This is a genomic window from Ensifer sp. BR816 (genome assembly GCF_000378985.1).
Taxonomy (GTDB): Bacteria; Pseudomonadota; Alphaproteobacteria; order Rhizobiales; family Rhizobiaceae; genus Sinorhizobium.
The window spans coordinates 5,788,391-5,845,609 of the sequence record NZ_KB905370.1 but is presented as its reverse complement, the minus strand read 5'-3'; the positions used below and the strand labels follow the sequence as shown (position 1 = coordinate 5,845,609).

The 57,219-nt window shown below is 62.5% G+C and carries 50 protein-coding genes and 1 riboswitch (2 of these 51 only partly in view); of the genes, 29 read left to right on the top strand and 21 right to left on the bottom strand.

The features are described from left to right. Positions 1-1,028, top strand: the 3' portion of a protein-coding gene (locus RHIBR816_RS0128175) for a class II 3-deoxy-7-phosphoheptulonate synthase (RefSeq protein ID WP_026187519.1). 346 nt of this gene lie to the left of the window's left edge; 1,028 of the gene's 1,374 nt are visible here — the last part of the coding sequence; the start codon falls outside the window, past its left edge; its stop codon occupies positions 1,026-1,028. A 118-nt stretch (positions 1,029-1,146) separates the two neighbouring features. Continuing rightward, entirely contained in the window at positions 1,147-1,545 is a 399-nt protein-coding gene (locus RHIBR816_RS0128170) for a GFA family protein (RefSeq protein WP_018239927.1), read from the top strand. A 56-nt stretch (positions 1,546-1,601) separates the two neighbouring features. Here the strand turns inward: RHIBR816_RS0128170 and RHIBR816_RS0128165 are convergent, their stop codons facing one another. The 3 genes from RHIBR816_RS0128165 to RHIBR816_RS0128155 all read right to left on the bottom strand — a co-directional run bounded on the left by RHIBR816_RS0128165 (position 1,602) and on the right by RHIBR816_RS0128155 (position 5,159). Beyond that, on the bottom strand, positions 1,602-2,504 hold the full coding sequence (locus RHIBR816_RS0128165; RefSeq protein WP_018239926.1) for a hypothetical protein: 903 nt from the start codon (positions 2,502-2,504) through the stop codon (positions 1,602-1,604). Positions 2,505-2,908: 404 nt separating this feature from the next. Beyond that, positions 2,909-3,178: a DUF1003 domain-containing protein gene (locus RHIBR816_RS38095; RefSeq protein WP_245262744.1), complete on the bottom strand. Its 270-nt coding sequence runs from the start codon at positions 3,176-3,178 to the stop codon at positions 2,909-2,911. 61 nt (positions 3,179-3,239) lie between these two features. After that, positions 3,240-5,159, bottom strand: a complete 1,920-nt coding sequence (locus RHIBR816_RS0128155; RefSeq protein WP_018239924.1) for an LTA synthase family protein — start codon at positions 5,157-5,159, stop codon at positions 3,240-3,242. Positions 5,160-5,424: 265 nt separating this feature from the next. Between RHIBR816_RS0128155 and RHIBR816_RS0128150 the strand changes: the two genes are divergently transcribed. The 5 genes from RHIBR816_RS0128150 to bluB all read left to right on the top strand — a co-directional run bounded on the left by RHIBR816_RS0128150 (position 5,425) and on the right by bluB (position 10,212). Next, positions 5,425-7,107, top strand: coding sequence for an NAD+ synthase (locus RHIBR816_RS0128150; protein WP_018239923.1), 1,683 nt, complete (start codon positions 5,425-5,427; stop codon positions 7,105-7,107). Between the two features lie 3 nt (positions 7,108-7,110). After that, complete coding sequence (locus RHIBR816_RS0128145) at positions 7,111-7,446, top strand: hypothetical protein (RefSeq protein ID WP_018239922.1); 336 nt, start codon at positions 7,111-7,113, stop codon at positions 7,444-7,446. 24 nt (positions 7,447-7,470) lie between these two features. Next, positions 7,471-8,295 carry a TolB family protein gene (locus RHIBR816_RS0128140; protein ID WP_018239921.1) on the top strand — a complete coding sequence of 275 codons (825 nt, stop codon included), beginning with the start codon at positions 7,471-7,473 and terminating at the stop codon, positions 8,293-8,295. A gap of 47 nt (positions 8,296-8,342) precedes the next feature. Continuing rightward, complete coding sequence (locus RHIBR816_RS0128135) at positions 8,343-9,164, top strand: SDR family oxidoreductase (RefSeq protein WP_018239920.1); 822 nt, start codon at positions 8,343-8,345, stop codon at positions 9,162-9,164. 35 nt (positions 9,165-9,199) lie between these two features. Then, a riboswitch (cobalamin riboswitch) is annotated at positions 9,200-9,413 on the top strand. Between the two features lie 43 nt (positions 9,414-9,456). Continuing rightward, complete coding sequence (gene bluB / locus RHIBR816_RS0128130) at positions 9,457-10,212, top strand: 5,6-dimethylbenzimidazole synthase (RefSeq protein WP_018239919.1); 756 nt, start codon at positions 9,457-9,459, stop codon at positions 10,210-10,212. Here bluB and RHIBR816_RS0128125 read toward each other — a convergent pair. The 4 genes from RHIBR816_RS0128125 to RHIBR816_RS0128110 all read right to left on the bottom strand — a co-directional run bounded on the left by RHIBR816_RS0128125 (position 10,166) and on the right by RHIBR816_RS0128110 (position 15,484). After that, the gene (locus RHIBR816_RS0128125) at positions 10,166-11,299 is read right to left on the bottom strand and encodes a DUF2865 domain-containing protein (RefSeq protein ID WP_026187517.1); all 1,134 of its coding nucleotides are present in this window, start codon (positions 11,297-11,299) and stop codon (positions 10,166-10,168) included. The two genes, bluB and RHIBR816_RS0128125, sit on opposite strands and share 47 nt — an antisense overlap. A 165-nt stretch (positions 11,300-11,464) precedes the next feature. Beyond that, positions 11,465-12,109: an acyl-homoserine-lactone synthase gene (locus RHIBR816_RS0128120; protein WP_026187516.1), complete on the bottom strand. Its 645-nt coding sequence runs from the start codon at positions 12,107-12,109 to the stop codon at positions 11,465-11,467. A gap of 154 nt (positions 12,110-12,263) precedes the next feature. Continuing rightward, positions 12,264-13,001: an autoinducer binding domain-containing protein gene (locus RHIBR816_RS0128115; RefSeq protein ID WP_018239916.1), complete on the bottom strand. Its 738-nt coding sequence runs from the start codon at positions 12,999-13,001 to the stop codon at positions 12,264-12,266. A gap of 170 nt (positions 13,002-13,171) precedes the next feature. Beyond that, the gene (locus tag RHIBR816_RS0128110) at positions 13,172-15,484 is read right to left on the bottom strand and encodes an NADP-dependent malic enzyme (RefSeq protein WP_018239915.1); all 2,313 of its coding nucleotides are present in this window, start codon (positions 15,482-15,484) and stop codon (positions 13,172-13,174) included. Between the two features lie 177 nt (positions 15,485-15,661). Here RHIBR816_RS0128110 and RHIBR816_RS0128105 point away from each other — a divergent pair, with 177 nt between their 5' ends. Continuing rightward, the gene (locus tag RHIBR816_RS0128105; RefSeq protein ID WP_026187515.1) at positions 15,662-16,501 is read left to right on the top strand and encodes a UDP-2,3-diacylglucosamine diphosphatase; all 840 of its coding nucleotides are present in this window, start codon (positions 15,662-15,664) and stop codon (positions 16,499-16,501) included. A gap of 94 nt (positions 16,502-16,595) precedes the next feature. Continuing rightward, entirely contained in the window at positions 16,596-17,816 is a 1,221-nt protein-coding gene (locus tag RHIBR816_RS0128100; RefSeq protein ID WP_026187514.1) for an MFS transporter, read from the top strand. On the opposite strand, the gene dgcA is transcribed toward RHIBR816_RS0128100, so the two are convergent. Beyond that, on the bottom strand, positions 17,768-18,751 hold the full coding sequence (gene dgcA, locus RHIBR816_RS0128095; RefSeq protein WP_018239912.1) for an N-acetyl-D-Glu racemase DgcA: 984 nt from the start codon (positions 18,749-18,751) through the stop codon (positions 17,768-17,770). The genes RHIBR816_RS0128100 and dgcA overlap by 49 nt on opposite strands. A 148-nt stretch (positions 18,752-18,899) precedes the next feature. Between dgcA and RHIBR816_RS0128090 the strand changes: the two genes are divergently transcribed. The 4 genes from RHIBR816_RS0128090 to RHIBR816_RS0128075 all read left to right on the top strand — a co-directional run bounded on the left by RHIBR816_RS0128090 (position 18,900) and on the right by RHIBR816_RS0128075 (position 23,035). Then, positions 18,900-20,054 carry an ABC transporter permease gene (locus RHIBR816_RS0128090; RefSeq protein WP_018239911.1) on the top strand — a complete coding sequence of 385 codons (1,155 nt, stop codon included), beginning with the start codon at positions 18,900-18,902 and terminating at the stop codon, positions 20,052-20,054. Between the two features lie 14 nt (positions 20,055-20,068). After that, positions 20,069-20,878 (top strand): ABC transporter ATP-binding protein, encoded by an 810-nt coding sequence (locus RHIBR816_RS0128085; RefSeq protein ID WP_018239910.1) that lies wholly within the window; start codon positions 20,069-20,071, stop codon positions 20,876-20,878. Positions 20,879-20,966: 88 nt separating this feature from the next. After that, complete coding sequence (locus tag RHIBR816_RS0128080; protein ID WP_018239909.1) at positions 20,967-22,337, top strand: MlaD family protein; 1,371 nt, start codon at positions 20,967-20,969, stop codon at positions 22,335-22,337. A gap of 80 nt (positions 22,338-22,417) precedes the next feature. Next, positions 22,418-23,035 (top strand): ABC-type transport auxiliary lipoprotein family protein, encoded by a 618-nt coding sequence (locus RHIBR816_RS0128075; protein WP_026187513.1) that lies wholly within the window; start codon positions 22,418-22,420, stop codon positions 23,033-23,035. Between the two features lie 38 nt (positions 23,036-23,073). Here the strand turns inward: RHIBR816_RS0128075 and RHIBR816_RS0128070 are convergent, their stop codons facing one another. Next, positions 23,074-23,352, bottom strand: coding sequence for a BON domain-containing protein (locus RHIBR816_RS0128070; protein ID WP_018239907.1), 279 nt, complete (start codon positions 23,350-23,352; stop codon positions 23,074-23,076). Positions 23,353-23,425: 73 nt separating this feature from the next. After that, positions 23,426-24,337: an oxygen-dependent coproporphyrinogen oxidase gene (hemF, locus tag RHIBR816_RS0128065; protein WP_018239906.1), complete on the bottom strand. Its 912-nt coding sequence runs from the start codon at positions 24,335-24,337 to the stop codon at positions 23,426-23,428. Positions 24,338-24,536: 199 nt separating this feature from the next. On the opposite strand from hemF, the gene RHIBR816_RS0128060 reads away from it, so the two are divergent. Beyond that, entirely contained in the window at positions 24,537-24,797 is a 261-nt protein-coding gene (locus RHIBR816_RS0128060; protein WP_018239905.1) for a hypothetical protein, read from the top strand. A 172-nt stretch (positions 24,798-24,969) separates the two neighbouring features. Next, complete coding sequence (locus RHIBR816_RS0128055; RefSeq protein WP_026187512.1) at positions 24,970-26,238, top strand: MFS transporter; 1,269 nt, start codon at positions 24,970-24,972, stop codon at positions 26,236-26,238. Here RHIBR816_RS0128055 and soxR read toward each other — a convergent pair. Further along, entirely contained in the window at positions 26,148-26,645 is a 498-nt protein-coding gene (soxR, locus tag RHIBR816_RS0128050; protein WP_026187511.1) for a redox-sensitive transcriptional activator SoxR, read from the bottom strand. The genes RHIBR816_RS0128055 and soxR overlap by 91 nt on opposite strands. 78 nt (positions 26,646-26,723) lie before the next feature. Here soxR and RHIBR816_RS0128045 point away from each other — a divergent pair, with 78 nt between their 5' ends. Then, the gene (locus tag RHIBR816_RS0128045; RefSeq protein ID WP_018239902.1) at positions 26,724-27,296 is read left to right on the top strand and encodes an NADPH-dependent FMN reductase; all 573 of its coding nucleotides are present in this window, start codon (positions 26,724-26,726) and stop codon (positions 27,294-27,296) included. A gap of 53 nt (positions 27,297-27,349) precedes the next feature. Here the strand turns inward: RHIBR816_RS0128045 and RHIBR816_RS0128040 are convergent, their stop codons facing one another. After that, positions 27,350-27,811 carry a tRNA (cytidine(34)-2'-O)-methyltransferase gene (locus RHIBR816_RS0128040; protein WP_018239901.1) on the bottom strand — a complete coding sequence of 154 codons (462 nt, stop codon included), beginning with the start codon at positions 27,809-27,811 and terminating at the stop codon, positions 27,350-27,352. Between the two features lie 482 nt (positions 27,812-28,293). Between RHIBR816_RS0128040 and RHIBR816_RS0128035 the strand changes: the two genes are divergently transcribed. The 5 genes from RHIBR816_RS0128035 (at position 28,294) to RHIBR816_RS0128015 (ending at position 35,206) form a co-directional block, all read left to right on the top strand. Beyond that, positions 28,294-30,147, top strand: a complete 1,854-nt coding sequence (locus RHIBR816_RS0128035; RefSeq protein ID WP_018239900.1) for an ABC transporter ATP-binding protein — start codon at positions 28,294-28,296, stop codon at positions 30,145-30,147. A 104-nt stretch (positions 30,148-30,251) separates the two neighbouring features. Continuing rightward, the gene (locus RHIBR816_RS0128030; protein ID WP_018239899.1) at positions 30,252-32,117 is read left to right on the top strand and encodes an ABC transporter ATP-binding protein; all 1,866 of its coding nucleotides are present in this window, start codon (positions 30,252-30,254) and stop codon (positions 32,115-32,117) included. 310 nt (positions 32,118-32,427) lie between these two features. Then, positions 32,428-33,006 (top strand): ubiquinol-cytochrome c reductase iron-sulfur subunit, encoded by a 579-nt coding sequence (gene petA / locus RHIBR816_RS0128025; protein ID WP_018239898.1) that lies wholly within the window; start codon positions 32,428-32,430, stop codon positions 33,004-33,006. A gap of 14 nt (positions 33,007-33,020) precedes the next feature. After that, positions 33,021-34,301 (top strand): cytochrome b N-terminal domain-containing protein, encoded by a 1,281-nt coding sequence (locus RHIBR816_RS0128020; RefSeq protein WP_018239897.1) that lies wholly within the window; start codon positions 33,021-33,023, stop codon positions 34,299-34,301. A gap of 32 nt (positions 34,302-34,333) precedes the next feature. Continuing rightward, positions 34,334-35,206 (top strand): cytochrome c1, encoded by an 873-nt coding sequence (locus tag RHIBR816_RS0128015; protein ID WP_018239896.1) that lies wholly within the window; start codon positions 34,334-34,336, stop codon positions 35,204-35,206. A gap of 116 nt (positions 35,207-35,322) precedes the next feature. On the opposite strand, the gene RHIBR816_RS0128010 is transcribed toward RHIBR816_RS0128015, so the two are convergent. Beyond that, on the bottom strand, positions 35,323-35,745 hold the full coding sequence (locus RHIBR816_RS0128010; protein WP_018239895.1) for a VOC family protein: 423 nt from the start codon (positions 35,743-35,745) through the stop codon (positions 35,323-35,325). A gap of 232 nt (positions 35,746-35,977) precedes the next feature. Continuing rightward, positions 35,978-42,331 (bottom strand): kinesin, encoded by a 6,354-nt coding sequence (locus RHIBR816_RS0128005; protein ID WP_018239894.1) that lies wholly within the window; start codon positions 42,329-42,331, stop codon positions 35,978-35,980. Positions 42,332-42,858: 527 nt separating this feature from the next. On the opposite strand from RHIBR816_RS0128005, the gene RHIBR816_RS0128000 reads away from it, so the two are divergent. Next, the gene (locus RHIBR816_RS0128000) at positions 42,859-43,227 is read left to right on the top strand and encodes an Hpt domain-containing protein (RefSeq protein WP_018239893.1); all 369 of its coding nucleotides are present in this window, start codon (positions 42,859-42,861) and stop codon (positions 43,225-43,227) included. Between the two features lie 203 nt (positions 43,228-43,430). Then, complete coding sequence (locus RHIBR816_RS0127995) at positions 43,431-43,751, top strand: 2Fe-2S iron-sulfur cluster-binding protein (RefSeq protein WP_018239892.1); 321 nt, start codon at positions 43,431-43,433, stop codon at positions 43,749-43,751. A 558-nt stretch (positions 43,752-44,309) separates the two neighbouring features. On the opposite strand, the gene RHIBR816_RS0127990 is transcribed toward RHIBR816_RS0127995, so the two are convergent. Next, positions 44,310-44,939, bottom strand: a complete 630-nt coding sequence (locus RHIBR816_RS0127990; protein ID WP_018239891.1) for a DUF922 domain-containing Zn-dependent protease — start codon at positions 44,937-44,939, stop codon at positions 44,310-44,312. A gap of 197 nt (positions 44,940-45,136) precedes the next feature. Here RHIBR816_RS0127990 and folP point away from each other — a divergent pair, with 197 nt between their 5' ends. From folP to RHIBR816_RS0127970, 4 genes are read left to right on the top strand one after another with little or no spacing between them, the layout of a single operon-like run. Then, positions 45,137-46,006: a dihydropteroate synthase gene (gene folP, locus RHIBR816_RS0127985; protein ID WP_026187510.1), complete on the top strand. Its 870-nt coding sequence runs from the start codon at positions 45,137-45,139 to the stop codon at positions 46,004-46,006. Continuing rightward, positions 46,003-46,374, top strand: coding sequence for a dihydroneopterin aldolase (gene folB, locus RHIBR816_RS0127980; protein WP_018239889.1), 372 nt, complete (start codon positions 46,003-46,005; stop codon positions 46,372-46,374). Before folP ends, folB begins: the two co-directional genes overlap by 4 nt. Continuing rightward, positions 46,361-46,885: a 2-amino-4-hydroxy-6-hydroxymethyldihydropteridine diphosphokinase gene (folK, locus tag RHIBR816_RS0127975; RefSeq protein ID WP_018239888.1), complete on the top strand. Its 525-nt coding sequence runs from the start codon at positions 46,361-46,363 to the stop codon at positions 46,883-46,885. Before folB ends, folK begins: the two co-directional genes overlap by 14 nt. A 31-nt stretch (positions 46,886-46,916) precedes the next feature. After that, positions 46,917-47,444 (top strand): alpha/beta hydrolase, encoded by a 528-nt coding sequence (locus tag RHIBR816_RS0127970; protein ID WP_018239887.1) that lies wholly within the window; start codon positions 46,917-46,919, stop codon positions 47,442-47,444. A 24-nt stretch (positions 47,445-47,468) separates the two neighbouring features. On the opposite strand, the gene RHIBR816_RS0127965 is transcribed toward RHIBR816_RS0127970, so the two are convergent. The 4 genes from RHIBR816_RS0127965 to RHIBR816_RS0127950 form a co-directional block, all read right to left on the bottom strand. Beyond that, a complete protein-coding gene (locus tag RHIBR816_RS0127965; protein ID WP_018239886.1) occupies positions 47,469-48,020 on the bottom strand; it encodes a hypothetical protein in 552 nt (183 codons plus the stop codon). A 95-nt stretch (positions 48,021-48,115) separates the two neighbouring features. Further along, complete coding sequence (locus tag RHIBR816_RS0127960; protein ID WP_018239885.1) at positions 48,116-49,195, bottom strand: YcjF family protein; 1,080 nt, start codon at positions 49,193-49,195, stop codon at positions 48,116-48,118. Continuing rightward, entirely contained in the window at positions 49,192-50,685 is a 1,494-nt protein-coding gene (locus RHIBR816_RS0127955; protein ID WP_018239884.1) for a YcjX family protein, read from the bottom strand. The genes RHIBR816_RS0127960 and RHIBR816_RS0127955 overlap by 4 nt, the downstream gene beginning before the upstream one ends. Positions 50,686-50,852: 167 nt before the next feature. Then, positions 50,853-51,386: a histidine phosphatase family protein gene (locus tag RHIBR816_RS0127950; protein WP_018239883.1), complete on the bottom strand. Its 534-nt coding sequence runs from the start codon at positions 51,384-51,386 to the stop codon at positions 50,853-50,855. A 413-nt stretch (positions 51,387-51,799) separates the two neighbouring features. Between RHIBR816_RS0127950 and dksA the strand changes: the two genes are divergently transcribed. Further along, positions 51,800-52,219 (top strand): RNA polymerase-binding protein DksA, encoded by a 420-nt coding sequence (dksA, locus tag RHIBR816_RS0127945; protein WP_018239882.1) that lies wholly within the window; start codon positions 51,800-51,802, stop codon positions 52,217-52,219. Positions 52,220-52,328: 109 nt separating this feature from the next. On the opposite strand, the gene RHIBR816_RS0127940 is transcribed toward dksA, so the two are convergent. Further along, positions 52,329-53,354, bottom strand: a complete 1,026-nt coding sequence (locus RHIBR816_RS0127940; RefSeq protein WP_018239881.1) for a flagellar biosynthetic protein FliO — start codon at positions 53,352-53,354, stop codon at positions 52,329-52,331. Positions 53,355-53,690: 336 nt separating this feature from the next. Here RHIBR816_RS0127940 and cckA point away from each other — a divergent pair, with 336 nt between their 5' ends. Beyond that, positions 53,691-56,300 carry a cell cycle histidine kinase CckA gene (gene cckA / locus RHIBR816_RS0127935; protein ID WP_026187509.1) on the top strand — a complete coding sequence of 870 codons (2,610 nt, stop codon included), beginning with the start codon at positions 53,691-53,693 and terminating at the stop codon, positions 56,298-56,300. Positions 56,301-56,357: 57 nt separating this feature from the next. On the opposite strand, the gene RHIBR816_RS0127930 is transcribed toward cckA, so the two are convergent. Further along, on the bottom strand, positions 56,358-57,219 hold the 3' portion of the coding sequence (locus RHIBR816_RS0127930) for a pseudouridine-5'-phosphate glycosidase (protein WP_018239879.1). The gene runs 77 nt beyond the window's last position; the window shows 862 of its 939 coding nt (coding positions 78-939); its start codon lies off the right edge, out of view — the gene reads right to left on this strand; the stop codon is at positions 56,358-56,360.

The window sequence follows — 57,219 nt, the reverse complement described above, 5'->3', positions numbered from 1 at the left end:
CGCGCTCCTCGGGCGTCGAGAAGCAGGGCGATATCACGCTGCCGAGCTACCGCGGCGATATCATCAACGGCATCGAGTTCACGGAGCAGGCGCGCGTCCCCAATCCGGAGCGGCAGATCATGGCCTATCGCCAGTCCGCCGCAACGCTCAACCTGCTGCGGGCCTTCGCGATGGGTGGCTACGCAAATCTGGAGAACGTGCATCAATGGATGCTCGGCTTCGTCAAGGACAGCCCGCAGGCCGAGCGCTACCGCAAGCTGGCCGACCGGATTTCCGAGACCATGGATTTCATGAAGGCGATCGGCATCACCTCGGAGAACCATCCGAGCCTGCGCGAGACCGACTTCTTCACCAGCCACGAGGCACTGCTGCTCGGCTACGAGCAGGCGCTGACGCGTGTCGATTCGACCTCCGGCGACTGGTACGCCACCTCCGGCCATATGATCTGGATTGGCGACCGTACCCGCCAGCCCGACCATGCACATATTGAATATTGCCGCGGTATCAAGAATCCTCTCGGCCTGAAATGCGGTCCGTCGCTGACCGCCGACGGCCTGCTGGAACTGATCGACTTGCTGAACCCCGCCAACGAAGCGGGCCGCCTGACGCTGATCTGCCGCTTCGGCCATGACAAGGTCGCAGAGCACCTGCCGCGTCTGATCCGCGCCGTCGAGCGTGAAGGCAAGAAGGTCGTCTGGTCGTGCGATCCGATGCACGGCAACACGATCACGCTCAACAACTACAAGACCCGGCCGTTCGAGCGGATCCTCTCGGAAGTCGAAAGCTTCTTCCAGATCCACCGTGCCGAGGGCAGCCACCCGGGTGGCATCCACGTCGAGATGACCGGCAACGACGTGACCGAATGCACGGGCGGCGCCCGCGCGCTTTCCGGTGACGATCTCGCCGATCGCTACCATACCCATTGCGATCCGCGCCTCAACGCGGACCAGGCGTTGGAGCTCGCCTTCCTGCTTGCCGAACGTATGAAGGGCGGCCGCGACGAGAAACGGATGGTCGTCAACGGTTGAAGGCAACAGTCGCGCCGATGGCTCAATTTTTCTGATTCATCGGCGGTTGTTCTGAATTTGACATAGCCGGGCCAGCTTTGTGAAGTTGGTCCGGCTTTTTGCTGCGATGGAGAGGGGAATGACGGAAATCCACGAAGGCGGCTGCCTTTGCGGCGCGGTGCGGTTCAAGGCGCAGGGAAAATTGCGGGAATTGATATTCTGCCATTGTTCCCAATGCCGAAAGCAGACGGGGCTCTATTACGCAGCCACGAATGTCCTCGACAGCCATTTGGATGTCGAAGGCGGTGAAGAAGTTACCTGGTACCGCTCCAGCACCGCCGCCCGGCGCGGCTTCTGCCGGCATTGCGGCTCGGCGCTGTTTTGGAAGGCGGACGGCCTCGACTATACGTCGATCCTCGCGGGGACATTTGACGCGCCGACGGGGCTCGCTCCCGGCTATCACATCTTCTGCGCGGACAAGGGCGACTTTTACGACATCGGCGACGACCTGCCGCGCTTTGCGGAGACATCGCAGTAGCAATTCAAAGTGCCACGGCGCCCGGGCGTCCAATTGGACGCCCGGGCGCCGTGGCGTCAGGGAAGCGACACCGCGGAGTGGTCGAAGGCATCGGCCAGAGCTTCGAACTTGACCGCTTCCCACGCGGCGTACTCCTCGACAAGCCGGCTGCTCAACCAGAAGCGGCCACGCGCCCCGTCGTCGCCCCTGCCGATGAAGCCGGCGGCTTCCGCACGCGCGAACAGGCGGCGTATATGCGTGTTCGAGATCACGTAGCGCTCCGCGAGCCGCGCGAGGTTCACATCGATCCAGACCTTGCCGTTGACGGCGAGGAGACTTGGGGGACGCGCCATCAGGTCGTCGAGGATCACTCCGCCGGATTCCGACCACACGAAGATCGCAACGCCTTCCGGGGGCTGCGTCCATCTTGGGTCCGAGAGCAGCCGTTTTGCGGCATGCGGCTGAGCGCGCTCGAATATGGTCGGATCGGTCTCGACGCTTCTTACCCGCGATCCGCCATCCAATAGGTCGAGCGTGCTCATCTGGGTCTTGAACCAAAGCCGCATGGCGTTCTCGCTGATCTCCGTCGGCTCGAGCGGACGCGTCCTTTTCGTGCGGCCGCCATTTGCCGGGCGGAGCAGTTTGTAGGCGATCAGTTCCGCAAGGAAGGCCGTTGCCGTGTTCCGGCTGGCAGCGCCCGTTTCGCGCATGATTTTCAGCAGTCGTGCCGCAGTGATGCCCGAGTCGGCATTGTCGCGGTCGCGCTGCAGATGCAGAGCATAGGCGGCTTGCGTCAGCATCCATTTCTGGTGCGCCGCCACCAGGCGCGCGATGCGTGGAAAGAGGTCGTTCATGGAAATCAGCGTACGCGCGCCCGCTTGCAAGACCTCAAGGAATTGAGGATTTTGCAATAGAGCGTCCACCTCGAAGGCGGGTCGAGTCTTCCGTTCGGCTACTTCCGTCCCAGCAAGCCGCTGCATTTCTTGCGCGTGCACCAGATCTCTCCAGGCACCGAATGCTCCGGCTACTCCGTGCCCCGGTGCAGTCAACATAAAATCTCACCATGGGCTAAACGCGCAAGTCCGCCTTTTGGGTTCACGCAAATGTTAAAGCAGTAAGTGTGACCGGCGCTTTGCGGGCCGCAACGGCTCATGGCATGCGACGGCGCGTGCATCCGTCCGGCCGGGGCCCACCGTACCCGTACAGAGCGGCGCTGGAAAACGGACATAGCATCGTCTCCGCGAAATTCATAGTTGATATGAATATGCGCATGCACCTGTACGATGCGCTCTAATTGTTAAGGTACCGTATCTATTTGAATTTTAGATAACCATTACTCGCGTTTTGGTTGACGCATTTTGGGTGCTGCGGCAAGCGTCTCCGTTCAGGCCGTACCGGATGGCCGGTGCTGAGCGATTTGGCGCGCCAGTTCGGCCACTCCGGCGCGCAGCTCGGTTATCTCGCGCAACAGGACATCATCGATCTTACGGTGAAGCGCGGAGGCGGCGAACCGGTCGCGCGCGGCTTGCCGGTTCTGCCACATCATGATGATCGGTGCATGCAGCGCCGCCAGCATCGAAAGCACCAGATTGAGAAAGATATCCGGTTCGGAGGTATATTTGGTGTATCGCGGAATGCCGTGAAGCCGTTTCAGCGACCAAAGAAATGTCGACCCGGCGCATGTACCGGGTCGACCAACTTTTTCGATTGGGACCTCAAGACCCGGCGCTGAAGAGTTCTGCGTGGGACTTGAAGAAGCGCTCGGTGCTGTAGCGCTTGCCGAACATCATATCGTGCTGCAGGAAGCGATAGTCGCGCAGCGACGGCGGGATCTTCGGCTGGCGCAGCCAGTCTGCGACTTCCCTGCCGTTCTTGCGGATCAGCATGTAGCGATCGAGAACGCGGAAATGGTCATGAACCTTTCCGAGGAATCCCGTGTAATACGGGTGCTCGTATCCGGCCTGCTTCAGGATCTGATAGGAAAGAAAGGCCGGGCTGATGCTGCCGATGTCCTTCTTCGCGCCGGTCTTGTTCGACCAGACGACGAGCGGCGTTTCGTGCTGCGCCTTCATCTGGTCCTTCGGACCCTTACGTTCCGCCGTAACGTCGCGCATATAGCCAGTGCTGGTATAGACGGTGTTGAGCGGCGGCAGGTGGTCGCCGAAGAGGACGATGATGGTCTCTCGGTCGCGCTTCTTGGCCCAATCCATGAGCATTTTCAGACTGTCGTCGGCTTCCTTGATGCCCTGCGCGTAGGTGGCGAGAACCTGGCGATCGCCTTCGGGCAGATCACCCTCGACCTTGATCGTGTTCTTCGCGTAGCGATTCGCCTCGTAAGGCCCATGGCCCTGCAGGGTCACGGCAAAGAAGAAGAAGGGATCGTCCATTGCGTCCGCCTGACGGATCACTTCCTTCGTCAGCGCTTCATCCGAGGCGAAGATGCCGCGCTTCTGCATCGGCGGCAGGTTCTCCTCCGAGCGGAACGTATCGAAGCCGAAGGCCTTGTAGACGGCGGTGCGGTTCCAGAACCAGCCCTGGAAGGGATGGATGGCGCGCGAGACGTACCCTTCGCCGCGGAAGAAGGTGGCGAGCGACGGGATCGGATTGCGGATATATTGCTGGTAGGGAATGCTGCCATAGGGCAGGAATGCGTTCGAAAAGCCTGTCAGCGCCTCGAACTCGACATTGGCCGTCATGCCACCGAATTCAGGCGAGAAGACATTGCCGCCCTGCAGTTCGCGGATAGTCGGCATCGGATCGGGCGTCAGCTTGACCTTGGGGAGGCGCGTCGGATCCCAGAAGGACTCGCTCATCAGCACGATGACATCCGGCTTGCCGCGATGCGTCGTTCCGGCGGGAAGCGGTTTTACGGGAATGCGGTCGATCGCATCCGCCATGTAGCCGGCCGGCGCACTGACATTGGCCATCGGCAGGTTGATTGCGAAGGCCAGCACGAAGCCGTTGTGCCGGTAGTTCTCGGTCTGGTCCCACATGATGGGGATGACCCGCAGCCGGTCGCGGATCCAGGAGAACTGGTTGTAGTCCATGATGTTCCAGAAGGCGACGAGCAGCGGCAGGGCGAAGGCCACCCGGGCGATACGCTCCCTGCGCGTCAGCTTCGGAAAGTTCCGCCAGGCGTAGCGCAGCAGCAGGCCGATCGCGGCGATCGCCGCCAGGATGCCGAGAACGACGCCGATGGCCGTCCACGGCCTGTCCTTCACCAGAACCGGCATCAGTTCCATGATCTGCCGGCCGAAGAGAAAATCGGTCGGATAAAGGGGATCGGACAGGAAGACTTGCTTTTGCTGGCAGATAAAGGCCGGCACGATGGCGAGCGGCGCGACGAGCAGCGCGCCCTTGTGTTCGCGTCCGAACAACGCGTCAAGTGCCAGCATGAAGAGAAAGAACGCGGCGACCGTCGTCCAGGCGGGCCGCATCGGGTCGATGAAATAGGCGACCGTGTCGGAGGCCGATTGGCGCACGATGAGCTCGACTGCAAAGACAATCGTCGATGCGATCGAAAGCGAGAGCAGCGCGCTGCGGGTGCCCGCCAGCGTCTTGGCGTGCCTGACGGAAAAGCCCGGCCGTTCGACATAGACCTGAGAGCCTCTCGCGGCGGAATCGATACTGGCCAAAAGCTTCTCCAATGTCACAAATTCTTCGTTCAACTGTCATACGACTGTCATCTTGAACAGGGGATGAATGGCGAAACGAGGGTGACGATCCCCAGGTTCCGGCCGCGTCGAAGGGCCGCGGGCTCGACCGGCAACCGGCGGGAACTTCAAGATTTTTTTGATTTTTTCGGGATCCGTGAATTGGGTGTGGGTTTTTTGCCGCCGGATGCGGTAAGAACAAGGCCCAAGTCGGATGCATTCGCCGAGAGAACACCGAAGGCCCGCCATGACCCCACAGAAAGCCGTCCCTTCAAAGCTGCGGATCGCCGTAGCCCAGCTCAATCCGACAGTCGGCGATGTCGCCGGCAACCTGGCAAAGGCGCGCGAAGCGCGTGCCGACGCGGCACGCCAGGGCGCCGATCTCGTGCTGTTCACCGAGCTATTCATTTCCGGCTATCCGCCTGAAGACCTGGTGCTGAAGCCGGCTTTCCTGAAGGCGTGCCTGCGCGCCGTCGAGAAACTTGCGGAAGAGACGGCGGACGGAGGGCCGGGGGTCATCATCGGTTTTCCCCGCCAGGCATCTGCGCAGCGGCATAACGCGGTTGCGGTCCTGGACGCGGGCAAGATCATCGCGGTCCGCGACAAGGTGGATCTGCCGAACTACGGCGAGTTCGATGAAAAGCGCGTCTTCGACGCAGGCGAGATGCCGGGGCCGGTGAACTTTCGCGGCATACGCATCGGCATCCCGATCTGCGAAGACATCTGGGGCGAGCTCGGCGTCTGCGAGACTCTCAAGGAGAGTGGCGCCGAGATCCTGCTCTCTCCGAACGGGTCGCCCTACTACCGCGGCAAGGTCGATGTGCGCCATCAGATCGTGCTGAAGCAGGTGATCGAGACGGGTTTGCCGCTGGTCTATGCCAATCAGCTCGGAGGACAAGACGAACTGGTTTTCGACGGCGCAAGCTTTGCCTTCGACGCGGACAAGTCGCTCGCCTTCCAGATGAGCCAGTTCGAGGAGGCGGTCGCGATCTCCGAATGGAGACGAGACGAGGACGGTTGGGTCTCAAGCAACGGGCTCCAGTCGCGTCTGCCCGAAAACGACGAGGCCGACTACCGGGCCTGCATGCTGGGGCTCCGGGACTACGTCAACAAGAACGGCTTCAAGAACGTCGTGCTCGGCCTGTCGGGCGGCATCGACTCGGCGATCTGCGCAGCGCTCGCTGTAGACGCGCTCGGCGAGGAGCGTGTCCGCACGATCATGCTGCCCTATCGCTATACGTCGCAGGAGTCGTTCAAGGATGCCGAGGCCTGCGCCAAGGCGCTCGGTTGCCACTATGACGTCGTTGCGATCGAGGAGCCTGTCGAAGGCTTTCTCAATGCGCTCGCCGATACTTTCGAAGGAACCGAATCCGGCATCACCGAAGAGAACCTGCAGAGCCGCACGCGCGGAACGATCCTGATGGCGATCTCCAACAAGTTCGGTTCGATGGTGGTGACCACCGGCAACAAATCGGAGATGTCTGTGGGCTACGCCACGCTCTACGGCGACATGAACGGTGGCTTCAATCCGATCAAGGACCTCTACAAGATGCAGGTCTATGGGCTGTCGCGCTGGCGCAATGGTGCCGTGCCGCCCGGAGCGCTCGGCCCCTCGGGCGAGGTCATTCCGCAGAACATCATCGACAAGGCACCCTCGGCGGAACTGCGGCCCAACCAGACCGACCAGGACTCGCTGCCGCCCTATCCGGTGCTCGACGACATTCTGGAGTGCCTGGTGGAGAAGGAACTGAGTACCGAGGAAATCGTCGCCCGTGGACATGACGAGGCGACGGTGCATAGGATCGAGCACCTGCTCTACATCGCCGAATACAAACGCCGGCAGTCGGCTCCGGGGGTCAAGATCACCAAGAAGAACTTCGGTCGCGACCGGCGCTATCCGATCACCAACCGTTTCCGCGACAGGGGCTAGGCTATGGATATCCTCTCCGAAGACACGGACGGTCGACAGGGCCGTCCAGAGTTCACGGACGAGGAAATCCGGCTCATGCGACTGTGGTCGGCGAGCGACATCTCCGCCGGCTGGCAGCTTTCGGCGCAGATCGGCTATTTCGCGACGCCTGCCGTCTTCGGGATCTATGGCGTTGCGACCGGAAGCCTCGCCGTCATCGGCGTTGCCTTCGTCTGCATCCTGCTCTTGCTCACCTGGGGTCTGATCTCGACCTGGCGGGAGCGACGCAATTCCATACTGATGCAATCGGTCTGTTCCAAGGTTCTGGCGACATTGCCGGCAGGTGAAGAAAAGAAATAGCGGCCTCGTACGGAGGAAAAGAGCATGCGCAGTTCCGTCGAAATCCATGACATCGTGACCGGCGAAACGCGGGTTGTCTGGCAGACGGACAGGCTGGTTGAGGCGCCGAACTGGTCGCGGGACGGCTCGCATCTGATCATCAACGGTGACGGCAGGCTCTATCGGCTCGGCCTCGATGGTTCCGAGCGGGTGGAGATCGACACGGGCTTTGCCACGCTCTGCAACAACGATCACGGTATTTCGCCGGACGGAAAGACGCTTGCGATCAGCGACAAGACCGAATTCGGCAAGTCGGCAATCTATCTGCTGCCTGCCGGGGGCGGTACGCCGCGGCTGGTGACGCGCAACCTGCCGTCCTATTGGCACGGCTGGTCCCCCAACGGGCAAACCTTGACCTATTGCGGGATCCGCGACCAGATCTTCGACATCTACACGATTTCGGTCGATGGCGGCGAGGAGCGTCGGCTGACGCATGGCGAGGGCCGCAACGACGGTCCGGACTGGTCGCCCGACGGCGCGTGGATCTATTTCAACTCGAGTCGCACCGGCCGGATGCAGATCTGGCGGGTGAGGTCCGACGGCAGCGACGTCCAGCGCATCACCGACAGCCCCTATGGCGACTGGTTCCCGCATCCGTCGCCGGACGGCAAGCACGTGCTCGTCCTTTCCTATGATGGCGACGTCTTCGACCATCCGCGCGATCTCGATGTGCGGCTCCGGTTGATGGATCCGGAAGGCGGCAATGCGCGCGTCCTGTTCGAGCTCTTCGGCGGGCAGGGGACGATGAACGTTCCGAACTGGTCGCCAACCGGCGAGGCCTTCGCCTTCGTACGATATCGGCAGGCATAAGCGACCGCGCCGGCGGTTGACTGCATTCTCACACAAGGGAGGACTTCATGGGGAAGGATTTCGCGCGGTTGGACGGCAAGATCGCCATCGTCACCGGCGGCACGCAGGGTCTCGGCGCCGCGATCGCGGCACAGTTTGCCGAACGCGGTGCTGCGGGCATCGTCATTTGCGGCCGAAATGCCGCCAAGGGTGAGGCTAAGGCGACCGAAATCGGCAAGGCCACCGGCACGAAGGTCGTCTATGTGGCAGCGGATCTGGAGCGGGTCGAGGACGCCCGCGCGGTGGTGGCGGCTTGCGACCGTGAGTTCGGCCGTGTCGATGCGCTCGTCAACGCTGCGGCGATCACCGACCGCGGCACGATCCTCGATACGACGCCGGTTCTCTTCGACCGCATGTTCGCGATCAACGTGCGCGCGCCTTTTTTCCTGATGCAGGAGGCGGTCAAGGTGATGCAGCGCGAGAAGACCGAAGGCACGATCGTCAATATCGGTTCGATGTCGGCAAAGGCGGGCCAGCCCTTCATTGCAGCCTATTGCGCGTCGAAGGGAGCCCTGGAGACGCTGACGAAGAACACGGCCTATGCGCTGCTGCGCAACCGTATCCGGGTCAACGGCCTCAATATCGGCTGGATGGCGTCGGAAGGCGAAGACCGCATTCAGCGGGAATACCACGGTGCTCCCGGGGACTGGCTGGAGAAAGCGGCGGCAAGCCAGCCTTTCGGACGGCTCGTCGATCCGGCCGAGGTCGCGCGCGCCTGCGCCTACCTCTCCTCCGACGAGTCCGGTCTGATGACGGGTTCCGTCATCTGCTTCGACCAGTCGATCTGGGGTGCCTATGACTCGTCGCCGCATCCGGAAGCGCCGCTTTGAGGCCCCGGCTGATCTTGCCTTTCACGTTCGCCTGTGACCATATGCGGCCGTCAGGTGCCCGCTTGCTGCGGGAGAATCGGGAAGCCGGTTGAATTCCGGCACGTGCCCAACGCTGTGATGGGGACGGCTGCACCAAGATAGTTCTGAACGATTTCAGAGCTTTGCCACTGGGTCTTTAAGCGATCTGGGAAGGCGGGAGTAGCCGCGTGATCCAAAGTCAGAAGACCGGCCTGGCAAGATAGACCGGCCCCGCATGGACGGCGGGAGGTTTTGCATTGTTGGGGATCGAACGATGCTGCCTGACCCGAGCGGCTGCCTTACGGCGGCCGGAGCCTTTTCGCCGGACGAGCGTGCCGCCGTCTACCGCGCCATCGAGACGCGCCGCGATGTGCGCGACGAGTTCCTTCCTCAACCGCTGCCCGAGCCGTTGATCGCCAGCTTGCTGGATGCGGCGCATCGCGCGCCGTCCGTCGGCTTCATGCAGCCGTGGAACTTCGTGCTCGTGCGCCGGAGCGAGACGCGGGAGAAGATCTGGCAGGCATTCCAGCGCGCCAACGAGGAGGCGGCTGGCATGTTTTCCGGCGACGCGCAGGCAAAATACCGGTCGCTCAAACTGGAGGGGATACGCAAGGCGCCGCTCAGCATCTGCGTGACTTGCGACCGGACGCGCGGCGGTGCGGTCATCCTCGGGCGCACCCACAATCCGCAAATGGACGTCTACTCGACGGTCTGCGCAGTCCAGAACCTCTGGCTCGCGGCGCGGGCCGAAGGGGTCGGCGTCGGTTGGGTCAGCATTTTCCACGAGGATGAAATCAAGGCGATCCTCGGTATACCCGAGCACATCGAAATCGTCGCCTGGCTTTGCCTCGGCTTTGTCGATCGGCTCTATCAGCAACCGGAACTGGCGGTGAAAGGCTGGCGACAGCGGCTGCCGCTCGAGGAACTGATCTTCGAGGAAGGGTGGGGCGTACGCGACGGCAAGACGTTGTCCGTTGGTCAGGTCATTCATTCTGCAGCGGCTGATAGCGCGGCCCCTGAGGATTCCTGAGATCGATCGCGCTCTCCTCCTTCGGCAGGAAGGCAGGGCCGACGACGCGGACCTTGCTTGTCGCCGGATCATAGGGGCGCTCTTCAACAGGCTTTGCACGCGACGACGCCGGGGATTGAGAAGGGGTGCTCTTGATTGTCACGACGGAGGGGCTGACCACCGAAAGCTTGCTCTCTGATGCGGTGCCTTTCCCGTCGACGGTCGCGACTCTGGGAATCTGGCAGCCGCAGATGCTGGGCGCGCCGACTCCACGCGTGCGGTACGCGTAGGCATTGGGGAGCTCCGTATACGGCCTGCCGGTCGACGCCGATACCATCTGCCCGCTCTCCTCGGTGGCGAGGACGTGGTAGTAGAGTTCCGTATCGGCGCCGGGGCAGCGTGCGCGGCATTGTTCGGTGTCGCGAGCGAAGTCGGCCGGTGTGGCATTCGACGAAATCGGGAAAAACGCCCCGTCGCAGGTGCGCACGCACATGGTTCTGAGGCCACCTGTTGCGCCGTCTTCCATGAAGGTGAAGTCGTCCGGCGGACCATCAAACAGCAAAGGATAGTCTTCGCCGTCAGGCGGAAAGTCTTCGAGGATGTTGCGGTGAACGTGGGCCTCTTCTTCGTTGAATCCGTCCGAGTTCGTCTCGTCCCAATTCAGGCCCGCTTCGGTCGAGCAATCGTTCAGGTCCATGGCAGCGAGAATCCGCCGGCGCATGTCGTCATTGCCTCTTGAAATCAAGTGCTGGCGTTGCGCCTTGAGCGTGCGGAGATTGTCCTCCATCCGCGTGATCGCGTCGTCGAGTTCGGCACAGGCAGCCTCATTTTCGCTGTCGACGTAGACGACCGAGTCGTTGCTGCACGCCATGCGCCGCCGTTCGTTCTTGGCGCGGCGAATTTCGATGTTCTGGCGTGAAACCGCGCCGGTGAAGTCGCGAAGATTGGCGGTCGTCGTGAAGGTCGCAGGAAGGTCCGCGAGGCGGGCGCTCAAGCGTTCGCAAACGCTTGCGGCCCAAGCTTGGTCGGCCGTACCCAATGCAAGCTGCAACAGCGCTGCTGCAAGGCGCATCATCCTCCAGGACGCCGTACATCGGGACACTGACACTCGTCTTTTCCTGCATTTCGCCCCACTGGTCGCGGGACAAGCGGGGGCGCCTGTTTCCCTCCATCATACGGCGTTGCCGTGAGGGTGCAACGGCAAGACGGTGTTTGCGTTAATGCGCGATCGAAGCAGGGACGGGCCGGGCCGGGTGAACGGCCCGGCGACAGGTCAGGCCGCCCTTGCGGTTTCGAGCGACATGGGCCGTTCGAGGACCGTGCCCTCGATTGCGGCAATGGCCTTCATTTTCTGAAGAAGGCTTCTCGACACGTCCCATGCGACGGCAACCGCGTAGACATTGCCGATCCGTTGCGGCTCTGCAATACGTTCGCCCGGGCACCCCATTCGGCGGAACATCCGCTCAAGGAAGACGTCGGTGACGGTAACGATGTGGCTGATGCCGGAGGCAAGCCCAAGTTCGCCGACGCCGCACATGAGTTCGGCGGCCGCGACCGTCACCTGATTCGACGACCGGTCCTGAGAGATGTCCGGATCGATGCAGAATCGGCTCGACTCCCAGACCGATGCGCTGCGGATTTCCGGATTGCCGCCGAGCAGGATCGGGAATGTATCATCCAGCATGTTCGGTCCGAGTGTCGGCAGCAGCCTCAGCGAACCGCGCAGCTTTCCGGTTTCCGGCGAATACGACATCACATAAAGCGGATTGGCCTTGTCGTAGTGGTCGATTTCCCAACTGCCCTCGGTCTTGACGTCCCATTTCAAGAAGTCGTGGAAGACGCGCTTGCGCAGCCGAAACATCTCGTCGATGGCCTGAGGGTGCTGTCCGCGAGCGTTTCCGTTCACTATCCTGATCATCTTTCGCTCCATCTTTTTTGCGAGATGGAGCGATGCTGTCAGGCTCTGCCGACACATGTAACTGTCGGTAGTGACAGCTTCGTTCGGGGAATTTTCCCACAAAATTTGTGGGGCTTTGGGCGGATGAACCGCCCCTGGGTGGTAAATTTACCCGTCAGATGGTGGGGATCAGCGCGTGGCGCACCGCCTGCGCAACGGCTTGCGTGTTGGACACGACGTTGAGCTTGCGGCGCGCGTTGCTCATGAAGAATCGGACCGTGCGTTCGGAAATGCCAAGGATCGTCGCGATTTCCCAATAACTCTTGCCGGCGGCCGACCAGGTCAAGACCTCTGTCTCCCGGCCGGTCAGTCTCGTGTCGCGCTCGTCGATCGCATCCACCATCGTCGCCTGTTCGAGCATCGAGGCATGAAACAAATTGGCGGCCAGCTGGAAGTCACGCAGGTGATGTCGACGATACTCGGACCATTCCACCGCCGACATGTTGGCGCTGATCGCCAGGAGCGCCATGCGGCCGGCCGGTGTAGGCAGCGGCAAAGCGACGCCTTGCGTGGACAAGCCGATGTCCTCGGCAGACCGGAACAGCGGTTCGCATTCCGGAAAGCGATGGCGGGCCGTCGCCCACTCCACAGGCCTCACGCCACCCAACGCAAGCCGAAGGATCGGATCGATCCGGTGAAGACCGCGCGATAGATAGATCTCCTCGGCATAGGCCCCGAAGGTGTGATGCAGGCGGCAGACCTTGAGGCCATCGGCCGTCGGCTCCGCTTCGAGGTAGAGAAGATGCGCAATATCGAACGTGCGACGCATCAAGGCGAAGAATTGCTGCGGCTCCGCGTATCCGCCATATTCCACGATATCTAGCAGATCGAGGACAGCCTGTTGATTAGTCATGCCGTAACACCGATTCATGCCCCTAGAATAAACATGGTTTAGCCTGGCGGTTTTTGTCTAGTGCTATATTTCGTAATCGGTGCAACTCTTTGGACTAATTCAATCCATGATTGCATTTGCGCGACGGTCGGCGAAGGAATCGCCTAAAGCGCGATAGGAAAAGCCACCCCTCAAGCGGGATGGCTTGCCTCCACCACGGCAAGTGCCGCCATGTTGACGACACCGCGGGAGGTTACCGACGGCGAAAGAATATGGGCCGGCAGCGCCGAGCCGAGCAGGATAGGGCCGACATGGAGGCTGTCCGTCATCGTCTTGACGACGCCGAGGGTGATGTTGGCGGCGTCGAGATTGGGGAAGACGAGCAGGTTGGCTTCGCCCTTCAGCGTGCTGTTCGGCATCACCCGCTCGCGCAGCGTTTCGGAGATTGCCGCGTCTCCGTGCATCTCGCCATCGACCTCGAGATCGGGCGCGAGTTCGCGGACAAGCTTGAGCGCGGCGCGCATCTTGGCGGCGCTCTCGGACTCGCGCGATCCGAAGTTCGAATGGGAAACGAGGGCGGCGCGCGGCGTGATTCCGAAGCGACGTATTTCGCCGGCAGCCATCACAGTCGTCTGGGCGATCTCTTCGGCGCTGGGGTTAAAGCTCACATAGGTATCGGTGAAGAAGGTTGCCCCGCGCTGCGAGATCAACAGGCTGAGCGCCGAGAAGTCGAGCACGCCGGGCTTCTTGCCGATGATCTGCGAAACGTCGCGCAGGTGGCGGCTGTAGCGCCCTTCGACGCCGCAGATCAATGCGTCCGCTTCACCGCGCTTGACGGCAAGAGCGCCGATCACGGTCGTGTTGGTACGGACGATCGTGCGGGCAGCTTCCGGGATGACACCGAGACGGCCGACCAGGGTAAAGTATTCGTCGACATAGTCGCGATAGCGCGGGTCGCCTTCCGGATTGACCACCTCGAAGTCGACATCGGGACGAATTCTGAGGCCGTAGCGGCGCAGGCGGGTTTCGATGATCTGCGGACGGCCGATCAGGATCGGCTTCGCGGTGCCTTCTTCCAGGAGTACCTGGGCGGCGCGCAGCACCCTTTCGTCTTCTCCTTCGGCGAAGATGACGCGGTTCTTGGTGGCGTTCTTCGCCGCCGCAAAGACCGGTTTCATGATAAAGCCGGAGCGGAAGACGAAGCGATTGAGCTTGTCGAGATAAGCGTCGAAATCCTGGATCGGACGGGTTGCAACGCCGCTCTCGGCAGCCGCCTTGGCAACGGCAGGCGCGATGCGCAGGATCAACCGTTGGTCGAAAGGCGAGGGGATGAGGTAGTCGGGTCCGAAGACCGGCGTTTCCCCTGAATAGGCACGGGCTGCGACATCCGACGGCTCCTCGCGCGCCAGGCCGGCGATTGCCCGCACCGCCGCCATCTTCATCTCTTCGTTGATGGTGCGCGCGCCGCAATCGAGTGCCCCGCGGAAGATATGCGGGAAGCAGAGAACGTTGTTGACCTGGTTCGGGAAGTCCGACCGGCCGGTGCAGATCATCGCGTCCGGCCGCGCGGCGCGCGCCACTTCCGGCATGATTTCCGGCGTCGGATTGGCGAGCGCCATGATCAGCGGCTTTTCGGCCATCTGGGCGAGCAACTCGGGCTTGAGGACGCCTGCTGCCGAAAGACCCAGGAAGACGTCGGCGCCGCCGATGCTGTCGGCGAGCACGCGATTGGCGCTGTCCTGGGCATAGACGGCCTTCCACTCGTCCATCAGGACCTCACGGCCCTTGTAGACGAGACCTTCGAGGTCGTGGACCCAGATGTTTTCGCGTTTGGCGCCGAGAGTGACGAGAAGGTTGAGGCAGGCAAGGGCTGCGGCGCCGGCGCCGGAGGCGACGATCTTCGCCTTGGCGATATCCTTGCCGGCGAGTTCCAGGCCGTTCAGAACAGCTGCAGCGACGATGATCGCCGTTCCGTGCTGATCGTCGTGGAAGACCGGGATTTCCATCTTCTCGCGCAGGCGCCGTTCCACCTCGAAGCATTCCGGCGCCTTGATGTCCTCGAGGTTGATGCCGCCGAAGGTCGGCTCGAGGGCGGAAACCACATCGACCATGCGCTCGACGGTCGGAGCGTCGATTTCGATATCGAAAACATCGATGCCGGCGAATTTCTTGAAGAGGACGGCTTTTCCTTCCATCACCGGCTTGGAAGCGAGCGGACCGATATTGCCGAGCCCGAGGACGGCGGTACCGTTCGAGACCACGGCGACAAGGTTCGAGCGCGCAGTGAAATCGGCGGCACTTTCGGGATCGTCCTTAATGGCAAGGCAGGGCGCGGCGACTCCCGGCGAGTAGGCCAAGGCCAGGTCACGCTGGTTGCCGAGCGGCTTGGTGGGCTGGATCTCGAGCTTGCCCGGGCGAGGGTAGCGGTGGAAGAAAAGAGCCTGCTGGTCGATGTCTCCGCTTGCCGGAGCCGATTGAGGTTTCGTTTTGTCGCCCGTTGTCATGCCGTCACATCCCTCTTTCTAGATCGGGGCCTTTTGGCATGATTTCCCGCCCGCGTACAGTTTCACCGCGTCGCTTTTCCTCCGCGCGGTCGTGCTCGCGGAATTCCCGTGTCATCTTCCTGAAACACGAGTCTGGTTTTCACAAAGCGATCAATGGCACGAGAAGGCGAGGATCGCATGGTAGCGGCATCGGGATCTCAACAGAATCCGGTACGGAAATTGCGGACGCTGTTCATCTCCGACGTCCATCTGGGCTCGAAGGCGGCGAAGACGGATTATCTGCTCGATTTCCTGCGCCACCATGAAGCCGAGACCATCATTCTTGTCGGCGATATCGTCGACGGCTGGCGGCTGAAGCGCAGTTGGTATTGGCCGCAGAACTGCAACGACGTCGTCCAGAAGCTGTTGCGCAAGGCCCGCAAGGGTTCGCGCATCATCTATATTCCCGGCAATCACGACGAGTTCATGCGGGATTTTCCCGGCGTCCATTTCGGCGGCATCGAGGTTGCGGCGCGCCACATGCACCAGGCAGCGGACGGGCGCAACTACCTCGTGCTGCATGGCGACGAATTCGACATCGTGGTGCGCAATGCGCGCGTCCTCGCTTATCTCGGCGACTGGGCCTACGACATGGCAATCGCCATCAATATCGGACTTGCCGCCGTTCGCCGCCGCCTCGGCATGCCCTATTGGTCGTTTTCGTCCTGGGCGAAGCTGCAGGTCAAGCATGCGGTGAACTTCATCGGAGAGTTCCAGAAAGTCGTCGCGGACGAGGCCCGCCGACACCACGCACAGGGCGTCATCTGTGGCCATATCCACCATGCCGTGATCGAGGATATCGACGAGATCCGCTACATCAATACCGGCGACTGGGTCGAGAGCTGCACGGCGATCGCCGAGCACTTCGATGGCACGATGGAACTGATCACCTGGCATAGCCTGCGCGGCAGCATGCCCGTCGCGGAGACCGCGGCCGATGAACTGCCCGTGACGCTAGCGGCAGTGCAGGCAGCCTGAAGCCGCCGGATCGCTCAGCAAGTGGCTAAAACTAGCGGCTGGCGAGCCGCCGAGCAATCGTGCTAGAGCTTGCGCACAGCCATCAGGTCCTCCCATGATTCCCGCATCCGCGCCCCCCGTATTGGGGCCTCCGCCGCGTCATTTCGCGCTCCGCATCGCGTTGCTCTTCTGCGCGCCGCTGATCGTCAACGGCTTCGCGATGCCGTACTTTCCGGTTTGGCTCAGCAGCTTGTCGATGAGCGATTTCGAGATCGGCGTGGTCCTCGCCGTGCCGATGTTCATCCGCGTTATCACGGCACCACTGGCGGGCGTACTGGCGGATCGGCTTGGCGAACGTACGATCGTCCTGATCTGGTCGGGCTGTCTTTCTCTTGCCCTCGCATTCGTTCTTTTCTTCGCCAGGGACTTCTGGCCGGTGCTGGCGATCTATGCGCTGCAATCGGCCGCCTATTCCCCTTACCTGCCGATCGTCGAGGCCATTGCGCTGTCGGGCGTGCGTCGCTGGGGTTTCGATTATGCGCAGATGCGCGTCTGGGGGTCGATCGCCTTCATCGGCGCGACGATGCTCGGCGGCTGGATGATCGGTCTCATCGGCGGCGGGATGGTGTTGCCGGCGATGGCCGCCGGTTTCGGATTGACCGTTCTCATGGCTTTCGCGGCGCCTCGGATCGGCCGTCCGCGTCGACCTTCGCCGATCACTGCGTTGACCGAGCCGCCGCCGCAATCGTTGCGTCAGCCCGATCTGCAACTGCTGCTGATCGGTGTGACGCTCGTCAACAGCAGCCATGCGATGCTCTTCGCCTTCTCGGCTATCTACTGGCAGCAGATCGGCTACAGCGGCACGCAGATCGGGGCCCTATGGAGTGCCGGGGTGGCGGCGGAAGTGCTGATGTTCTTCTTCGCCAGGACGATCGTCAGGCGCTTCAGTGTCTGGACGATGATTTTCTCCGGCTGTCTCCTAGCGGTGGTGCGCTGGCTGATCTTTCCGATGGACCTGGGTTTTTGGGGCTATTTCGTCCTCCAGTGCTTCCATGCCTTCACCTACGCGATCATGCACACCGGCATGCAGCACAAGCTGGTTGAGCGCGTCGCCGAGGAACAGGAAGCTTCCGCCCAGGGCCTCTATTTCTTCTACACCGGCATCTTCACGGCGATCTTCACGTTTCTGTCGGGTTATTTTTACGCCTGGTTCGGCGTCGCCGGCTTCTATTCGATGTCGGTCGTGGCGCTATGCGGATGCTGCTTCGCCTATGCCGGCTGGTATCTTCAGCCCCACAGGCTCGGCTCAGGCGGGAAGACGAGCGAGGCCTCGTAGCGGAGCCCCGGGCTTCGGTCCTTTGCAAGCAGCAGCGGGCCGTCGAGATCGACGAAGTCGGCGCCCTGCGCGACGAGCATCGCCGGGGCCATGGCGAGCGAACTGCCGACCATACAGCCCAGCATGATCTTCAGGCCGAGGCGCTCGGCCTCTTTGCGCATTCGCAGCGCCTCGGTGAGGCCGCCCGTCTTGTCGAGCTTGATGTTGACCGCGTCGTAGCGCCCGACGAGGGCCTTGAGGTCTGCGGTCGCGTGCACGCTCTCGTCCGCACAGACGGGAACGGAGCGGTCGATATGCGCCAGCGCCGCGTCATATCCTGCCGGCAGCGGTTGCTCGATGAGGGCGATGCCGGCCTCGGCGCAGGCAGCAAAATGGAAGGCGAGGTTTTCCGGCGTCCAGCCTTCGTTGGCATCCAGGATGATCCTGCTTTCCGGTGCGCCTTGCCGCACGGCCTGGATGCGTGACCTATCGTCGGCGGTCCCGACCTTGACCTTCAGGAGAGCACGATGGGCGTATTTTGCCGCCCGGGCCATCATCTCTTCCGGATCGGCGAGCGAGATTGTATAGGCTGTCGTCAGGGCGACCGGTTCGGCTATCCCGGCCAGTGTGGCGGCCGATTTGTTCGCCTGTTTTGCCTCAAGATCCCAGAGCGCGCAGTCGACTGCGTTGCGCGCCGCCCCCGGTTTCATCGCCGGCTGCAGCTCAAGCCGCGTCATGCCGGCTTCAACAAGCGGTCGAACGGCATCGATCTCGCTCAGCACCGATTCGATCGATTCGCCGTAGCGGCCATAGGGCACGCATTCGCCGCGACCGGACGCAGCACCGTCGTCGATGCGGCAGGTCACCACGCTCGCCGTCGTTTTCGAGCCGCGGGATATGGTGAAGGCGCCGGCGATCGGGAAATGTTCGACGGCGGCTGCAAGCGAAATCGGCATCGGTGCTCTCCGACGGGTCGCGCCCCGCGGCTGTGTCTTTTCGGTCGCACAAGGCGTGCAGTACGACCTTGAATTTCTAGGTGATTTTGTCCTGAGATCGAATCTGGTTTAAGAGATTATCGAAAAGCAATCGAAAGACCAAGATCACGTGACGCGCGCGCCATCCCAGAACGCTGCCGACGTCGCCCTCGCCGAGGCAGACGGGGGGGGCGGCCGACGTTACGTGTTCAGCGGCGACTGGCGGCATCAGACGGCAGAAGCCATGGCCGACAAGCTGAAACGGCTCGGGAAGCCGGCCGGCGACCGCAACGAATTCGATTTTTCCGGGATCACGGCGATGGACACGGCAGGCGCCTGGATCATCCGGCGTTTCATGAACGGGATCGGCAGCGAGGACGGGGGAGAGATTCGTTTCCTTGGCGGCGGGGAGCGCTATGTTGAATTGGTGCGCGCATTGCCCGGAGAGTTGCGGCAGCCCGAACGTGCGAAACGAAATGATCCGCTTTTCCAGCGGCTGTTTGCGCCGATCGGCGAAGTGACGGTGTCGATTTGGACCGACACGGTCGCCGCCATGTATATCCTGGGTTCCGCGGTCCGCGGAGCGCAGATGAAGCTCGGGCGCCACGCCGGCGTTTCGCCTGCGGCGATCGTCCACCAGATCGACCGCATGGGCGTGATGGCGACGCCCATCATCACGCTGATGTCCTTTCTGATCGGCGCCATCATCGCGCAGCAGGGGGCATTCCAGCTGCGATCTTTCGGGGCGGAAATCTTTGTTGTCGATCTGGTCGGTATTCTTCAACTGCGCGAAATCGGCGTGCTCCTCACGGCGATCATGATTGCCGGCCGCTCGGGCAGCGCGATCACGGCCGAAATCGGCTCGATGAAGATGCGCGAGGAAGTCGACGCACTCAAGGTCATGGGGTTGAGCCCGGTCGGCGTACTGGTCTTCCCGCGCCTTGTCGCACTGACGATCGCGCTGCCGCTCTTGACCATCATCGCGAACTTCGCCGCGCTCGTCGGAGCGGCGCTCGTTGCCTGGAGCTATTCAGGCATCACGATACCGACGTTCCTCGCTCGACTACAGGAGGCCGTCGATTTCTCCTCAGTGGCGGCCGGCATGATCAAGGCGCCGTTCATGGCGCTCATTATTGGAGTCGTTGCCGCGGTCGAGGGGCTGAAGGTCGGCGGCAGTGCGGAATCGCTCGGTCGGCGTGTGACCTCGTCGGTCGTCAAATCGATCTTCGTCGTCATCCTGATCGACGGATTGTTCGCGATGTTTTATGCGGCGATCGATTTCTGAGGCGGACGGGAAAAATGGTTCAGGCGGTCATGGAAAAGCAACCGGAGCAGGCGACGAGGCGCGAGACCGTCCTTTCCGTGCGCGACCTGACGGTCGGTTTCGGCGACAACATCGTACTCGACAAGCTCAATCTCGATGTGCTGCGCGGAGAAATCCTCGGATTCGTCGGAGCTTCCGGGACCGGCAAGTCGGTTTTGATGCGCACAGTCCTGCGGCTGCTGCCGAAGCGCTCCGGTGCGATCGAGATTCTCGGCGCAGAATACGACAAGGTCAGCGATGAGGAACGCATCGCGCTCGATATGCGGCTTGGTGTTCTCTTCCAGCATGGCGCACTCTTTTCCGCGCTAACCGTGCGAGAGAATATCCAGGTGCCGATGCGCGAATATCTCGATCTTCCGCAAGAGCTCATGGATGAACTCGCGCGCCTGAAGATCGAACTGGTGGGCCTGGCACCGGAAGCGGCGGAAAAATACCCTTCGGAGCTTTCCGGCGGTATGATCAAGCGCGCCGCACTCGCACGCGCGCTGGCGCTCGATCCGGATCTCGTTTTCCTGGACGAGCCGACGTCGGGCCTCGATCCGATCGGTGCGGCGGAGTTCGACGAGTTGATCGCCAAGCTGCGGGACACGCTTGGATTGACCGTGTATATGGTGACGCACGATCTGGACAGCCTGTTCTCGGTTTGCGACCGGATCGCCGTCCTCGGCCAGAAGCGCGTCCTGGTCGAGGGGACCATCGAGGATATGCTTGCCTGCGACGAGCCATGGGTAAAATCCTATTTCCGCGGCAAGCGGGCGAGGGCGATCGTGCGCGAGCACGACTGATCCGGAAAAGTTGGTAAGATAGCTTCGCCGGAAGCCGGTGTCGAAGCGGATGGAAGGGCGGCAAGGGCCGCAAGGGTAGTCGAAGCCGATGGAAACCAAAGCGAACTATGCCATTGTCGGCTTTTTCACGGTGTTCGTGATCGCCGCAGCCTTCGGTTTCGTCTATTGGATGTCGCAATATGGCCGAAGCGGCGAGATGGTCGAACTCGTCGTCAACATTCCGGGCTCTGCCAACGGCCTGTCGGTCGGCTCGCCGGTGCGCTTCAACGGTATCAATGTCGGTACCGTGCGCAGTCTCGCCATCGACGCTAATGACCCGCGCTATTCGATCGCCATCACCGAGGTATCGACCGACGCGCCGGTGCTGGCCTCGACAAAGGCGACGCTGGAAATCCAGGGCTTGACCGGGGCGGCCTATATCGAGCTCAGCGGCGGGCGGAAGGGTGACGAGAACATTCTGAAGACCGCGCTCGAAAAGGGGACGCAGGCGCGTATCCTCGCCGACCAGTCGAGCGTGACGAGCCTGCTTGCGACTGCCGACCAGATTCTTGATCGGGCAAACAATGCCATCGGCGACATTCAGGGGTTCGTCACTGAAGTTCGCGGCCCGTTGACCGCGACAATCGGCAATGCGCAGCGGTTCTCCAAGGCGCTGGCGGACAATTCCGACGCGATCGATCAGTTCCTGAAGAGCGTCGAGGAGTTGTCGGGGTCGGTCAGTGCGGCCTCGAAGAAGCTCGATACCACGCTCGCGAGCGCCGACAGGCTGATCAAGTCGGTGGATCCGAAGAAAATCGACACGATTGTCAGCAATGTTGAAGAGGTGAGCAACGACCTCAAGGCCGCGTCCGGCGGCGTCTCGGAGGCGATCGCCGGATTCAAGCGGACCGTCGAGACTTATGATCAGTTCGGCAAGAACGCACAGCAGACATTGAAGCGCGTCGACGCGCTGGTGGCTGCGGTCGACACCCAGAAGGTCGGGCTGGTCGTCAATGACATCTCCGCGGCGAGCGCCGATGCTCGCAAGGTTGCCGCCCAGGTGTCCGAGTTTGCCAACAAGATCTCCGCCCGCCAGGAGGACATAGACCAGACCATCACCGATTTCACGGAGATGTCGAACAAGCTGAATGCGGCATCGAACAGGGTCGACAGCATTCTTGTAAAGGTCGACGGCTTCCTCGGCGACGCGAATGCGCCGTCGCTTTCGGCAGAGGCCCGTTCGACGCTTGAATCATTCCGACGCATGGCCGACAACCTCAACGCTCAGATCGGTCCCATCGCCGACAACCTGAAGCGGTTCTCCAATTCCGGCTTGCGGGATGTCGAGACGCTCGTCACCGAAACGCGGCGGACGGTGCAGAGCCTGCAGAGTACGATTTCCAATTTCGATCGAAATCCACAGCGCCTGCTATTCGGCGGCGAGACTGTTAAGCAATATGATGGCCGCACGCGCCGGTGATTCGCTGAGCACCGGTCGCGGGCAGGTTGCGTGGGGGCGGGGAGCCGGACGGCGCCGCGTTGTTTGGGGATAATGTGCGTATGGGTTTTCCGGGTCTGGTAGCGTGGCGTGGTACGGGAACGGCCCGGATTGCCGCGGTTCTTTCATTGGCGACGATGCTGGCGGGCTGCGGTACGCGCCAGGCGGTCAACGATACGTTCAGCCTGGCGTCGGTGCCCGTCGTCGAACGTGCGGCAGGAACGAACCGTCAGATCCTCGTGCCGGAGCCGACGGCGCTGAAAACGCTCGGCAGCGACCAGATCGTCGTTCGGCTGTCGAGATCGGAGCTGCAATACCTCGCCGGGGCCCAATGGGGCGACAGCCTGCCGCGCCTCGTGCAGGATCGGCTCGTCCAGACTTTCGACAATACCGGCAGGGTTCGTGGCGTCGGCAAGCCGGGCCAGGGTCTTGCCATCGACTATCAGCTGGTCACCGAACTCCGTGCCTTCGAGATTTCCACCGACGGGCCGGATACGGCGGTCGTCGAGATTTTCGCCAAGATTTTGGATGATCGCACCGGCACCGTGCGCAGGCAGCAGGAATTCCGTGCCGTCGCGCCGGTGCAGGGCGCCGGCAATCCGGCCTTTGTCACAGCCCTCGACGCCGCCTTCGCCAGGGTGGCAGCCGATATCGTCGGCTGGACGCTTCGGTCCATCTAAGCGCAGCCGGAAACTGGGCATTGTCGCATAGGCGAAGTTCACCCGCTGCCGACCTTCGAGAGTGCGATGCGGTTGAGCACTTCGCCGACGCCTGCGACCGACTTTGCCGCTTCCTCTGCGCGTTGAATTTCGTCCTGCGTGGCAACGCTGCCGCCGAGCAGGACCGTGTTGCCACTGCAGGTCACCGTGACGTCGGCCGCGTCAAGCCCCGGCGCAACGGCGAGGCAATGGGCAACCGTTCGCTCCAGCTCCGCCGGATGGTCGGGGGTTTCTCTTTCGGGCTCGTGGCCGAAGAATGTGCGTTTCTTGAATATCATGCGGCGATCACTCCGTCGTTGCGGAGAAAACGCCGTAAGCTGGGATTTGTTCGCGTCTTCGCCCGTGAGGCAATCAGGGCCAGCGAACGACCGGGGGCAGGGACGAGAGGATCGACTCGACGTTGCCGCCGGTCTTGAGGCCGAAGAGGGTGCCGCGATCGTAGAGCAAGTTGAATTCGACGTAGCGGCCGCGACGCACGAGCTGCTCGTCGCGGTCGGCCTCGGTCCATGGCGCGTTGAAATTCGCCCTGACGATTTTTGGATAGACGATGGCGAAGGCCTTGCCGACGTCGCGGGTGAAGGCGAAATCGGCCTGCCAGCCGCCCATGTCCTCGGGCGAGTGCAGCCAGTCGTAGAAGATACCGCCGGTGCCGCGCGGCTCGTTCCTGTGCTTGAGGAAGAAATACTCGTCGCACCATTCTTTGAATTTCGCATGGTCGGCAACCGGATGCCGATTGCAGGTGATCTCCATTGCGCGGTGGAAGACCAAGGTGTCCGGGTCGGTCATGACGCGCCGGCGGTCGAGGACGGGGGTTAGGTCCGCGCCGCCGCCGAACCAGTTGCTGGTGGTCACGACCATGCGCGTATTCATGTGCACGGCCGGCACGTTGGGATTCACCGGATGGGCGATCAGCGAAATGCCGGAGGCCCAGAAGCGCGGATCTTCGCTTGCGCCGGGGATCTGGTTGCGGAACTCGGGGGAAAACTCGCCGAACACGGTCGACGTATGGACGCCGACCTTTTCGAAGACGCGGCCCTCCATCATCGACATGCGCCCGCCGCCGCCGGCGCCTTCTTCGCGAAGCCAATCCTTGCCGACGAAGCGGCCCGGCGGGCGATCCGACAACGGCCCCGTCAGGTCGTCCTCGATCGCCTCGAATGCCGCGCAGATCGAGTCGCGCAGGCTCTCGAACCAAGCCTTCGCCTCGGCCTTTTTGTCTTCGATGTCTGCAGGCAGCTCCTGCGGCAGTTGCGGTCTTTCCATGGGAATTCAGGTTCCAACTTGCGGCATTCCACCGGGAAAGCCGCCGATTCTGTCGCCGTCGTCACACTCCATATTTTTGGGCGAATGGCAACGGCGGCACTTGCTCCGTGACAGTCTACCGCAATGGCAGCCAAGCGCTGGAGCGATGGACTGGCGAAGGGGCAGTGCCCATCCTATCTTTATCATCGGAGGTACAGCCATGGCGAAGATACCCCCAGCACCGCCGCTCGATGGTTTGCGGCGCCAGATCGCCCGGCATCGCCGGGAAAACCCGGCGCGAGGCGGCGGCCTGTTCGTGCGCGAGACCTTTCGTCTCGAACGCAATGCCGCCCGCGCCAAGGCGCGCGAATGGTTCGAGACCTGGCCGAAGGCCGCCTACTGGACGGAAGTCGAGAGCTGGCGCCAGCTCGATGGCGACGAGATCGAGTTCACGATGCGGCGCCTGCCAAGCGCTGACTGAACGACCGCATTCCTTCCCACGGCGAGAACTGCGCTACGGCGCCGGCTTGGAGGAAAGAGGTTCCGCCTCGCGGTTCTCGATTTCATCTCGCCAAGGCCGCGCGGGTGCGCTAGGGAGTTGCTGCAATCGTCTTTGCCGCTATTCCTGCGTGCGTCTCCACCGGCCCCGCCTCATGCCTGTCTTCCGCTCAGTAATCGTCCTATCCGTCACGCAAATCGTCGCCTGGGCCGCGATGTTCATGTTCGTGTCGGTCACGGCAGCCGGAATGGCGGGCGACCTCGGCCTCGAACCGTCGATGATCTATCTCGGTCCGACCATGATGCTGGTGGCAATGGCGCTGTGTTCGCCGCCGCTTGGCGCGCTTTATGAGCGCTTCGGGGCGCGACTGGTGCTTGCGTCCGGTTCGGCGCTGGCGGCACCTGGCTTGTGGCTGCTCGCGAGCGCGCATGGGCCGATCACCTACTTCATCGCCTGGGCTCTTCTCGGTGTCGCCGGGGCCGCAACACTGACGACATCCGCCCATGTCTATCTGACCGAGATTGCCGGCGAGGGCGCCCGCCGCGCGATCGGAGCGCAAATGCTCGCCATGGCGCTCGCCCCAAGTGTTTCTTGGCCCGTCACTGTCTTCCTCGAAGCAACGCTCGGCTGGCGCGGTGCCCTCATGGTTTTCGGCGCGGCGATGCTGCTCGTCTGTTTACCGCTGCATTTCTTTGGCCTTCCGCGAAGCGAAGCGTCCGGCCGCGTGCCTCACGCCGCCGTAGACGAGAAACTGGGGCAGCCGGACGCCCGTCGCGATCGGCGGCGTGTTGGGCTGATAGTGGCGGCAGTTGCGCTCAACGGCTTCGTCACCTGGGGCTTCCAGCTCGTCGTCATCGATCTTTTCCGCAGCTATGCAGTGCCGGACTCTGTTGCTGTCGGTTTCGGATCGGCGATCGGTTTCATCCAGCTCTCGGCGCGGCTCTTCGACTTCCTCGGCGGCAATCGCTGGGATGGGCTGACGACTGGGGTCGTTGCGGCGGCGATCATGCCGCTGGCGCTGCTCGCCCTGATCCTCGGCGAGGGCACCGTGTGGTCGATCATCATTTTCCTCGTGCTCTACGGCCTATCGAGCGGCGCCATGTCGGTCAGCCGAGCGACGATGCCGCTTGTCTTCTTCTCTTCGGCACAATACGCGTTGGTGATGGCGCGCCTCGGACTGCCGCTCAACCTCGCCTTCGCCGCGGCTCCCCCATTCTTCTCGTTCGTCCTCGGCGCCGCGGGCAATGGCTGGGCGGTCTCGATAGCGCTGCTCTGCTCCGCAGGCACGTTGACGAGCATGATCTTGCTCAACCGGTTGAGACCAAGAGCCGCTCAGGCTCCGGGCGCGTTTTCCGCGTCATCCACGCAGTCGGAAGGATCCATCAAACGTGGTCCGGTCCCTTCGGATCCAAGTACGTCATAGGGATTGCGCAAAGGGCAGTCGCGCATCGACAGGCAGCCGCAGCCGATGCAGCCGGTCAACTGATCGCGTAGCGAGGTCAACTTGGCGATGCGATCGTCGAGTTGTTGCCGCCAGGTCTCGGAAAGCCGTCCCCAGTCCTCAACGGTCAACGGCCGATCATCAGGTAGCACGGACAGGGCCGATTGAATTTCCGCAAGCGGGATACCGGTGCGCTGGGCGACCTTGATGACGGCGACCCGTCTCAGAATGGAGCGGGGATATCGCCGCTGGTTGCCACGGCTGCGGTTGCTGCGTATCAGCCCCTTCGTTTCGTAGAAATGAAGCGTCGAGACCGCGATGCCGCTGCGTTCGGCGACCTCGCCGACCGTGAGTTCGCGCTTGAAATCGCTGCAGCTGTCTTTTTGCATGGGTGCTATTGACCTCAACTATAGTTGAGGTTCTATAGCATGAGCTCCCTGTTACCGACAACTAGGAGCTGATTCCGCATGACAGAGAAGATGACCCTCGCCCTGATCTATGGCAGCGCGCGCCAGGGCCGGTTCTGCGATACCGTCGCCAGCTGGCTCATCCGCGAGCTTTCGACATCCGAGATCTTCAGCCTGACGATCATTGATCCATTGCGGTTGAAGAGCTCTCGCAGCGAGAAATCCGCCGATCCGGCCGAGTGGATGGAGCGAAAGGTTGCCGAGGCGGACGCTTTCATCGTCATCACGCCGGAATACAATCACGGCTATCCCGCGGCGCTGAAGGAGATGATCGACGCCGTTTATGAACCCTGGCACGCCAAGCCGGTGGCCTTTGTCTCCTATGGTGGTGCATCCGGCGGCATCCGGGCGGTCGAGCAATTGCGCCAGGTCTTCGGAGAACTGCATGCGGTGACGCTCAGGGACGGAGTGGCGCTGCCGAAGGCGTGGTCGAAATTCGACGCGGCAGGGAATCTCTACAAGCCCGAAGAGCTGCGTACGCCGCTGTTCCTGATGATGGACCGGCTCACCTGGTGGGCGCGGACATTGAAGTATGCGCGCAAGGCTACGCCCTATAACGAGATCGCCGCATGAAGGGCGAGGCATCTCCCAACGAGATAGGACGCCGCAAGGCACTCTTTGACGTCTCAGAACGCGCCGGTCTGACGCATCGCTTCGCCGACGACCATCGCAGTCGCCATGGCGATGTTGAGCGATCGCTGGCCGGGTGCCATCGGAATGACGATGCGGGCGTCGGCACGGTCATGCACATGATCGGGCACGCCGGCGCTTTCCCGGCCGAAGAGAAGAATGTCGTCAGCCTGGAAGGCGAACCGTGTGTAGGGCTCGGCGGCCCTGGTGGAAGCGAGCACCAGCCGCCGGCCGGTATCCGCGCGCCACGCTTCGAAGCGCTCCCAGCTGACATGGCGGGTCAGCGTGACGGCCGCGATGTAGTCCATTCCAGCGCGCTTGAGGTTGCGGTCGGAAAGGTCGAAACCCGCCGGCTCGATGATGTCGACGGAAACGCCGAGGCAGGCCGCGAGACGAAGGATTGTTCCGGTATTGCCGGGAATGTCCGGCTGGTAAAGGGCGATGCGGAGGTCGTTCATGAGCCTGTACCGAAGACGCAAACTGCTGAGACGCGAAAATATGGACGCCCGTATGGCACCAAATTGCTTTGCGATCTACTCGCAGGGCGGGAACGGGGGATCGCGTGCCGAGCAGCTGATTTTCCCTTCGCTAATTTGTGCCGTATCGGCAACAGGCGGGGCGTCGGCAATAAAATCCGTAACAAAACGCCTGCGACAATCTGGCGCGGCAGCGCAAATAGGGGTAAAGGTCAATCCTCTTCAACGCGAACCGACGGAGGCATGCATGACTGTGATGATGTTGACACGCCTCCCACGAGTAGCCTGGCATTTCCAGGCCTGACCGGCTCCGCGACCTTTCCTTCTCAAGAACGAATGACGCGTGCTCCGGTTTTCCGGAGAGCAATGGCCCACTCGGGGCGTCATTTCCGGACTGTATTTTCTCAAAGATAAAGAATGCGGGGCGACCCGCCTTCCTTCAAAATGTCTGAAGGAGCTAACGAATGTTCGGCTGGTTTGAATCCCGCCTCAATCCGTACCCGATGGAAGAACCTACGCTTCCACCGAAGGGCCTCTTTGCCTTCTGCTGGCACTACACAAAGCCTGCCGCGCCATGGCTCCTCATCATGGCGATCTGCACGATGCTCATCGCCATCGGCGAGGTGGCGCTGTTCCAGTTCCTCGGTAACGTCGTCGATTGGCTGTCCAAGGCCGAGCGCGAAACCTTTCTCGCCGCCGAGGGGAGCAGACTTGCCTGGATGGGAGCCTTGATCCTCATCGGCTTGCCGGCCCTCGTGGCGATCGATTCCTTCATCATGCATCAGGTGCTGCTCGGCAATTATCCGATGATCGCCCGCTGGCAGATGCACCGGTATCTGCTCCGGCAGAGCATGACCTTCTTCGCCAACGAGTTCGCCGGACGGGTGGCCACGAAGGTGATGCAGACGTCACTTGCCGTGCGCGAAACCGTGATGAAGATCCTCGACGTCTTCGTCTATGTGGTGAGTTATTTCACGACGATGCTGGTCGTCGTCGCGGCGGCCGACTGGCGTCTTGTTACGCCGCTCGCCGTCTGGCTCGCCATCTACATCGTCATCGTCAGCACCTTCGTGCCGCGCTTGCAGAAGATTTCCAAGGCACAGGCCGATGCGCGTTCGATGATGACGGGACGCATCGTCGACAGCTACACCAATATCAGCACGGTAAAACTCTTCTCGCATGCGGGGCGGGAGGAGACCTATGCGCGCGCCGGGATGGAGGAATTTCTCGACACCGTCTACCGGCAGATGCGCAAGGTCACGCTGTTCCACATATGCGTCTACACGAACAACTGCGTGGCGCTCTTCGCCGTCGGGGCGCTCGGGATCTACCTGTGGCTGACCAGCGCGATCTCGGTCGGTGCGATCGCCGTTGCGATCGGTCTTGCCATGCGCATCAACGGCATGTCGCAGTGGATTATGTGGGAAGTCTCGGCGCTGTTCGAGAATATCGGCACGGTCTATGACGGCATGGGCATGATGACGAAGGTGCACGACATCGTCGATCAGCCGAATGCCGTGGCGCTGACGGCCGACAAGGGGGCGATCCGCTTCGAGGATATCCGCTTCCACTACGGCAAGGCAAAAGGCGTCATCGACCGGCTGTCGCTTGATATCCGTCCCGGCGAAAAGATCGGCCTCGTCGGCCGCTCCGGTGCAGGCAAGACGACGCTGATGAACCTGCTCCTGCGTTTCTATGATCTGGAGGACGGTGTCATCCGAATCGACGGGAAGGATATCTCAGCGGTCACCCAGGACAGCCTGCGCGCGCAGATCGGCGTCGTCACGCAGGACACGTCGCTTCTGCACCGCTCCATTCGCGACAACATCGCCTATGGACACCCGGAGGCGACCGACGCGCAGGTCCTCGCCGCCGCCAGGAAGGCGAACGCCTGGGAATTCATCCAGGCGCTCGAGGACAACCTCGGCAGGCAAGGGCTCGACGCACAGGTCGGCGAACGTGGGGTGAAGCTTTCCGGCGGCCAGCGGCAGAGAATTGCGATCGCCCGGGTGTTCCTCAAGGACGCGCCGATCCTCATTCTCGACGAGGCAACCTCGGCGCTCGACTCCGAGGTCGAGGCGGCGATCCAGGAGAATCTTTTCGCCCTAATGGCCGGCAAGACGGTGATCGCCATCGCTCACCGCCTGTCGACGCTCACCGAAATGGACCGGCTGGTGGTTCTCGAAGCCGGGCGGATCGTCGAGACCGGCTCGCATGCCGAACTCGTCGCAAAGGGCGGGCTCTACGCCGACCTCTGGTCGCGCCAGTCCGGCGGCTTCATCGCCGACGACGTCGAAAAAGAGGAGGCGGCGGAGTAATCCGCCGCCTTTGGCTTCCCTCAAGTCGAAAGCTTACGCATTTGTAATCAGTCCGGCGCCGGAAAGCGATTGCCGTCCGCCCTCAGCCCCCTATTATCGGAACAATGCTGCGCGCCATCGTCACCACCTTCGAGAACTGGATCAAACCCTTCGCGCCGCGCGTTCGGCTGCAGCCGCCAAGGTCGCTCTGGGGCTTCGCCTGGTTCTATGCAAGCCAGGCGAAAGGTCCTTTCCTCGCCATGGCGGCGCTCGGCGGGCTGGTGGCGATGCTCGAGGCGGGGCTCTTCTATTTCGTCGGCCGGATTGTCGACGTCCTCGATACCATCCGGCCGCAGGATGGCTGGAGCGGGCTGATTTCTTCCAACGGCCCGGAACTGCTCTTCATGCTCTTGACGGTGCTGGTGTTCCGCTTCCTGGCGGTGGCGCTTGCGGCGTTGGTCGAGGAGCAGGCGATCATCACCGGCTTTCTCAATCTGGTCCGCTGGCAGTCCTATGTCCATGTTGCCCGACAATCGCTGACCTTCTTCCAGAACGACTTTTCCGGGCGCATCGTCACCAAGGTCTGGTCGGGTGCGCAAGCAACGAGCGACCTGATCGTATCCTTGCTGCAGGTCATCTGGTTTATCGTCATCTATACGGCGTCGACCATGGCGCTGATCGCCCAGCTCGACTGGCGGCTGGCGGCGATGGTGGCCTTTTGGATCGTGGTCTTCCTTGCAGTTGCCCGGTATTTCGTGCCGCGCGTGCGCAAGCATGCCCGGGAGACTGCGGAGATGGCGTCGATGCTCAACGGCCGCATGGTCGATGCCTATTCGAACATACAGACGCTCAAACTCTTTGGCAGCGACGAGGAGAATGATCGCTATATCCGCGCGGGTTTCGACCGCTTCCAGGGCGCGGTCATCCCATTTACCCGACTTTTGACGGGTGTGCGGGCCTCGCAGGCGCTGCTTTCGGGCCTGATGATCACCGCGATCGCAGTCTATTCGGTTCACCTATGGCTTGCAGGCTCGGTCAGTTCAGGGGCGGTGGCCTTTACGCTGGCACTGGTGCTGCGGCTCAACATGCTGCTCGGGCGGATGATGTCGCAGTTCAACGCCATCATGCGCAATATCGGCACGATCCAGAATTCGGCCGAGCTCGTCTCGCAACCGATCGGCCTCGTCGATCGGCTTGGCGCGCCCGAACTGAAGGTCAACCGGCCTGAGATCCGTTTCGAGCAGGTGGCGTTTCACTACGGCAAGGGTGGCGGCGTCATCGACGATTTCTCGCTGACCATCCGTCCCGGCGAAAAGGTCGGCATCGTCGGTCGTTCGGGCGCCGGCAAGTCGACGCTCGTCAATCTGCTGCTCCGCTTCTATGACCTTGAGGGAGGCCGCATCCTGATCGACGGGCAGGATATCGCCGCAGTCCGACAGGAATCGCTACGCGCCCGGATCGGCATGGTCAGCCAGGACACCTCGCTTCTGCATCGGTCGATCCGAGACAATATTCTTTTCGGGAGGCCGGGTGCCACTGACGACCAGTTGATCGAAGCGGCGCGCAAAGCGGAAGCCTATGAATTCATCATCAATCTGCAGGACCAGCGCGGTCGCACGGGCTTCGAAGCCCATGTCGGGGAGCGGGGCGTTAAGCTCTCCGGCGGTCAGCGGCAGAGGATCGCAATCGCCCGCGTGATGCTCAAGGACGCGCCGATCCTCGTTCTCGATGAAGCAACCTCGGCGCTCGACTCCGAGGTGGAGGCGGCGATCCAGTCGAATCTGGAGCGTCTGATGCAGGGCAAGACGGTGCTCGCCATCGCTCACAGGTTGTCGACCATCGCGGCGCTTGACCGCCTGGTCGTGATGGACCGCGGACGCATCGTCGAGGATGGCAGCCACGCGGAGTTGGTCGCGCGTGGAGGTCTTTATGCGGAGCTTTGGGCGCGCCAATCGGGTGGCTTCATCGCGCAGGAGGAGGCGGCGGAATAGAGGGCTCGAACGCAGTCCTCGACCGGGCCAAGCCCTTGTCCTCATTGGCCGCCCCTGTTCCCCGCGACAATCTGCCCACCTTGTCTTGTGAAGGCTGGACATAATTCGCGATCAAGCATAGAACGCGCCGGATTGCTGGGGATTCTGCGTGCAGGATTCTCCGGAGTCTGGCACTTGCTTCAAAGCTTGCCCTGGCAAGCGGGGCAGGGTGCCAGCATGAGGACAGGGTGCGCTCCGAGACCGGGATGGGAAGGAAACGCGCCGGGGACGGATGCGGTTTCCGCACATTGCGTGAGAGGATGGTTTAGCCGTGAGCGAACACGACATTTCAAGCGAGACCTTGGGCGAGCCCAATCGCCGCGATTTCCTGTATCTGGCCACCGGCATGGCCGCCGTTGTCGGCGCCGGCGCGGCGGCTTGGCCGTTCATCGATCAGATGCGTCCGGATGCATCGACGCTCGCGCTTGCTTCGATCGAGGTCGACGTTTCCAGCCTCCAGCCAGGCATGTCATTGACGGCAAAGTGGCGCGGCAAGCCGGTCTTCATCCGCAACCGCACCGACAAGGAAGTCGAAGAAGCCAAGGCGGTTGCGCTCGATGAGCTGAAGGATCCGGTTGCGCGCAATGCCAACCTCGCCACCGATGCGCAAGCCACCGACCTCGATCGCTCCGCCGGTGAGGGTAAGGAAAACTGGATCGTGATGATCGGTTCCTGCACGCACCTCGGCTGCGTTCCGCTCGGTCAGGCCGGTGATTTCGGCGGTTGGTTCTGTCCCTGCCACGGGTCGCACTACGATACGGCCGGCCGCATCCGCAAAGGCCCGGCACCGGAAAACCTCGCCGTGCCGACCTTCTCGTTCGTTTCCGACACAGTTATCAAGATCGGTTGAGGGGACTACTGATTATGAGTGCTGATCATTCAACCTACACGCCAACGTCAGGCATAGAGAAGTGGGTTGATTCCCGTCTCCCGCTGCCGCGCCTCGTGCACGACTCGTTCGTCTCCTATCCGGTGCCGCGGAACCTGAATTACGCCTATACCTTCGGCGCGATGCTGTCGGTGATGCTGGTCGTCCAGATCCTGACCGGCGTCGTATTGGCGATGCATTATGCCGCCGAAGCGACCGTTGCATTCAACTCGGTCGAAAAGATCATGCGCGACGTCAACCACGGCTGGCTGCTGCGCTACCTGCACGCGAACGGTGCGTCCTTCTTCTTTATCGCGGTCTATCTGCACATCGCCCGCGGTCTTTACTACGGTTCGTACAAGGCACCGCGCGAAATCCTCTGGATTCTCGGCGTCGTGATCTACCTCCTGATGATGGCAACGGGCTTCATGGGCTACGTTCTGCCCTGGGGGCAGATGTCGTTCTGGGGTGCGACGGTTATCACCGGCTTCTTCTCGGCCTTCCCGTTGGTGGGTGAGTGGATCCAGCAGTTCCTCCTTGGCGGCTTCGCCGTCGACCAGCCGACGCTGAACCGCTTCTTCTCGCTGCACTACCTGCTGCCCTTCATGATCGCCGGCGTCGTCGTCCTGCACATCTGGGCGCTGCACGTCACCGGCCAGACCAACCCGACCGGCGTCGAAGTGAAGTCGAAGTCCGACACCGTGCCCTTCACGCCCTATGCGACGCTGAAGGATGCGCTCGGCGTCTCGATCTTCCTGATCGTCTACGCCTGGTTCGTCTTCTACATGCCGAACTATCTCGGCCATCCGGACAACTACATTCCGGCGGACGCGCTGAAGACGCCGGCTCACATCGTCCCGGAATGGTACTACCTGCCGTTCTACGCGATGCTGCGCGCCATCACCTTCAACATCGGTCCGATCGACTCCAAGCTCGGCGGCGTTCTGGTGATGTTCGGTTCGATCATCGTCCTGTTCTTCCTGCCCTGGCTCGACACGTCCAAGGTCCGCTCGGCCGTCTACCGTCCGTGGTACAAGCTGTTCTTCTGGATCTTCGTCGCCAACGCCATCATGCTCGGCTGGCTCGGCTCCCGCCCGGCGGAAGGTCTCTACGTCGTGATGTCGCAGCTCGGCACGCTGTACTACTTCGGTTTCTTCCTGGTCATCATGCCGCTTCTCGGCCTGATCGAAACGCCGAAGCGCATTCCGAACTCCATCACCGAGGCGGTGCTGGAGAAGCAGAATGCCAAGGCGCAGCCGAAGACCGCGCACGCCTGACCGGAACAGCGATTGATAAGGAACTCACAACAATGAAAAAGCTTGTTACAGGCATTCTGTCACTTGCTGTCGTCGCCGGTCTCGGTCTGGGAGCCGCTTTGGCCCAGGGCGAGGAAGCGGGCGGGGAGCACGCTGCCGGCGCCACGCCGCACTATCCGATCCACAAGCCGGAACAGCAGGATTGGACCTTCGCCGGTCTCTTCGGCCACTACGACAAGGGACAGCTGCAGCGCGGGCTCAAAGTCTACACCGAAGTCTGTTCTGCCTGCCATTCGATGGACCTCGTCGCATTCCGCACGCTTGAGGGGCTCGGCTATTCCGATGCTCAGGTGAAGGCCTTTGCGGCCAACTACGAGGTGCAGGACGGCCCGAACGGCGATGGCGAGATGTTCGCGCGCAAGGCCGTCCCGTCCGACCACTTCCCGTCGCCCTTCCCGAACAAGGAAGCCGCGGCCGCCGCCAACAACGGCGCCGCGCCACCGGACTTCTCGCTGATCGCCAAGGCGCGGGGCGTCGAGCGCGGTTTCCCGCAATTCGTCTTCGATATCTTCTGGCCTTACCAGGAAGGCGGTCCGGACTATATCCACGCGCTGCTGACCGGCTATCAGGAGCCGCCGGAGGGCGCTCAGGTCGCCGAAGGCACGCACTACAATCCGTATTTCGTGAGCGCGTCGGCGCTGGCGATGGCGAAGCCGCTGTCCGACGACCAGGTCACCTATGACGACGGTGCGCCGCAGACGGTGGACCAGTACGCCAAGGACGTCTCGGCATTCCTGATGTGGGCCGCGGAGCCACATCTCGAAGACCGCAAGCGCACCGGCTTCATGGTCATGGTGTTCCTGTTGATCTTGACCGGCCTGGTCTATCTCACGAAGAAGTCGGTCTACGCCAACAAGGAGCATTGATCGGAAGCTAGCATTGCCAGACCGCGCGTTACTGAAAAAGGCCCCGGCGGCAGCCGGGGCTTTTTTGCATAAAGCCCTTTTCTCGACGCGATCCGCGAATTGTCCTTCGGACCGCTTCAGTCTTCGACGGTCCATTGCGGGTTCCAGGCGATCTCCCACAGATGTCCGTCCGGATCATGGAAGTAGCCGGAATAGCCGCCCCAGAAACGATCGGACGCAGGATCGGTGACGACGGCGCCGGCGTCCGCCGCCTGCTTCATGATTATATCGACCTCGTCTTTCGAGTTGACGATATGACCGATCGATACCGCGCCAAGCGGCGCATCTGTCACGCTGATCTTTGCATCCTTAGAGAGCGACTGCGCCGGGTAAAGCGCCAGTATCAGCTCATCGCCCATGTGGAAGAAGACGACCGCGCCGTCTTCAAATTCCTCACCGATGATCCCCTTGGTCGGCAGGCCCAAGCCGTCGCGATAAAAGGCGAGGGATCTTTCCAGATCGTTCACCGCGAGCGTAAGGACTTTTATCCGCGGTCTCATGTCCGCCTCCTGTGTAGGCAGTCGCGATATTCCGGGTGCGCCTTCATGGTAGCGACGGTCCCCGATGGCCCGCGTCGCGATGCCATTCTGACAGACTACTGGAAATGGCGCCTCTTTTCACCCTTGGGGCGGCCGGAGACGCTGTGCTGGACAACATGTGGTTGCGCAAAAAAAAGCCCCGCTTTTTTTGAAGCGGGGCCATTGCGCTTTTGGCGTCTCGCCGGTGTGGCCTTTAGCTGAAGCGACCGGCTGCGTGGCCGAGCATGGTGTAGACCTTGCCGGTATCGGACGTCAGGTAGGTCTGGGTGATGCGCTTGTCCGGATCGTTGCGCGCGACATCTGCGAGCAGCTTTTCGAAATCGGCAATGTAACGGTCGACGGCAGTGCGGAACTCCGGCTCGCGATCATATTTCCGCTTGATCTCGTCGAAGGTCTGCTGGCCCTTGAGCGTATAGAGCCGGCGGGTGAAGACATCACGCTCGCCGCGCTGGTAGCGGCGCCACAGCTCGACCGACGCGTCGTGGTCGATCGCCCGGGCGATATCCACCGATAGCGAGTTCAGCGATTCGACAACGTGACGCGGATTGCGGCTGTCTCCGGCGCGCGATACAGGCTGGCTTTCAGCCGGTCGAGGGCGGGCCGCCTGTGGTTCTTCCTCGCGGGAGGCGGCGCGAAGCAGGTCGCGCATCCAGCCGCCGCCTTCCTCGGAACGTTCTTCGCCGGCAGACGGACGGGCGGGCTGCAACGGTCGCGTCGCCTGGTCGAGGCTAAGGCTGCCGCGCAAGGCGGTGGCTGGCGCGGCGGGTTGCTGCTGGGCCGCCGGTTGTTGCTGGATTGCCGGCTGCTGTTGGACTGCAGGTTGCGGCTGCGCGACAGGCGCTTGAACGACGGGGGCGGGAGCCGCCAGCGCCGGCTGCTGGCGAACCGGCTGGGCGACCTCGAGATGCGTGGAAGACTTGCCGATGATTTCGGACAGCTCCTGCAACGCCTTGATCTGCTCGGCAACGGCACGCCGCATCACTGCGGCATTCTCCTTGGCCTCTTCGGGCAGGTCGAAGGCGCCCCGCTTCAACTCCTCGCGGGTCATGTCGAGTTCCTTGCGGATCTCGCCGGCGGAGCGACGAATGTCGTCGGTCGCGCCGCTGAAGCGGTTGATCGCCTCGTCGATCGCCTGACGTACGGATTCGCGCAACTGCGTTGCAACGCCGTCCGACTTCTTGCCGCTTTCCGTCAACATGCGCTCGACGTCGGAGACCGAAGCGCCGATGCTGCCACGCAGGCGGGACGCCGCGTCCTTGGTGCGTTCCTCTGCGCTGGCGAATGCGCCGTCGAGTGCCTGGCTGGCTTCGTCGCCAGCCTTGGCTACAGCCTGTCGGAGAGCCTCGGAGGCACTGAGCGCGCGGCCTTCGATCTGCGACAGCGTTTTGTTTGCGTCGGCGATCGAGCTTTCGACGCCCGTGCGCAGGGTGTTGGCGATCTGGCGCGACCGCTCTTCAGCGCGCGAGAACACGCCCTCCACGGAGGCGGCAGCTTCGCCGCCCGCCTCGGCAAGGGTAGTGCGCATCGCCTCGGCGGCTTCCGCGGCCCGTTGCTCGGTGCTCGACAGAAGCCGGCCGACATCGGCGAAGGAAGACTGGATGCCGTTGCGGAGGTTTCCAGCAACCTGGCCGGAGCGCTCTTCGGCGCGCTGGAAGGCGCCATCGACGAAGCCCTCGAGCGCATGCATCGTCCGCTCAATCTCTTCCGAGCGTTGAACAAGACCGACGGAGAGGGTGCGCAGAGCGTCCTGCCGCTCCTCCAACGTGCTGACGAGGTTCGACTGGGCCGCGGCCAGCAGGTTGGAGGCCTGGCCGAGAACCTTCGAGTGATCCTCGAAGCGGCCGACGATTCCGCCGATCTGCGAGAGCGTCGATGCGGCCATGTCGGAGAGTTTGTCGACACGGCCTTCGATGAGGCGGGTGGAACTGGAGAGCATGTCGGATGCATGCCGCGTCGAATCCGAAACCTTCGCTGCGGCCGCCTCCAGACGCTGGTCCATGTCGCCGAGGCTGTCGTTTGCCTGTTCGATGACCGATGCGATGGCGGAATTGTTGGTTGCGAGCTGGTCGATCAGCCCCATAGCCGTCGACTGCAGGCGATTCTCGACCATCTTCATCGCCTTGGCCGTCTCTTCGGCGCGCAGCGAGATCGCATCGAGCGTTTCGCTGGTCCGCTCCGTGATGGCGTTGACGAGTGCGGCGTTTTCCGCCCGCAGCCGGTCTGCGCTTTCCTGGGTCAGGGCGGCGATACGGGCGGCGGCCTCCTTGCCGGTTGCTGCATATTGCTCGATGACTGGACGTGCCTGCTCGTCGAGAAGGCGGGTGAGTTCCAACGACCGACCGGCAAGCATCGAATTCAGCTCGCGGGTGCTTTCGTCGAGCACGCTGCGGATCGACTGGCCACGCGCATCGAGCGCCTTTTCCGCGTCCGTCAGGCTCTGCTGGATGCTTTGGGTGTGGCTGGCGATCTGATCCTTGGTCGAACTGAGTCGCGCGGTGGCGGAGTCGGCGGCGTTCGTGACCGTTCGGGCGAGTTCGGCATGGCGGGCCGCCGTCGCCGAGGCGGTCTCCTCGATCGAATTCGCGAACTCGGCATTTCGCGAAGCCAGCGCACTCGCGAAATCGGCCCCGGCCTTGGAAAGCAGGTCGGTGGAACGTGCGGCTTCCGCGTCGATCTCCTGAGCGGCTTCGCTGACGGCGCCTCTGAGGCTGGTGACAAGCGCCGCTGCCTTGCCTTCGATCGTCCGGTTGACGTTTTCGAGGCCAATGTTGAGGGCGCGGTCCATCGTACCGAGCCGTTCTTCGATACGACCAGCACCAGCGTCCATTGCGGAGGTGATGCGGTCTGTTCCGAGGTCCATCGCGGAACTGATGCGGGCTGCCGCGGTTTCGCTGATGCGGTCGATTTCGCCGGCACGTTCCCCGAGGCTGTCGGCGATCCGCTGCCCGGCACTGTCGACGATGGCGTTTACGCTGCCGACGCTGTCGCGGATTCTGTCTTCGAGGGAACCGAGGGTCGTTTCAATGCGGCCGCCGGCGTCGTCGACGACGACGCTGACGGTGCTGACGCTGTCGCGGACACGATCCTCGAGGGAGCCGAGGGTCGTTTCGATGCGACCACCAGTGTCGTCGACAATCGCGCTGACGTTGCTGACGCCGCCGCGAATGCGGTCTTCGAGCGACGCGAAGCTCGATTCGATCCGCGTGCCGGTTTCGTCGAGGCGGCTGCTGATGCCGTTGATCGAGATATCGACGCGATTGGTCAAAGTGTCGGCCGCCAGGCTGATCTGGTCGGCCGTCTCGGCGAGGCGCTCGGCAATGTTGCCGGTCGTCGAGCGCATGCGCGCATCGAGCGCTTCGGAGCCGCGGTCGATCGCGCTGGCGATCGAAGCCTGACGCTCCTCGAGCGACATTTCGAGCATGCTGGCGCTGGTTGCAAGCGTCGTCGCCATCCCCATCGCCTGGTCGGAGAGCAGTTCTTCCAATCGCTCGCGGCCCTGTCCGATGGCGAGGTTGATGGTGTTGACCTGTTCGTCGAGAGTCGAGCGCAACTGGGCGGTCTTGCCGGAGAGCGTCTGGTCGATTTCCGCGGCCTTGCTGGCGAGCGACGCGGCCGCCTCCGACGTGCGGGCGGCGAGCGCTTGCGTGCTGCGCTCGAGCGCGCCGGTGATCGAAGCCTGGCGCTCCTCCAGCGACATTTCGAGCATGCTGGCGCTGGTCGCAAGTGTCGTCGCCATCGCCATCGACTGGTCGGAGAGCAGTTCTTCCAGCTGGTCGCGGCCCTGGCCGACGGCGAGGTTGATCGCCTTTATGCGCTCGTCGAGCGTCGAGCGGATCTGGTCGTGCGTCGTCGTCAGCGTGTCCCGCAGATGCTCGGCCTTGCCGGAGAGCGTCTGCTCGATCTCGGCCGCTTTGCCGGCGAGTGATGCGGTCGCTTCCGTCGTGCGGGCCGTGAGCGCTTCGGCGATCTCTGCGCTCGTTCCTGCCAGCGAGTCGGAAATCTTGCCGACGCGGCTGCTCAGATCCTCGGCAATACGTGCACTCGTATCGGTGAGGGTGCCGGCGATCTGACTGACGCGACCGCCAAGATTCTCGGCGACCTCGGAGACGCTCTGCGAAAGCCTGTTCTCGATGTCGCCGACGCGGTCGGTCATCGTCTCGGCCACGGCCATGGCGCGGAAGGTCAGGCTGTCGGCAACGTCTTCGGCATGACGGCTGAGCGAGTCCGCCATCTCACTGGCGCGTGCCGACATGGTCGAGTTGATTTGTGCGGCGCGTTCGGAGAGCACGCTGTCGAGGGCGGTCGTCTGGCTGGCCAGAGTGTCGGTGATCGCCTGGCTGCGCTCCGACAGGACCCCTTCGAGAGCCGAAGTCTGACCGGTCAGGGCCGCTGAGATCGACTGGCCACGTTCCGAGAGGACACGCTCCAGCCGGTCGGCTGTGCCGCCGACCGCGTCTTTGAGCGCGCTCGCGCCGGAGGTGAGGGCGGTCGACAACGCGGCGGTGCGCTCCGAAAGCGTGTTGTCGAGGCGATGCTGGCTGGCGGCGATGGCGCTGGTGATCTCGTCGGTGGAGCCCATGAGCGTCTGCTCAATGCGGGCATGAGCCGTCTGCAAGCCGTCGATGAAGGCGGATGTCCGGGAGTCCAGACCTTCCGTCAGGCGCAACTCGCTGGTCGTCAGCGCATTGGCAAGCGCATCGGCGCGCTGACCGAAGTCGCCTTCGATCTTTTCCTGTGCCGCCGTCAGAGCGCCCATCAGCGAACTGGTCTTGTCAGAAAGCACGCCTTCGATCCGGCTGTGGGCATCGCCGATGAGGTTGCTGAGCTCCGAGGTGCGAGTCCCTATCGTTTCCTCGATGAAATCCTGCGTCGTTCCAAGCGCCGTCGCGAGCGTCAGGGACTGATCCGAAAGGGCCGAACTGATCTTCTCGACGCTGCTGTCCAAGGCCGTGCCGATCGCATCCGAACCGCCGGATACGGTTTCATTGATCCTGTGCAGGCTCTCCATCAACTTGGTGTCGAGCAGGCTGGCCCGCTTGTCGAAGGCGCTTGCAAATTCGTGGAAGCGCTCGTCGAAGGCGGTTGCCAGGTGCCCGACTGTCGTCTGCAGCTTTTCCTCGAAGAAGCCGCCGCGAAGGTCCAGGTCCATGATCGCGTCGTCGGCGCTCGACTTGAGGCTCTGGCGGAAGCTAGCGCCCTTTTCGTCCAGCGCGGAATTGAGCGACGAAAGCATGTCTTCGAGGCCGCCTGCAATCGCCTGCTGGCCGACACTGAGACTTTCGTTGAGATCGCGGGTGCGCGCGATCAAGGTTTCATTCAGTTGGCGGGCGCGGTCGTTAAGGGCGGTGTTCAGCTTCTCGGTGTTCGTATCGAGCGTCGAGGCACGGGTTTCGAACTGGCTGAGCAATTGTTCGCCGCGCTTCGTCAAGTTCTCGCTGAGTGCGTCGAGCCGTACGTCGAATTCTTTGCTGAGCGTCACGCCGGCGTTCGTCAGGCCGGACAGCAACGTATCGGTGCGGCTGTCCAGCATGGTGCCGAGGGTTTGCAGCGCATGGTCCGATTTCTCGCTGAGGGCCGCGGCACGCATGTCGATCAGAGATGCAAAGGCTTCGCCCGAGACCGCGATGCGCGAGGCGATATCTTCGCTTGCCAGTTCCAGGTCATCCTTCAGCTTGCCGTGGGCCCCGCCAATCGCCGAACGGATTCGCTCGGAATGGCCGATAATGGCTTCACGCTCCAGCCCCAGTTCCTGGACCAGGGTACGGACGCGCAGTTCGTTTTCGCTGTAGCTGCGTTCAAGCGCACTGACTTCGGAGTGGACCAGGGCTTCGAGTTCGGTTGCCCGCGCGATGGTGCGCTCGATGCCTTCGTTCATGGCCGACACTTCGCGCCGAACCGCCTGGCCGACGGTCATGACACGGTCTGCCGCCGCAGTCTCGGGTTCGGCCAGCCGCAGGGCGACCTCGGCCATCGAGCGGGCCGCATTGCGCAGTTCCTGGGCGCGCGCGATCATGATCGCAAAGGAGAAGAAGAGCATGACCGGCAACGCGATGCCGATCAGAATGCCGATCGCACCGGGTGTCGCTGCCAGATCGGCGAGAGAGCGTATCTGCCAGATCTGCGGCGCATAGAGGAGATGGCCAATCGCGACCCCGGCAAGCCCCCAAACCAGCGAAATCAGCGCTGCGACGCGGATCGCCGCGCGGCTGGATCGGACTTCGAGGGAGCGGAGCATTGCCGCGGGGGACCTGCGCGTATCGTCATTGGCCGGGGAAAGGGCTGGCTGCTTCGGGGCGGGCTCCGGCGCGAGGTTGCGAGGCGTTTCACTCGTCCGTGCCTTTTGTGCCTCCGGCGGCTCCTTGACGGCGCGCTTGTGTTCGGATGCGGCCGCCTTCTTGCTGGGCTCGGACACTTTTTCCTCCGGATCATCCAAGGAAGTCTTGTCGTTCAGGGCCGACTTCAGGTCGTCAAAGTCGATCTTCAGGGCAGCTTCCAGGGCCTGGAACGCCTTTTCGTCGATCGACTCGTTGCTCTTCTTCGTCGCCATAGGGATACGCCTCACTACTATTGCCCGCTCATGGCCGTCTCATTTGCGCCGATACCGGGGCATGAGACTCCCTCAACCAGGGCAGCGACCCGCAAGCTACGCGCAAGACAACTGCGCAATATGCCTATTGGTCACCACTGCATCGCCTCGATGGAATAGCCGCAGCTCTCGTCTCAGGACACCAGTCGCGCAGCTTATCCACCGGAACAGTTGCCACTTTCATATGCAGACCTGTTCCTAATCGTATCGTAGTGACACATTAGCCCGGTTCTTACAATTCAGTGCAATCCGCATTCGTTAGAATCCTAATGAATTCTTAATGGGGCAGCCGTGTCATGCTCCGAAAAAACAAGGAAATCAGCACGTTTAGCAATCGTTAACCATGCCTTCAGATTTCCCGCGCTGTCGCGATGCCCCTTAAGTCGATAGCAGCGCAGCCCCTGGATGATGCATGTCTGAAAACGATGCGGTGGCCGGATGCATTGTCGATTAGGACGCGATGTATCGTCAATTAAGGAAATGGGCTCATGGCTGCGCTCAAGATAGCCTTCGAAACGCCGGATAATCCGGCCAACGCGTCCCCGGTCGGGAGGCGGCCTATCGATTTCGTCGAGCTCGGCAAGCAAACCATGGGGGACAAGGGTCTCGAAATCGAGGTGCTTCAGCTCTTTGCGCGCCAGGCTCGCCGAACCATGGGCGAGCTCAGCGATGCCGATACAGACGGGTGCGGTCAGTCGGCCCACCGCTTGAAGGGGGCGGCGCTCGCGGTCGGGGCCACGCGTGTCGCCGAAGCGGCTGCCGCCATAGAGCGGCGACCGGCGGACTGGGACCTGCGCGCAGCACTTGGCGCAGCCGTGCTCGAAGCCGAGCTTTTCATCCTCAAGCTGTGCCGTTAGTCTTGGGTCATGCCGAACGCCTTCGGCGTTGAACGGTCGAGCGCGGTCGTCTTGCAGGGACGTCCACGCGACACCGGCGCGGGCTCGTGTTGACTGGCCAGCCGATTTGTTGGAAGAAACTGCCCTGAATTCAGGCCAGCGGTTCGCGCCGCGGGCCGTCGGCGCTCGCGGGCGGATCCCATCCATTCATTCCGGAAAGAGAAATGACAAAACTTACGATCGTAGCCTTTGACGGCACGCGCCACGACCTCGATGTCGAGAACGGCTCCACGGTCATGGAGAACGCGGTTCGCAATTCCGTGCCGGGGATCGAGGCCGAATGTGGCGGCGCCTGTGCCTGCGCAACCTGTCATGTATATGTCGACGACGCCTGGGCGGCGGCCGTCGGCGCCCCGGAAGCGATGGAAGAGGACATGCTGGACTTTGCCTATGACGTCCGCCCGACCTCTCGGCTTTCCTGTCAGATCAAGATAAGCGAGGCTCTGGATGGCCTTGTCGTGCATGTGCCGGAGCGCCAAGCCTAGCACGATGCGTAGTTTCAAAGTGCCACAGCGTCCTTTGCGCGTCCGAAAGACGCGTGGCGCTGTAGTCCTCTCCCGGCAAGCGCCCCTGTCGAATGCTCTCCACGCATCGAAGACATCGCGCAAAAAAATGCCCCGCTGGTCATGGCGACGAGCGAGGCAAGGAGGGCGTATCGCATACAGATGAGGGAGGGAGCACCTGCTGCACCAAGACACGCCAGGAGAACCTGTCTTGCCTCATCGCACGGGTCGCTACCGAGCACCCGCAAGCAATGAAGCGAACCTTTTTAAATACAAAGTCAACGATTTGGATGCGACGTCTTTACTGTCGATCCGCAAATAAATAACCACACCGCCGAGCGGTTGAACTTCAGCTCTGCCACTCGTTTCATGATGTTAATATAGCTGAGTCGTTTATCGCCGGCTATCGTTAGAATCCGCCAATAAAATACTGTGGGTTTTTGTGGCTATGGGCGGAGGTTTAGAGCGAAGTTCACACTGATCTTTCGGGCGGTCGCATTTGTGGTCGGTATGGAGCCGGGCCCCTAGCGGCAGCGTCGGCTAGCGCGCCGCCTTCGTCAGCGAGTCCAGCCGATATTGCAGCAGCCGTATCATCCGGCGGTCGAAGTTGGCTGCTTCCGTGCGGTCGAAGCGCGCCTGGTCCTTGTCGTGCCTTGCGACTTCGGCTGCACTCAGGTCAGCCACTCGAGCCTGCATAAGTTCGCAATTCGCTTCAGGCTTGAGCCCAAGAAAGGCCCTTTCCATGTGACGGGCGTGATTGCGCGCGATCTCGGCATGGCGCTCCTCATGCCGCTTGATGTCGGCTGCAAGCGTGTCCCAGACGAGCGCGAGATCGCGGCCTGCCTGTGGGCGATATTTCCAGCGTGGCAGAATGATGCGCGTGCTCAGCGTGACGCGTGCCGTGCCGACCGCGCAGCGCCCGCCGCGGCTGACATAGGTTATCGTGCCGCCGAACTTAATTCGCGTCGCGCCGGGGTGGCGGGTTCCGGTGTTCTTCATCAACGGCCCGCTGGCGGCAAGGGCCTTGTCAAGCTCTGCCGCCGTGCGTCCGCCGATCGAGAAGTAGGTGACGCTCTTGCTGATCAAGGTCTCGCCCGAGGCATTGCTGAGCGGGAGGCCGACGAGAAAGGCAATCAGGGCGGCTCTCAGCGAATTACGAACTCGGAACATAGGACGGCACTCTTGGATTGAAGTTGGCGCAAGCTTGGGGCATAGCCGGGGCGAGCGCAACATAAAATCGGCCCATTCCGAAGTCGACAAATCAATAGCTGCGTGAAAGAGTCGTGCTAACCCTTTGCTTTCAAAGGCGCCCAATCTTCACAAGGCCGACGAGGATGGCGCCGCTTAGAGCCGCGGACCGCCGGAAGATGACCTACAATCCATTTCAAAGATCTCGTTGGCAATTGGCGCATGGCCGTGTTCTGGAACTAGGGCCGCGCGGCGTTTTGATGGCAATCATCAACGTCACACCGGATTCCTTTTCCGACGGAGGGCGTTTTGCCGACCCCGGGGCAGCCGTCGCTGCGGCGACGCGCGCCCTCGAGGATGGAGCGGCGATCCTCGATATCGGCGGGGAATCGACCCGCCCCGACGCGGATCCGGTCGACGCCGCCGAGGAACAGGCGCGCATCCTGCCGGTCATCACGGCGCTGGCCAGCCGGACGGATGCGACCATCTCGGTCGATACCTATCGCGCCGAAACAGCACGGCTGGCGGTGGAAGCCGGCGCGCATATCGTCAATGACGTGCACGGTCTGCAGCGAGAACCGGCAATCGCGCATGTCGCTGCCGAGACCGGCGCGGGGATTTGCATCATGCATACAGGGCGCGATCGTCAGAAGCTTGGCGACGTTGTCGAGGATCAATTCCACTTTCTCTCCCGTTCGCTGCAGATTGCCTCCGAGGCAGGGGTTGCGCGCGACCAGATCGTCCTTGATCCCGGCTATGGCTTCGCTAAGGAAACAGATGAAAACCTGGAGCTCATGGCGCGTTTTGCCGAATTGCACCGGTTCGGCCTGCCGTTCCTCGTCGGTACATCGCGCAAACGCTTCATCGGCGCCGTTACGGGGCGTGAGGCGAAAGACCGCGACGCCGCTACGGCGGCGACGACTGCGCTCCTCAGGGCTGACGGCGCTGCGATATTTCGGGTGCATGATGTCGCAATCAACAGGGATGCACTGGCAATGGCTGATGCTATGCTCCACGCAAAGAACAGCCGACGGGACACGAAGCGATGACTGCGACCTACACGATCACCCTGAAGAACTGCGCGTTCTTTGCCCGCCATGGCGTGCTCGACGAGGAGGAGTTCCTGGGCCAACGCTTCTTCGTGGATGCGGCACTCGAGGTTGTGCAGGGCACGGCGCTGGCCGAAGACTGCATCGACGACACGGTGCATTATGGCATCGCCTTTGCGGAGATCGAAAGGATCGTCACCGGACGCAGGCGCTATCTGATCGAGGCTCTCGCTTTGGAGGTAGCCAAGACCTTGTGCGCACGCTTCCCGCAGATCCGGCGGGCCAAAGTTTCCATCCGCAAGCCCAACGCCCCGGTCCCAGGGGTCCTGGACTACGTGGAAGTCACGGTCGAGCATGTTGCCGAATAAGACGTGGCGGCGCGCTACTCTGGGGCTGGGCGGCAATATCGGCGACCCGCGCCGTGCCATGGCGGACGCCCTACGGGCGCTCGACGAGCGGCCGGACTGCCGGGTGGCGGCAGTTTCGCGGCTCTATAGGACGCCGCCCTGGGGAAAGACGGACCAGGATTGGTTCTTCAATGCCTGCGCAGCGGTCGAAACGACGCGCGATCCGGAAGCGCTGCTTGAAACCTGTCTCGAGATCGAGCGGGTGATGAAGCGGGTCCGAAAGGAGCGCTGGGGGCCGCGCACGATCGATATCGATCTTCTGACATTCGAAGGGGCGGTCTTGGCAAACGACCGGCTTCAATTGCCGCATCCGCGTATGACCGGACGTGGCTTCGTGCTGATGCCGCTTGCCGATATTGCGGCGGACCTCGAAGTGGCCGGCAGAACGGTCCGCGCGTGGCTGGCGGATGCAGATGTGACCGGGATCGAGGTGGCAGATGAAACGGCCGACTGGTGGAGGAGCCGCAATTGATGCTTCTCCGCTCGAGTTCCGGAAGGCTGTCGTGCGCCTACTGATCGTCACCGACATCCACGGTCGGCCGACAGCCGATCGTTGCCTGTCGCGCCATTTGCCTGGTGCGCAATGCTCGCTCGTCCGCACTTTCAGCCTCTCCGAATTGCTGGATGTGAAGTACACCGGCGAGCGACTGCATCGTGAGCTTGTTGAAAACGACGGATTCATCCGGGCCGCCGAACGTCTGGCCCGGCTGTCAGAAGCTGCTGACGTTGCGTTGGGTTACAGCGCCGGTGGCACTGTCCTATGGCATGGCGTGCTGAACGGTTTGGCCGTTGATCGCCTGATCTGCCTATCGTCGACGAGGCTGCGCGACGTCAGGGCCTCGGCCATGCCAAAGCCGGCCTTGGTTGTTTTCGGCAAGGACGACCCCAACCGCCCGCGCGAACGCTGGGCGAGTGGCTCGGCTGTGGAATGCTGCACGGTGTCCGGCGCCGGCCATGACTTCTACGCCATTGAAGGGCCAGCACTGAGGCTGTGTCTTGCCTGGATCACACGCTTCCTGAACCTGATGTAACTGTGATCGGAGCGCTCGATACAATTACTTGATCGAGCCCACCGCGATATTGTCCATCTGCCTGTTGAGGCTGACGCCGATGACCGGCACCATCGTCTCCTCGACCTTGACGGAGATCGTGATGTTCATCGTCTCGGCGTTTTGCAGGCGGGCGATCATTGCGCCATTCAACTTCTTGCGGTTGATTCCAACGACCACCTTATCGCTGGCAACGTTGCCGGAAACGATGTCCAGGCCCTTGCCATCGGCGCCGTCGAGGAATTGTCCGGTATAACTGGCACCCTTCTGCGTAATCATCGCTGACATCGGCTGCTTGAACACGCCGACGCGGCAAAAGCCGTCGAGCTTTATTCCGGCATCCTTGCCCGACGCCGGTTCGCCCGTCAGGTCGCAGGTGAATTTGGTGCCCTTGTATTTGCCGGCGACGATCTCACCGGGGCCCTTCCATTGGCCGGCGACCTTCTCGAAGAAGGCCTTGTCCCGGGCGCCGGAGGATGCTGGCGTCGCGACGCCGACAGTCGCTGCAAGCGCGATAGCGGCAACGCCGCGAACAATCAAAGATGGGCGCGAGAACATGATCGATCCTTGATGGGTCAACGTCGAAATCTGGAAACCACATTTGCGTTAAAATGGTTAATGGAGGGTTTCCGGTTGGCACGGGCAGGCATACTTCAGGCGCCGTTCGAGCCTCCGTATTTCGAAGCACCGGGCGTCAGATCAGCGAGAAAATCGCCTATGCCCGGACGCTTCAACGCGCGGAACGGCATCGGCCGGCAAAGATCCATGGCCGCAATGCCGATGCGCGCGGTCATGAGGCCGTTGATCACGCCCTCGCCGAGGCGGGCGGAGAGTTTGGAAGCGAGGCCGTGGCCGAGGACCTGTTGAATCAGGCTGTCGCCGGCGGCGATGGAACCGGTCACCGCCAGATGGGCGATCACGTCGCGCATCAGACGCAGCAGGCCGAGCGTGCCGGGTCGCCCTCCGTAGAGCTCCGCCATCGCCCGAATCATTCGCGCCGATTCGTAGAGGACGTAGCCAAGATCGACGAGCGCACGGGGACTGACGGCGGTGACGATCGAGACGCGTTTCGACGCGGCCAGGATGATTCGGCGGGCGTCGCGGTCGAGCGGGGCAAGCAGCTCGCGCTCTGCCAGTTCGAGGAGATGGGGCGCGTCGATGATCTCGCCCTCGGTTTCCGCAAGCCGCGCGCGGCCCCTGGCAGTGCGGGGATTGGCGGCAAGCAGCTGGACCAGTCGCGCCGTCGTCGCTCGCGCAGCCTTGCCGCTGCCAAGCGCCGCTGCTTCGCCGACCTCCGATTTTAGTGTCTGGATCGCCGTCAGTTGCGTCAGGCCGGCGAGCTCGCGGCCGACGACGACCAGGAAAGCGAGGATGCCGACCGCCACGACGGCGATCGCCGCATAGCCCAGCCAATCGGCACGCGAGAAGAGATCGCGAACGAGGCGGTCGATCCACAGTCCCATGGCGAGCGAAAGCACGATGGCAAGCGCCCCGGCAGCCACCTTGCCGAAGGAGAGGCGGCTCCGACGGGGGCGGGCCTCGGGCGGTTCGAGTGCCTCGATTGCGGCGGTCGTCGTGATGAACGGGTCCTCCGCGTCGGGAGTCATTGTGATCTCGTCGCTGAAGCTCGCCGGTGGGCGCCCCGGCGTCTGCGCGCGCGGTGCCGAACGCGTTTCGGACTCCATCGGGAAGACGGCGGGCTTGCGGGGGCGATGCTTCGGATCGTCGTTCATGCCAGTCGATCTCCGAGCAGGAACTGCATGGCCCGGTCGAGCCGGATGTGCGGAACGGAGAGCTTCAACCCGCCGCGGGTCTCGTCGAGATGCGGGGGGCGGAAACGGACGAAATTCAGCTCGGGCATTGCGTGTTCCGATCCGGTGGAAACCGACATGTAAGTGCCGTCAATACCTTGGAAAAAAACTTCAGGATCCTGCGGTAAGTCACCAGGAAATATGGCTGTTTTCCTTTCTCCGTCAAAAACATCGCCGTTGATCCTCTCGCCGTCGATCGGCGTGCCGACGATGACGGGCAGGGCGTGTCCGTCGTGATTGACGGTCGCCTCGCGCGTCGCCCGGACCGAAGCGAGCGCCATGACCTCCAGGCCGGCCCCGCTCATGCCGATACGGTCGGCAGCACGGCCGACGAGGCGCGCGGCGATCCGCTCGAGTCGATCATGGCTTTCATGGTGGAGGTGATCGGCCTTGGTTGCGGCGATCAGTACCCGATCGATTCGGCGCGTGAGGAAGGAAGAAAGCCACGAATTCGTCCCAGGTCGAAAGCAGGCGAGCACGTCTGCGAGAGCCTGCTCCAGATCCCTCAAGGCCTCCGGACCGCGATTGATCGCCTGCAGGGCGTCGATGAGGACGATCTGGCGGTCGAGCCGAGCAAAGTGCTCGCGAAAGAACGGGCTCACCACATGTGTCTTATAGGCCTCGTATCGCCGTTCCATCATCGCCCAGAGCGAACCTTTGGGCGCCCTTCCTTCGGGTAGATTCGGGAGCGGCGAGAAGGTGAGTGCGGGTGACCCCTCGAGGTCGCCCGGCATCAGAAAACGGCCTGGTGGCAGGGTAGAAAGCGAATGGTCGTCTTCCTTGCATGCCTTGAGGTAAGCAGTGAAGCTCTCGGCGAGGCGGCGGGCGTTGCCTTCGTCGGCAACAGTTTCCGCACCGCTCGCGGATGCCAGCGCCAGCCATTCCCGAGACAGCGCCGCGCGCGCGCCGATCCGTGCCCGCTTTACAGTCGTCTCGCTGAACTGCCGGAAATCCTGGGCGAGCAGCGGCAGATCCAGCAGCCATTCACCCGGATAGTCGACGATATCGATCGATAGGCGCCCCGCGGAAAACATCCGGTTCCAGCCGCTTGCGCTTTCGTAGTCGAGGGTGATGCGCAGTTGCGAGATTGCCCTTGTCGAATCCGGCCAGACACGGTCGCGCACGAGCGCGGCGATATGGTCCTCATATTGAAAGCGCGGCACCGCATCGTCGGGCTGGGGCTCGAGCCTTACCTTCGAAAGCCGACCGGAGCGGACCGGCTCGAAAAGCGGCAGGCGCCCGCCGTTCAGAAGGTTGTGGACCAGTGAAGAGATGAAGACGGTCTTGCCTGCTCGCGACAGGCCGGTCACGCCGAGGCGCAGGGAGGGACTGACGAGCCCGGCCGCGCGATCGGCGAGATTGTCCAAGGCGATCTGCGCGCCGTCTTTGAAGCTGGTCAGTAAGGACGCCAAATGTCTCCGTCCCTTTGGGGATTGTTCCATCGATCCAGCGTTGCTACCGCTATCCTACCGGGGTTACGGGCATCCGCGTGTCTCCGCGATATAGGAAATGTTTCCGTCGACGCAATGATGCACTGCCATTTGACCGGATTCCGGTTCGACTTCGTAGGTGGCGAAGTTTATCGCCTGACGACTTCCTCCGGCTCGGGAACCAGCAAAGTCGAAAGCACCGCGCTCGAGTTCCGACCGGCCGCGGGACGGGCCGAGAAATCGATGACGGCCAGTCCGGCTGGCGGATAGCCGTTCGCCAATGCCGCGGCGAACTGTTCCTCGCCAAGGAACTTGCGGAAAACGTCCTCGATCATCGGATTGTGTCCGACCAACAGCAGGGAAGCACGGCCGGCATGGGCCTCGACAAGATCCGTGTAGACAGCCGCCGGACCCGCATACAATTGGTCGACGTAACGGATGTCTATGTCTTCGCCAAGCGCGCCGCGGAATGGTTCGACGGTCTGGCGGCAGCGCACCGCGGTCGAGCACAGGATGATATCCGGGCATATCCCGTGATCCGCCGCACTTTGCGCGATCAGTTCCGCCTCGGCATAGCCGGTCTCGTCGAGCGTGCGGTCGAAATCCCGTTGCCCGGGCAGGGCCCAGCCGGAGCGGGCGTGGCGCAGGAGGATGAGCCGGAATGCCGGAGCACTGTCTTGCATATGTCCATCCGAATCTGATGCTGCCGGGATGCCGCGAACGGCTGTTCTTCACGGGATACCGTCGCACCGGTAACTTGTCCTCCTGCGGTCGCAAAGATCAAGCCGTTCTCCACGGTTTTCGCTCGGCATTCTCAACACCTTTTAAATGGCGCATGCTGCACACGATGTCGCAAATCGCACGCAGGCCAAACGATCAGGAGGACGGAGCCCGCGGTGTTGGCGGAAGCTTGCTGTCGGGCGCCAGCGGGAATATTATGAACAGCGTTTCATGTGTAAATTTGATGAAATATTCGCCAGTTAGCCTCGAATGCAAGCATTGTTAAAATAAGCGTAGGTGTCGTCCGCGAGGCTTGAATCGAGCCCTTCATAGGTCTATACACCGCCGCAATGAGATGTTCTTCAGGAGAATCGCGTTGAGTGAGAAGATCGATCTTAGTACCTATGTCCTCTCCGAGGACGGGGATTTCATGAATGCCAATCACCGGGCATATTTTCGTGCAAAGCTGAATGCCTGGAAAAACGATATCCTTCGCGAAGCCCGCGAGACTCTGGATCACTTGGCTGAGGAGAGCGCCAATCATCCGGATCTCGCAGACCGAGCCTCCTCAGAAACAGACCGGGCGATCGAATTGCGCGCTCGGGACCGCCAGCGGAAGCTCATTGCCAAGATCGACGCCGCCTTGCAGCGCCTCGACGAGGGCACCTATGGCTATTGTGAGGAGACCGGTGAGCCGATCGGCTTGAAGCGCCTGGACGCCCGGCCGATCGCGACGCTTTCGATCGAAGCCCAGGAGCGTCACGAGCGCCGCGAGAAGGTTTATCGCGACGAGTAACAATCGGGTTTCCGACCTGTGAAAACGGCGCGGCTCGGCCGCGCCGTTTTTCTTTGTTTATTGGGACAGCAATTCTAACAGCGGCGGCAGGTAAGCCGCGCTCTGCGGGTCAGGGTTTGCGACCAGCGGAAATGTCGGCCAGCATCCGGCTCATCTCTTCCTCGATCGTCTCCTCCTTGCGGCCGCCTTCCGATGCCGGGCCGAGTACTGGCTCCTGACGGGCGATTGTCGTCGGGCGAGCTTCCGGCCGCGGCGTCACGGTGGGTGCGAGCCGCTGGAGATCGCCGCTGATTTCCGCATCGAGGAACCGCTCGAACTCCGCCGCCTTGTCGACGGCGGCCGGTCTCTCCACCGCGGCCGGACTTTCGACGGCAACCGGTTCGGCTGGCCGGGGAGCGGGCGGGATCTGGACGGGCCGCTGAGGCTCCGGCGTCGCCGCTATCGGCTGCGGAAATCGCTCTTCGCGCGAGGGTTGGGTCATGGGAACGATCCGCTCGCGCGCAGCCCTCAGCATGTCTTGGGGCGTTTCGGTGGTGGGTACCGAGGCGATGACAGGGGCGGGCGGCGAGGTTCTCACGAGGGGGTCCGGCCGAGGCGGCGGTTCGACCGGCAGGGGGCGCTGCACGGTCGCCGTGGGCTTCGGAGCGAGCTCCGGCTCGCGCACGGGTACGGCGCGCGGCGGTTCATCCGACCCGGCCGGCCGCAGCGGCTCCAGCTTTGCGCTATCCGCGGCTGCCGGAGCCGAAACGGGTTGAGGAGCTGGCACTGCCGGCTGGGCCGCGACCGGGGGCTTGGAGGCCGCCTGTTCCAGCGCCGCGGTGACGGGAGCCGCGGCTGTCGCGGCGTCATCAGGCACAATGCGGCTCTCGATGACGATATCCGTGGGGCCGCCGATCATGATCAGATGCTCGACGTCGTCGCGGCGGACGAGCACGAGCCGACGCCGCGTATCGACGGCGGCGGCATCGAGCACGGCGAGCCGCGGCTGGCGGTTCTTGCCGCCCCGCACGAAGGGGGACGAGGGCCTGTTCCGCATGATCCAGAGAACCGCCACGAGGCACAGAAGGCCGATGGCGACGGCTCCGGCGGCGATGATGAATCGGCTACCGTTGTCCCCGACCAACGTTTCCATCATGGGCTGAACTCCTTTTTACCGGTCGAATTGCAACATTTGACGGCTTTTTTCGGGCCGGGACAAGGTTGCACCCGACATTCCCTGTGAATTGACCATTACGCTTCCGCCGAGACGCTTTCTGCTGTTATCTCTGATTGTTAAAGATGATTCCAGTTCGACGAAGCGGATGCGGCACGTTCGGATCTCGCAACGGCTTGTCGGATGCGGGCAACTTCATAGTACCCTTAAACCGGGCCGGTTTTGAGAATAGATTGTGCGGCAGTTCAATGCGCGGCGCGACAAGTCAGCGGGGTGCCGGCATAGCGGCGGACGACCCCGCCAGCAGGTGAGGACCCGATGACGAAACTGCGGCAATCAGGTGATTACCAGATGCCGGTCGTTGACCGGGGCGTGCGGCCGGGTACCGTGTTCAGGATCATTGTGCTGGCGATCGTGTTGACCGCGTCGGCTGCCGCCTTTGTCATCTTCAAGAACCAGCTCGAGAACGAAATCGTCCTCGGCATTCTCGGCGTGCTGGCGATGGTCGGCATATTCTTCCTGGTTTCGTCGGTCATCGGTTTCATCGAGGTCATGCCGCAGTCGCGCCCGGATGAACTGGCCCGCGCCTTTCTCGACGCCCACGAGGACGGCACGGTGGTCACCGATCGCAAGGGGCGCATCGTCTATGCGAACGCCGCCTACGGCGCCTTGACCGGCGCGAAGGGTGCCGGCGGCATCCAGTCGCTGGAAACCATCCTGTCGCGCAACAGGGAGGCGACCGAGGCTATCTATCGGCTCACCAACGGCCTGCACGAGGGCAAGCAGGGCCACGAGGAATTCCGCCTCCTGAAACCTCTGGCGAATGGCGCGATGACCGGCTCGGGCGCGCATTGGTTTCGACTGAAGGCGCGGGTGCTGCCGCTGGAGGACGCCAACAGCAACCCGCTTTATCTGTGGCAGATTGCCGATATCACGGCCGAGCGCGACGACCAGGAACGATTTTTCAAGGAACTGCAAAACGCCATCGACTATCTCGACCACGCGCCGGCGGGCTTTTTCTCCGCCGGCCGCAAGGGCGAAATCTTCTATATCAACGCCACGCTTGCCGATTGGCTCGGGATCGACCTCACCAAGTTCCAGCCGGGATCGGTCAGCATTGCCGATCTCGTCGCCGGCGAGGGACTTACGCTCATACAGGCCGTGCAGGCCGAGCCCGGCCTCAAGAAGACGAAGGTTCTCGATCTCGACCTGCGCAAGGGGAACGGCCAGAGCCTGCCGGTAAGACTGATCCACCGTGTTTCCTCGACCCGCGACGGCGCGCCCGGCGAAAGCCGGACGATCGTCATGTCTCGCGAGGGCGACGACGGCGATCAATCGGCGTCGAACGCGGCGATGCGGTTCACGCGCTTCTTCAACAACACGCCGATGGCCATCGCCTCGGTGGACGGCAATGGGCGGATCCTCAGAACCAACGCCCCGTTCCTGAAGCTCTTTGCCGGCCTTGTTTCGCAGGACGATGTCGAGCGCGGCGTCCTGATCGACGCGGTTATGCACGATGCCGAACGGGGCCAGCTCGAAGGGGCGCTCGCCGCCGCGAAGGACCGGCAAGGGGACATAGCGCCGATCGACTCGCTGCACCCGGCCGACGAGGGCCGCCACTTCCGCTTCTACGTGAATGCCGTCATCGACCAGAGCGACCAGGCGCCGGAAGAGGCGGCGATCGTCTATGCGCTGGAGATCACCGAGCAGAAGGCGCTCGAGAACCAGATGGCGCAGACGCAGAAGATGAATGCGGTGGGAACGCTCGCGGGCGGCATCGCCCACGACTTCAACAACGTGCTGACCGCCATCTTGCTCTCTGCCGATCATCTGCTCCTTTCGGCGCGGCCGGCGGATGCAACCTTCGCCGATCTGATGGAGATCAAGCGGAACGCCAACCGCGCCGCCGTCCTGGTGCGGCAATTGCTCGCCTTCTCGCGCAAGCAGACGATGCGGCCGACCGTCCTCAACCTCACCGATGTCATCGGCGATCTCAGGATGCTCGTCGACCGGATGACCGGCACCAATGTCAAGGTGGACGTGGACTATGGTCGCGACCTCTGGCCGGTGCGGACCGATCTCGGCCAGTTTGAGCAAGTGCTGCTCAACCTGGCCGTCAACGCCCGCGATGCCATGCCCGAGGGCGGTACCATAACGCTCAGGACGCGAAACATGCCGGCGAGCGAAGTCGCGGCTCTCGCACGTCGCGAACTGCCGGAAGACGACTTCGTCATGGTGGAGGTCTCCGACCAGGGCACGGGTATCCCGGCGGAGATTCTCGACAAGATCTTCGAGCCTTTCTTCACGACCAAGGAGGTCGGCAAGGGCACGGGCCTCGGGCTTTCGATGGTCTACGGCATCGTCAAGCAATCGGGCGGCTACATCTATCCGGAGTCGGAGGTCGGCAAAGGCACGACCTTCCGCATCCTGTTGCCGCGCCATGTGGAAACCGCCGAGGCGAGTGAAGAGCCTGCCGCGAGCGAGGCGACAGGCGCGATCGCTCCGGCACGGGCGAGCGAGCCGGGTGCGGCGCCAACCGAGCCCACGGATCTCACGGGCGATTCTGCCGTCGTACTGCTCGTCGAGGATGAGGAGGCGGTGCGTCGCGGCGGCAAGCGGATGCTCGAGACGCGCGGCTATACGGTTCATGAGGCAGGATCAGGCGTCGAAGCGCTGGATATCATGGACGAGCTCGACGGGGCCGTCGATATCGTCGTTTCCGACGTCGTGATGCCGGAGATGGACGGACCGACTCTCCTGCGCGAATTGCGGAAGAAATACCCGGACCTCAAGTTCATCTTCGTGTCGGGCTATGCCGAGGATGCGTTTGCCCGCAACCTTCCGGCCGATGCCAAATTCGGATTCCTGCCGAAGCCGTTCTCGCTGAAGCAATTGGCTGTGGCTGTCCGCGAGATGCTGGATTCCTGAGGCCTCGCAGCAGTCCGGAAGATGGCCCGGCGCTTTTCGCGGCGGGCGCAGATGTCTCTATTTCGCCTTGCCTGCCGCCAAGGCGACGGCGATTTCGCCTGCAAGACGCGCGTTGTTCTCGACGAGAGCGATGTTGGTCTCGAGGCTTCGGCCCTCGGTCATGTGGTAGAGGTTGTCGAGCAGATAGGGCGTTACCGCCTTGCCGGAAATCTCGTCGCTTTCCGCATTGTCCAGCGCACGCGCGATGTAGATTTCCATCTCCTCGCGCGGGATTTCGCTTTCTTGCGGAACAGGATTGGCGACCAGCATGCCTCCTTCGACACCGAGCAGGTCGCGCATCCGCTGGAAGTTGGCGATCGCTACCGGGCTGTTCAGCATCAGCGGGCTCTTGAGGCCGGAATCGCGCGACCAGAAGGCGGGAAAGGTCTCGCTGTCATAGGTGACGACCGGAACGCCCCTGGTTTCCAGCACTTCGAGAGTCTTGGGAATGTCGAGGATCGCCTTGGCGCCGGCGCAGACGACGATCACGCCGGTGCGGGCCAGTTCGTCCAGATCGGCGGAGATATCGAAGCTCTGTTCGGCGCCGCGATGGACGCCGCCGATGCCACCCGTCGCGAACACGCTGATGCCGGCACGGGCGGCGGCGATCATCGTTGCGGCGACGGTGGTCGCTCCCGTGCGGCGCTCGGCGAGGGCAAAGGCGAGGTCGGCGCGCGACAGCTTCATTGCCCCTTGGGTCTTCGCAAGCGCCTCCAGCTTCGTGTCGTCGAGGCCAATATGAAGCACGCCGTGGATCACCGCGATGGTCGCGGGGACTGCGCCCTGTTCACGGATGATCGCCTCGACGCTGCGTGCCATGTCGAGGTTGCCCGGATGGGGCATGCCATGGGTGATGATCGTCGATTCCAGCGCCACGAGC

Coding starts and splice junctions, on each gene's coding strand:
- folP (WP_026187510.1), top strand. CDS start 45,137: ATGACCTACAATCCATTTCAAAGATCTCGTTGGCAATTGGCGCATGGC.
- RHIBR816_RS0128080 (WP_018239909.1), top strand. CDS start 20,967: ATGGAAACCAAAGCGAACTATGCCATTGTCGGCTTTTTCACGGTGTTC.
- RHIBR816_RS0128135 (WP_018239920.1), top strand. CDS start 8,343: ATGGGGAAGGATTTCGCGCGGTTGGACGGCAAGATCGCCATCGTCACC.
- RHIBR816_RS0128140 (WP_018239921.1), top strand. CDS start 7,471: ATGCGCAGTTCCGTCGAAATCCATGACATCGTGACCGGCGAAACGCGG.
- soxR (WP_026187511.1), bottom strand. CDS start 26,645: ATGCAAAAAGACAGCTGCAGCGATTTCAAGCGCGAACTCACGGTCGGC.
- RHIBR816_RS0128010 (WP_018239895.1), bottom strand. CDS start 35,745: ATGAGACCGCGGATAAAAGTCCTTACGCTCGCGGTGAACGATCTGGAA.
- RHIBR816_RS0128100 (WP_026187514.1), top strand. CDS start 16,596: ATGATTCCCGCATCCGCGCCCCCCGTATTGGGGCCTCCGCCGCGTCAT.
- RHIBR816_RS0128170 (WP_018239927.1), top strand. CDS start 1,147: ATGACGGAAATCCACGAAGGCGGCTGCCTTTGCGGCGCGGTGCGGTTC.
- RHIBR816_RS0128005 (WP_018239894.1), bottom strand. CDS start 42,331: ATGGCGACGAAGAAGAGCAACGAGTCGATCGACGAAAAGGCGTTCCAG.
- RHIBR816_RS0128165 (WP_018239926.1), bottom strand. CDS start 2,504: ATGCAGCGGCTTGCTGGGACGGAAGTAGCCGAACGGAAGACTCGACCC.
- RHIBR816_RS0127990 (WP_018239891.1), bottom strand. CDS start 44,939: ATGTTCCGAGTTCGTAATTCGCTGAGAGCCGCCCTGATTGCCTTTCTC.
- RHIBR816_RS0128110 (WP_018239915.1), bottom strand. CDS start 15,484: ATGACAACGGGCGACAAAACGAAACCTCAATCGGCTCCGGCAAGCGGA.
- hemF (WP_018239906.1), bottom strand. CDS start 24,337: ATGGAAAGACCGCAACTGCCGCAGGAGCTGCCTGCAGACATCGAAGAC.
- RHIBR816_RS0128035 (WP_018239900.1), top strand. CDS start 28,294: ATGTTCGGCTGGTTTGAATCCCGCCTCAATCCGTACCCGATGGAAGAA.
- RHIBR816_RS0128030 (WP_018239899.1), top strand. CDS start 30,252: ATGCTGCGCGCCATCGTCACCACCTTCGAGAACTGGATCAAACCCTTC.
- RHIBR816_RS0128085 (WP_018239910.1), top strand. CDS start 20,069: ATGGTTCAGGCGGTCATGGAAAAGCAACCGGAGCAGGCGACGAGGCGC.
- RHIBR816_RS0128000 (WP_018239893.1), top strand. CDS start 42,859: ATGGCTGCGCTCAAGATAGCCTTCGAAACGCCGGATAATCCGGCCAAC.
- RHIBR816_RS0128055 (WP_026187512.1), top strand. CDS start 24,970: ATGCCTGTCTTCCGCTCAGTAATCGTCCTATCCGTCACGCAAATCGTC.
- RHIBR816_RS0127950 (WP_018239883.1), bottom strand. CDS start 51,386: ATGCAAGACAGTGCTCCGGCATTCCGGCTCATCCTCCTGCGCCACGCC.
- RHIBR816_RS0128120 (WP_026187516.1), bottom strand. CDS start 12,109: ATGATCAGGATAGTGAACGGAAACGCTCGCGGACAGCACCCTCAGGCC.
- folK (WP_018239888.1), top strand. CDS start 46,361: ATGTTGCCGAATAAGACGTGGCGGCGCGCTACTCTGGGGCTGGGCGGC.
- RHIBR816_RS0128105 (WP_026187515.1), top strand. CDS start 15,662: ATGGTAGCGGCATCGGGATCTCAACAGAATCCGGTACGGAAATTGCGG.
- RHIBR816_RS0128020 (WP_018239897.1), top strand. CDS start 33,021: ATGAGTGCTGATCATTCAACCTACACGCCAACGTCAGGCATAGAGAAG.
- RHIBR816_RS0128145 (WP_018239922.1), top strand. CDS start 7,111: ATGGATATCCTCTCCGAAGACACGGACGGTCGACAGGGCCGTCCAGAG.
- cckA (WP_026187509.1), top strand. CDS start 53,691: ATGACGAAACTGCGGCAATCAGGTGATTACCAGATGCCGGTCGTTGAC.
- RHIBR816_RS0128015 (WP_018239896.1), top strand. CDS start 34,334: ATGAAAAAGCTTGTTACAGGCATTCTGTCACTTGCTGTCGTCGCCGGT.
- folB (WP_018239889.1), top strand. CDS start 46,003: ATGACTGCGACCTACACGATCACCCTGAAGAACTGCGCGTTCTTTGCC.
- bluB (WP_018239919.1), top strand. CDS start 9,457: ATGCTGCCTGACCCGAGCGGCTGCCTTACGGCGGCCGGAGCCTTTTCG.
- RHIBR816_RS0127965 (WP_018239886.1), bottom strand. CDS start 48,020: ATGTTCTCGCGCCCATCTTTGATTGTTCGCGGCGTTGCCGCTATCGCG.
- RHIBR816_RS0128075 (WP_026187513.1), top strand. CDS start 22,418: ATGGGTTTTCCGGGTCTGGTAGCGTGGCGTGGTACGGGAACGGCCCGG.
- RHIBR816_RS0127940 (WP_018239881.1), bottom strand. CDS start 53,354: ATGATGGAAACGTTGGTCGGGGACAACGGTAGCCGATTCATCATCGCC.
- RHIBR816_RS0127995 (WP_018239892.1), top strand. CDS start 43,431: ATGACAAAACTTACGATCGTAGCCTTTGACGGCACGCGCCACGACCTC.
- RHIBR816_RS0128150 (WP_018239923.1), top strand. CDS start 5,425: ATGACCCCACAGAAAGCCGTCCCTTCAAAGCTGCGGATCGCCGTAGCC.
- RHIBR816_RS0128070 (WP_018239907.1), bottom strand. CDS start 23,352: ATGATATTCAAGAAACGCACATTCTTCGGCCACGAGCCCGAAAGAGAA.
- RHIBR816_RS0128115 (WP_018239916.1), bottom strand. CDS start 13,001: ATGACTAATCAACAGGCTGTCCTCGATCTGCTAGATATCGTGGAATAT.
- RHIBR816_RS0127960 (WP_018239885.1), bottom strand. CDS start 49,195: ATGAACGACGATCCGAAGCATCGCCCCCGCAAGCCCGCCGTCTTCCCG.
- RHIBR816_RS0128040 (WP_018239901.1), bottom strand. CDS start 27,811: ATGAACGACCTCCGCATCGCCCTTTACCAGCCGGACATTCCCGGCAAT.
- RHIBR816_RS0128060 (WP_018239905.1), top strand. CDS start 24,537: ATGGCGAAGATACCCCCAGCACCGCCGCTCGATGGTTTGCGGCGCCAG.
- dgcA (WP_018239912.1), bottom strand. CDS start 18,751: ATGCCGATTTCGCTTGCAGCCGCCGTCGAACATTTCCCGATCGCCGGC.
- RHIBR816_RS0128045 (WP_018239902.1), top strand. CDS start 26,724: ATGACAGAGAAGATGACCCTCGCCCTGATCTATGGCAGCGCGCGCCAG.